The sequence below is a fragment of the Nocardia anocheti genome (assembly GCF_029675105.1).
GTDB lineage: Bacteria > Actinomycetota > Actinomycetes > Mycobacteriales > Mycobacteriaceae > Nocardia.
In genome coordinates this window covers 115,343-171,161 of record NZ_JAQQFV010000006.1, presented here as the reverse complement: position 1 = coordinate 171,161, position 55,819 = coordinate 115,343, and the positions used below count along the sequence as shown (strand labels likewise).

Genomic DNA, 55,819 nt, shown 5'->3' with positions numbered 1-55,819 from the left:
CAGCACCTGGCCGCCCTGCGCGCGCTGCTCGTGCTGACGGTGATCACCGGAATCGTCTATCCCGTCGCGGTGTTCGCGGTCGGGCAGCTACCCGGCCTCGACGACCGGGCCGAAGGTTCACTGCTGTACCGCGACGGCACCGTGGTGGGTTCGAGCCTGATCGGGCAGTCGTTCACCGATGCCGACGGCACCGCCCTGCCCCGCTACTTCCAGAGCCGTCCCTCGGCCGCGGGCGAGGGCTACGACCCACTGTCCACCGCGGCGAGCAATCTCGGCCCGGAGGACATCGTCGACACCGCCGCCCGCACCAGCCTGCTCACCACCGTGTGCGCCCGCTCGAAGGAGGTCGGCGACCGTGAGGGGGTCGACGGCCGCCGCCCGTTCTGCACGAAAGACGGGGTGGGCGCCGTGCTCTCGGTGATCGGCCCGCGCGAGCCCGACGGTGACGTCGCCCGGCCGGTGCGCGTGGTCAGCGTCAACGAGCTGTGCCCGGCGCGACCGTTCCTGCCCACCTTCCGAGGTGTCACGGTGGACTGCGCGCACGACGGCGAGGACTATTCGATGGGCCGAATCATCCCCATCCCCGGCGACGCCCCCACCGCTCCACCCGTCCCCGCCGACGCGGTGACCGCCAGCGGCAGCGGCCTCGACCCCCACATCTCCCCCGCCTACGCGGCCATCCAGGTCGCCCGAGTAGCCAGGGAACGCGGCCTCACCCCCGACCAGATCCGTGCGGTGGTCGCCGAACACACCGAAGCCCGCACCCTCGGCTTCCTCGGCGAACCCCGCGTCAACGTCGTCGAACTCAACCTCGCCCTCGACGACCGGTTCCCCGTCGGGGCCTGAACACACCTCGGGGCCGGACCCGGCCGGGTTCGGCCCCGAGAATGTCGATGTGTCAGCGGCTTTCGTCGGTGATCAACGCCCACCCCTCGGGCAGACCTGTCACCGTCACCGCCGACCCGCAGACCTCCAGGTCCACCGTGGCGTCCCCGAGTCGGAACTCCGAGAGCCGGACGCAACCCCAGGTCGGAGGCACCTGGGGGCGCACGGTGAGGGTGCGGCCCGGGACGTCCGGGTCGAGGCCGAGGAACGAGCGCACCAGTAGGAGCGGGGCCGCGCTGGCCCACGCCTGCGGTGAGCAGGAGGTGGGGTAGGGCACGGGTGCCTGGAAGCGGGCGCGCGGGAAACCGCAGAACAGCTCGGGCAGTCGGCCGTCGAAAGCGGCTGCCGCGTCGAGCAATCCGCCCGCGAGCTTGGTCGCCAGTTCCACCGCGCCGGGCACGTGCTGGTAGCGCATGAGCCCGGCGACCGCGATGGCCGTGTCGTGCGGCCAGATCGAGCCGCAGTGGTAGCTCATCGGGTTGTAGGCGCCCATGTTCGAGGCCAGGGTGCGCAGGCCGAAGCCCGAATCCATATCCGCCGTCGCCAGATTGCGGATGAGGATCTCGGCGTGCTCGTCGGTGGCGATGCCCGACCACAGGCAGTGCGCGGCATTGCTGGTGAGCGCGTCGATCTGGCGCTTGCTGCCGTCGAGCGCGACGGCGTACCAGCCGTAGTGCGGTAGCCAGAACTGCTCGGCGAACTTGGTCCGCAGTTCCGCGGCGCGCTCGCGCATCCGGGTGGCGAGGACGGTGTCGTCGAAGGCGTCGGCCAGCTCGGCGCGGGCCAGGTAGGCCGCGTAGACATAGCCCTGCACCTCGCACAGCGCGATCGGCGCCTGCGCGATATGGCCCGCGGCGTCGTTGATCCCGTCGAAGCTGTCCTTCCAGCCCTGGTTGATCAGGCCGCGATCGGTGGCGCGCACGTACTCCACGAAACCGTCGTCGTCGCGGTCACCGAAATCGGTGATCCAGCCGATGGCGGCGTCGGCGGCGGGCAGCAGCGTCGCGATCGACGCCGGTTCCGCGCCCCAGCGCAGACATTCGGCGAGCAGCATGACGAACAGCGGGGTGGCGTCGACGGTGCCGTAGTAGATCTGCCCGCCCAGCACCTGACCCACCGCGGGGCCGCGGCGCATCTCGTGCATGATGCGCCCCGGCTCCTCCTCCACCAGCGGATCGACCGTCTGCCCTTGCAGTTCGGCGAGCTGTTGCAGGGTGCCCAGGGCCAGATCGGTTTCCAGCGGCAGCGACATCCAGGCCGTGAGCAGCGAGTCGCGCCCGAACAGCGTCATGAACCACGGCGCACCGGCGGCGACGAAGGGCCGACCGGTGCCGGAGTCGGTGTGGATCTGCAACGCGCCCAGGTCGCTCTCGCTGCGCCTCAGCACCCGGTTGAGCAGGCCGTAGTCGGCGCTGATGTCGGTGGCGGTGGCCCGCCAGGCCTGGATCTTGCGCACCGGTTCGCTGTCGCGGTAGCGCTCCTTGGGCGTGCCCTGGGTCTGCGGACGCTGCGCCGCCCCGGCGGGCGCGGCGGTGATCTCGGTCTGCCAGCGTCCACCCGCGGGCACGACGACGCGCCAGATCATGGTGCCGGGCAACACCATCGGCTCGATGGAGGAGGTCAGCGCCAGCCCGCGCGAGAGATCGGTGCGGTCGTGCAGCAGCAGTTCGCCGTCGGAGGTCGTCATCTCCGAGCGGTGGCTGCCCATCCGCCCTTCCTTCACCGAGAACAGGTCGACGAAATCGGCGTCCACGTGCAGCTCGAGCACCACCGCGGTGGCCTCGCGGCTCATGTTGTCCAGGGTGATCAGCTCGTGCATGCCGTCGGCGACGAGCCGGTCGCGCACCACCAGCAGGGTGCTGTCGGCGCGGCCCTGCTGCGGGGGCCTGCGCAGCACGAACCGCGCCGCGAAGGCCTCCGGACTCAGCACCGACAGCGGCTCGGGCCGCTTGCCGTCGATCATCAGCTCCCAGCGCGAGATCACCCGGGCATCCCGGAAGAACAGGCCCTGGGGCTTGCCCGGCTCGATGTCACCGAGCCGGTCGGACAGGCAGAACGTGCCGCCTTCGACGAGGGTGACATTCCCCCCGCTGCCGCCGAGCCCCGCGGGTTCCCCCGCGTTGAGCGGGCTCGGCGACCCGTCTTCCTGACTCATGCGCGCCCGCTGGCCGCCCCGACGGGCATCGGCAGCTCGTACCCGTCGCCGACGCCACCGATCGTGGTGCGCGCCAGCAGATCGCGGTACACCTGCTCGTAGCCGCGGCCGAGGGTGTCGGCGCCGAAGTGGTCGACCACGTGGGCCCGGCAGGCGGCCGGGTCGTAGGTCGCGACTTCGGCGATGGCGGCGGGCAATTCGGCCGGATCGTCACAGATCCGCCCGGTGACCCCGTCGACCACCACTTCGCTCACCGCGCCACCGCGCAACGCCACCACGGGCGTGCCGCAGATCATCGCCTCGATCATCACCATGCCGAACGGCTCCTCCCAGCGGATGGGGAACAGCAGACACCGAGCTCCGGACAGGAGTTTACGCTTGGCCGCCGCGTCGGCGAGGCCGAACATCTGATCCGCGTCGGTCATCCGGGGGGCGACGAACTCCTCGAAGTAGGCCTTCTCCGGCGCCTCGCTGCACTTGCCCGCCAGGATCAGCGGGATGCCCGCCGCGTGGGCGGCGTCCAGCGCCAGGTGCGGGCCCTTGTCGGCGCTGAACCGGCCGAGGAACAGGGCGTAGTCCTGCTTTTCGGTCTGGTACGGCCACTGCTCGGGGCGCAGCGCGTTGTGCACCCGGCCCGCCCACGGCAGGTCGGGGGCCAGCGCGCGCTGACGGTCGCTGATGGCCACCAGCGAGCACTCCTGGCCCAGTTCGCGGTAGTACCGGTAGCAGTCGTCCTGCACCGGGCCGTGCACGGTGACCACCGTGGGCAGGCCCAGATCGGCGTAGGCGGGCGCGTTGAGCGGACCGGCGAAGGTGTGGTCGTGGACCAGGTCCACGCCTTCGGTCTCGGCCAGGCGCTCGATCGCGCGGCGCACCCGCAGCGCGTGGACGATCTCGGGGAACGGATCACCCAGCCGCTCGGGCTGGATCCGGTCCCACAGCGGGACGAAGTTCGCCTTGGTTCCCGGCTCGCCCGCGCCGAAGAGGGTGACGTGATGGCCGCGCTCACAGAGCGAGTCGACCAGATCGGCGACCACGGCCTCCACGCCGCCGTACGCCTTGGGGGGTACATCGAAATACGGGGGAACAACCATCGCGATACGCAGTGGGTTCTCGAAGAACCCGGTCGGCGACATTGCCGACATGTCTGCACTCATGACCTTCCTTCCAGGGACACAACCTCGCAACACTTGCGTTCGACAAGAGATGGCCGGAATGCGCACCCGCTGAACAGAGTGGCCGTGATGGAACGTACCCCGCTACCGGAGAGTAAACCAGTGGCGGCACGCGAAATCGTGTCGGCGATATCGCACCGAGACAGGAGATTCCGCCGTCAGTGCCGGTCTACGGCGTACAGAATTTCGGTTCGGACTCGGCATCACACGGTATGTTGCCGAACTCGATCATGGTGAGCCTGGCCTTACCGCGGGTCAGATAGTCCAGGAACTGGGTCACCAGCGAATCACCGGCGACCGGTCCGTGGGTGTACGCGTATTCCACGCCGGTGAACGGATACGCGCCAGCGCGCACGGTCTCCCGCGTGGGCGCGACGCCGTCGATCGACACGGCCGACACCCGCGCGTCCACGGCGGAGGTCTCCAGATAGCCCACCGCGCCAGGGATTTTGGCAACGAACGTAGCCACTTCCTCGGTGAGGTCCACCTCGCACTGCGGTCCGCCCGGCGCCATCCCCACGCAGCTGGTGTAGCGGAACACCTTCCGGTTGTCCTCGAGCAGTCGCGCCTCGAGCGCGCGACGCGTCCCCGAGCCCGCGGTGCGGTCGATTAGCACCACCGGCAGATCGGGCCCGCCGATCTCGTTCCAGTTCCGGATGTTTCCGCGATAGAGGTCGCGGATCTGCGCGGTGCTGAGATCGCGCGGGCCGACGGCCGGATGCACCACGATCGAGAACGAGCTCCGTACCAGCGGATGCTCGGTCAGTGACGCGAACGAGGTGCCCTTGCCGCCGTCGCCGATCGCGAGCATTCCCGGCGTCTCCCCCTCCCGGGTCAACGCGCGCAACCCGGGTTCGGTGCCGGTGAAATCGAAGCTGAATCGGGCGCCGGTGCAGGTCTTCTCGTAGTTCTGCGCCGCTCGGCGGATCGCCGGGGCCAGCGCGGTCGACCCGACGACCGTCAACGCGCCCTCGGCGCAGTCGCGCGGGGGCGGATCGGCGCGCAGCACCGCCACCAGCAACTGGGTCAGCACCACCAGGGCCAGGAACACGCTCAGGCCGAGCAGCGCGGGCTCCCGCCGCGATCCACTCGAGGTGAGCACGAATCGCCCACCCTTCAGACTCCCGACCTTTTGGATGACCTTGGTGGCGTTGCGATCCAGCGGATCGGGCGCCGGACCTTCCAGCACGGCCAGCACCTTGTAGTGCTCCCCGCGTTCGAGTCGTTCGGCGGGCAGCACGATCTCGGCGTGCCCGTCGTCGTCGGTGCCCGCGGCGATCCCGCGCAGCGCCGGGCTCAGCGGCTGCACCGGCGCCCCGGACTGGTCGACCCGCTCGGTCACCTCCACCACGCTCACCCGGTGCTGCGGGAACGACAGCCGTGGCCTGCCGGTGCTGCCGTAGTCGCCGTCCTCGATGGTGGCGTTGCCGTCGTTCTCGATCCGGATGAGGACGACCGATCGCGGTGCCGCCGGGCCGTTGTTCGGTGGCGGCGCGGCGTTCGGGTCCTCCAGGATCCGACTGGCCGGGGTGTTCATCTGCACCCGGTAGCCGAGGCGCTTGCGGCCGACGAACACGAACTCGCGCAGGAACGCGGCGACCGCCACGACCAGACCGATCAGCGACAGGACGACATCGACCGGAAAATCCCCCATCGGCCCCCCACCTCGACCCGGTTACGCGTATCCGTATGTCTACCAGCCGGATCCGCCCCGGAACGCGCCGACATCAACTGTTCGACCGGACTTCACCCGGTGGGCGCCGCCGTCCACGCGAGCAGCTCCTCGACCGGCCAGGTGTCGATCACCCGCTCGGCCTCCACGCCGTGCGCGAGCGCGCGCTCACAGCCGTAGCCCTGCCAGTCCAGCTGCCCCGGCGCGTGCGCGTCGGTGTCGATGCTGAAACAGCACTCCATCTCCACCGCCAGCTCGATCAGCCGTCCCGGCGGGTCACGGCGTTCGGGCCTGCTGTTGATCTCCACGGCCGTGCCGTAGCGGCGGCACGCCTCGAAGACCAGTTCGGCGTCGAAACTGGACTCCGGCCGGGTGCCCCGACCACCCGTCACCAGACGGCCCGTGCAGTGCCCGAGGATGTCGACGTGCGGGTTGGCGACGGCGTTGACCATGCGTCGGGTCATCGTGGCGCTGTCGTCGCGCAGGCGTGAGTGCACGCTGGCCACGACGATGTCGAGGCGGTCGAGCAGCTCCGGGTCCTGATCCAAGCTGCCGTCGTCGAGGATGTCGACCTCGATGCCGGTGAGTACGCGGAACGGCGCCAGCTGCTCGTTGAGCTCGGCGACCACGTCGAGCTGGCGGCGCAACCGCTCGGCGGACAGCCCGTTGGCCACCTTCAGCCGGGGCGAGTGATCGGTCAGCGCGCAGTACTCGTGCCCGAGCGCGGCGGCCACCGCCATCATCTCCGCGATCGGACTGCCGCCGTCGGACCAGTCGGAGTGGGTGTGCAGATCACCGCGCAGGCTCCTGCGCAGCGCGGCACCAGCGGGGGCGATGGGCTCGGCCGAGGCGCGCAGGTCGGCGAGATAGTCGGGCACCGCACCCGCTTGGGCCTGCTCGATCACGGCCGCGGTCTTGGGACCGATGCCGGTGAGTTCGCGCCAGCTGTGTTCGCGGGCACGCGAGGCGAATTCGGCGGCGGGCAGGGCGGCGAGCACGTCGGCGGCCCGGCGGTAGGCCTTCACGCGGTGCGTCTCGGCGCGCTCGCGTTCGAGCCAGAACGCGATCTCGCGCAGGGCCGCGACCGGACCGGGAGCGCCCGCCGTCATCGGCTACCTGATCCGGCCGTATTTGAGGAAGGCGACGCCGTCGGCGTACACCCGGCTGGTGATCACCCGGAACCGTTCCGGCGCGGGCAATTTCGCCCCACCACCGAACAGCGGGCGCCCGGTACCCAGCACCACCGGGTACAGCTTGAGGAACACCTGGTCGATCTCGGGCAGCAGCGTCTGGGCCAGCTCACCGCCACCGCAGAGCCAGATCCCCAGCCCCGCTTCATGTTTGAGCTCCCGCACCGCCCCCACCGGATCGGACCCGATCACCTCCACGCCGGGCGCGGGCGACTCCGGCAGCGTCGTGGACACCACGTACTGGCGCAGATGCTCGTACGGACTGGCCGTACCGGTCCGCACGCCGAAGTCGTGGGTCTTGCGACCCATGATCACGGTGTCGAAGTAGACATTGCCCGCCGCGATCCCGCGCGCCTCGCGCACCTTGGTCGGCAGCGTCTCGGGGTACTGGGTGATGATCGAGGGCCCGTGGTCGCCGCCGACGGGGAAGAAATCCAGTGTCCCGTCCTCGGCGGCGATGAACCCGTCGATCGTCGATGCCACGAAATAGGTCAGCTTGCGCATAACGTCCTCCTGCACGGACCCGGCCGGTCACGACCCGTCACCAGAAACGGTAGCGCGCTCGGATCAGCGGCGGCGTGGCTTCCGCCGACACTTGTCCCGCATCGGTCAGTTCACCGGCGGCTGAGCCGCGATCTTGTCGCGCAGCATCGTGCCGCCGACGGCGTACTTGGCGTAGGACACCTCGTTGATCAGGACGTGTACCGACTCCGCGGGGGCTCCGGTGGCGGCGACGACCGCGTCGGTGATCCCGGCGGCGATGCGCTGATACTGCGCGTCCCGGTCTCCCGACATGAGCTCGGGGACAATATCGAGGTTGACGATCGGCATGAATTCCTCCTGCTCGATGTTTGCTGACAGGTACGACGATGCGCCGCGCCGTGCACGATGGCAAGAAGGCACTTGCGCGCCACCAACGAACCTGAAAGTAGGAAATGGACGGGACCAGCGAATTCGACGGTGACTACTGCGCCGAGACGGTACGGCGCACGATCGACCTCGTCGGCGGGAAGTGGACGATGCTCATCTTGTGGGAGCTGCTTCGACAGGAGCGCCGTTACGCCGATTTGCAGCGCCGAGTGCCCGGCATCTCCCAGAAGGTGCTCTCCAGCGAGCTCAAGGCCCTCGTACGGGCGGGTCTCGTCGAGCGCGAGGTCGCGGCGACCACGCCGCCGCAGGTGACCTACCGCATCACCGCGGAGGGGAGAAGCCTGGACGCGGTCTTCACGTCGCTGCACGAGTGGGGTCTGCGCCGACCATCGTGATCGCCCGCGCCGCCGTCCCGAGCGCGTCGCCGCTCAGCGTCGTACCACGCGTGGACGTCGCTGGCACTTCGGGCAGAAGTACGAGGATCGGTTCATGAACGACTCCCGCAGGATCGTCGCGCCGCACCGATCGCAGGGTTCGTTCTCGCGCCCGTAGGCGGCCAGTGACCGGGAGAAATAGCCGGATTCACCGTTCACGTTCACATACAGCGCGTCGAAGGACGTGCCGCCGACGGCCAGCGCTTCGCTCATGACCGCGGTGACGCCGTCGAGCAGTGTGCGCACGACGGGCCGGGTCAGGTCCGCGGCGATCCGGGTACCGTGCAGGCCCGCCCGCCACAGCGCCTCGTCGGCGTAGATGTTGCCGATGCCCGAGACCACGGTCTGGTCCAGCAGCACCCGTTTGATCTCGGTGTTCTTTGCCCGGATGGCGGCCACCGCGGCCTCGCGGTCGAACCGGGGATCGAGCGGATCGCGGGCGATGTGGGCGACCGAGTCGGGCACCAGGGTGCCGTCCACCTCGACGAGTTCGCCCAGCGCCCACCCGCCGAAGGTGCGCTGGTCCACGAAGCGCAGCTCGGTGCCGTCACCGAGTCCGGCGCGGATATGGGCGTGCTTCTCCAGGGGCGCGCCCTCGGGTTGCACGAGCATCTGCCCGCTCATCCCCAGGTGCACGATCAGCGCGGTGTCGGGCTCGTCGAAGGTGAGCCACAGGTACTTGCCGCGACGCTGGGCGGCCTCGATGCGCAGCCCGGTGAGCCGGGCGGCCAGATCGGCACCACCCGGGGCGTGCCTGCGCACAGCCCTCGGATGGGTGACGACGATGTTCTCGATGGCACGCCCCACGGCGTGCTCGGCCAGACCGCGCCGCACCACCTCGACCTCGGGCAGTTCGGGCACGGATCAGGCCGCCCCGTCGCGAGTGCCCTCGAGGGCCTGCGTGGTCACTCGGTAGCCACGGGCTCGTCGGTGAGCGCCTGGTAGGCGGTCCCGGCGGCCTTCTGCTCGGCTTCCTTCTTGGAACGGCCGATGCCCTGGCCGTACGGACGACCGGCGATCACCGTGGTGGCGGTGAACTCCTTGTTGTGGTCCGGGCCGGTGGAGGTGATCTCGTAGGCGGGCACGCCCAGACCGCGTTCGGCGGTGAGCTCCTGCAGGCTGGTCTTCCAGTCGAGTCCGGCGCCCATGCGGGGGCCACGCTCGAGCAGTTCGGCGAACAGGCGCAGCACGACGCCACGGGCCACCTCGATGCCGTGCTCGAGATGCACGGCGCCCAGCAGCGATTCCATGCCGTCGGCGAGGATGCTCGGCTTGTCCCGGCCGCCGGTGAGCTCTTCGCCCTTACCGAGCAGCAGGTACTGGCCGAGGCCGCCGTCACCGAGACCACGCGCCACCTCGGCGAGCGCGTGCATGTTCACCACACTGGCGCGCAGCTTGGCGAGTTCACCCTCGGACTTGTCCGGGTGCTCGGTGTAGAGGCGCTCGGTGATGCTGAGGCCGAGGACCGAGTCGCCGAGGAACTCGAGGCGCTCGTTGGTCGGCAGACCGCCGTTCTCGTACGCGTACGACCGGTGCGTCAGCGCGAGGCGCAGAAGCTCCGGTCGTACGTCGACGCCGAGGGCGGTGAGCAGGCTGGCGTGATCGGCCGCGCCTACTGTGTCTTTGCTCGCTGTCACGAATCAGACAGCGGAGGTGACCTGGCGGCCCTTGTAGGTGCCGCAGGACGGGCACGCGATGTGCGGGAGGGTCTTCTCACCGCAGGCACGGTTCGGGCAGGTGACCAGGGTCGGCGCGACGGCCTTCCACTGGCTGCGCCGCGACCGGGTGTTGGAACGGGACATCCGGCGCTTGGGAACAGCCACGGCTACTTCTCCTCTGTGTTTTCGCTGACCACAGGGGCATCGTCTGCCCCGGGAGCGGGTTGGTCTGGGGTGGTGGAACCCTCAGCGGGGTCGCCGGTGCCGGGCGTATCCGTGGCGAAACTCGCCAACTTCGCCCAGCGAGGGTCCAGTATCTCATGCCCATGATCGGAACCCGCAATCGCCATCCGCACACCGCACTCGGGGCACAGGCCCGCGCAGTCCGGGGTGCACAGGGGCTGCAGCGGAAGCTCCAGCCCGATGGCGTCGAGGATCACCGGTTCGAGGTCGATGAGGTCGTCTTCCATGCGGTAGACCTCGTCGTCCTCGGTCGTCTGCTCGGTGGTGCTGTCCGGGTAGGCGAACAGCTCGGTCAGACGAATCTCCACCCGATCGTCGAACGGTTCGAGGCAGCGCGAGCACTCCCCCACCGTCGGCCCGGACGCCGTGCCGGTGACCAGCACGCCCTCCGAGACGGCCTGCAGCTGCAGGTCGAGTTCCACCGCGGCCTCGGCCGGGATGGCGATCAGGTCGAGACCCAGCCGCTCGTGGTCGGTGACAGTGCGACGCAGCTCCCGCATGGTCCCCGGCCTGCGGCCGAGACTGCGGACGTCCAGCACGAAACCCGCGTCGGACACAGGGCCGTTGGCCTTGCGTGGACGCGCGGATGAACCGGAACCGGCGGACATCACTGACTCACTTACCGTCGAGGGGATGATGGGCAACCACTCAACAGTACGGCAGGACCCCGGCGGAACCCAAAACGCGCGGTGCGCTCAGCGGCGGTGCTCGGCGGCGTATTCCGGGTAGTCACCGGCGGGGGCGCCGCGCATGTGCTGGCGGCCGCGGGTGATGGTGCGGCGGGTGGTGTTGAGAGTCTCCTCCAGCGCGGCCAGCTTGCCGTCGAAGTCGCCCATCCGCTCGTCGACGTAGTCGTCGCATTCGGCGCGGACCCGGTCGGCCTCGGCCTGGGCGTCGTCGATGAGCCGGGCCGATTCCAGGTGCGCGGCCCGCACGACCTCGGTCTGCGAGACCAGGCGGGCCTGCTCGGCCAGGCCGTCGGCGACCGAGCGCTCGTAGGAGGCCTTGCCGGACTCGATGGCCCGATCGGCGTCCACCTGGGCGCGGCCGGTGAGTTCGTCGTACTCGGCGTTGCCGTCGGCGATCACCTGGTCGGCCTCGGCTTGGGCGGTGCTGACCAGCCGGTCGGCGTGCGCGGTGGCCTCGGCGACCATCCGGTCGGCGTGCGCCTTGGCGTCGGCGAGGATGCGATCGGCCTCGGTGCGGGCCGTCTCGATGGTGGTGCGGGCCTGTTCGTCGGCCGCGGTGACGGTGGCCTCGGCCCCGGACCGGGCGTCGCCGACGATCTTGTCGCGGTGGTCGAGGACGTCCTGGGCGTCGTCGAGCTCACCGGGCAGGGCGTCGCGGACGTCGTCGAGCAGTTCGAGGACGTCACCGCGCGGCACGATGCAGCTGCGGGTCGGCGGGATGCCGCGCGCCTCTTCGACGATGGCGACCAGTTCGTCGAGTGCTTCGAATACGCGATACATGCTCACTACCCTCCTGCTGACTCACGGCGAAACCACTACCGCCGCCGCCCAGTGTGCCCGTCGCGGGCGCCTGTGCCGAATGTCGGCGCGGTGTGTCGCGACAGTGTCCTAGATCGCACGGATATCAAGTGGAGTGAAGCCCTCCACTTCGGCTACCATCAACGGGCACGACAACGCCGTCGCCGGGAAGTTCCACACGCTTTTCGCTGTTGTTCCTCTCGACGTCTGTTCCTTGCGATCGGAGTCGAATCATGACCGTCCTCGAGTCACCGAGGCCCTCGGTGCTGCACGTCGCGGGCATGTTCACCCCCTTCGCGAACCCGCTGCCGCTGGTCGTCGCGCCGGTGCCGGTGCGCCCGCGCGTGCACAAGGCCCTGCGCTACCTGCGCGGTGACCGCGCCCTGCCGCAGCTCATCCGCTTCGCGCTGGTCGGCGGGTCCAGCAATATCGCCTACGTGCTGCTGTTCTTCGCCATGGTCGGCGTCGGCCCACTGATCGCCAATGTCGTCGGCTCGATCGTGAGCACCGTGCTAGCCAACGAGCTACACCGTCAGCTCACCTTCCACGCCACCGACCGCGTCAGCTGGTTCACCGCGCAGTGGGAGGGCGGCGGCCTGGCGCTGCTCGGCCTCGGCATCACCACCGCGGGCCTGGCGGCCATCGGCGTCTGGGCACCCGGCCTCGGCGACACCGTCCAGGCCCTGGTCGTCCTCGGCATCACCGCCGCCGTCGGCGGCCTCCGCTTCCTGGCCCTACGCGGGTTGTTCTAGGCGTTCTTGCGCTCGGCGATGCGGTCGAGCAGGCGCTTGTGGACCGAGGGCGGGAGCATGTCGCTGACGTCGCCGCCGTAGGCCGCCACTTCCTTGACCAGGGAACTGGACAGGAAGCTCAGGGCGGGGTTGGTGGCGATGAAGAAGGTGTCGACTCCGGCGAGCTTGTGGTTCATCTGGGCCATCTGCAGTTCGTAGCCGAAGTCTCCGGCGTCGCGCAGACCCTTGACGATCGCGGTGACGCCCTCCTGCTTGGCGAAGTCGACGGTCAGCCCCTGCCAGGAGGCGACGCGCACATTGGGCAGGTGCCCCACCGCGTCCCGCAGCAGTTCCATCCGCTCCTCGACGGTGAACATCCCCTGCTTCTTGGGGTTCACGTTCACCGTGACGATCACCTCGTCGAACTGCGCGGCCGCGCGCGTGAACACATCGAGATGACCATTGGTGACCGGGTCGAACGAGCCGGGGCACAGTGCAGCTGCCATGGCTCAGACGCTAGCACCGAACTCGGCGAGTTCGATTCTGGTCTCCCCGTATCTGCGGGCCTTCAGCGGCGCATAGCCTGGGGGCCAGGTGATTTCGGGGGTGCGGATGGAGCGTTCGACGATCACCAGGGCTTCGGGGGCGAGCCAGCCGTTGGTGGCCAGGGCGGTGAGGTCGGCGGTGACGTCGGCGGTGCTCACGTCGTAGGGCGGGTCGGCGAAGACCACGTCGTAGCCGTCGGGGGCGGGGTGGGCGAGCACCGTGCCCACGGTGCCCTGGCGCAGTTCGGCGCCGGGGAGGCCCAGGTCGGTGATGTTGGCGCGGACCACGGCGGCGGCCTTGCGGTCGGATTCGACCAGCAACGCGTGCGCGGCGCCGCGCGAGAGGGCTTCCAGGCCGAGCGCGCCCGACCCCGCGTAGAGGTCGAGCACGCGCGTGCCGTCGAGGTCGAGCCGGGCGTCGATGGCGCTGAACAGCGCCTCGCGCACCCGGTCGGAGGTGGGCCGGGTCCCGGCGGGCGGCACCTTCAGGCGCCGCCCACCGGCCGTTCCCGCGACGATGCGGGTCATTCCGACTCGCGCGCGGCCAGTTCCACCAGCAGGTCGCCGCCCTCGACCTGCTGCACCTTGGCGGTGGCGATCCGGCCGACCACGCCCGCGCGCGGCGCGGTGATGGCGGCCTCCATCTTCATCGCTTCGATGGTGCCGATGGTGTCGCCCGCGTGGATCTCGTCGCCCTCGGCCACGGCCAGGGTGACCACACCCGCGAACGGCGCGGCGATATGACCCGGATTGTTCTTGTCGGCCTTCTCCGCCACCGGAACCTCCGAGGCGATCGACCGGTCCCGCACCGCGATCGGACGCAACTGCCCGTTCATGATGCACATGACCGTGCGCATCCCCTTCTCATCCGGCTCCGAGATCGCCTCCAAACCGATGAGCAGCGTGACACCCTTCTCCAACTGCACCCGATGTTCCTCACCACGGCGCAGACCGTAGAAGAACTGGTTCTCCGACAGGCCGGTAGTGTCGCCGTACTTCTCCCGGTGCGTGCGGAACTCCGCGGCCGGGCCGGGGAACAGCAGCCGGTTGAGGGTGTCGCGACGCTCCAGCGAGGACCCGTCGAGCCCCTTCTGGTCCGCCGGGGTCAGCGGAACCTCGGGCTTGGGCTCGTTGCGCCCCGCGAGGGCCTTGCTGCGGAACGGTTCGGGCCAGCCACCGGCCGGGGTACCGAGTTCGCCACGTAGGAAACCAATCACCGAATCCGGGATGTCGTAGCGGCCCGGGTCGGCGGCGAAGTCCTCGATCTCGACTCCGGAACCCACCAGGGCCAAGGCCAGATCACCGACGACCTTCGACGACGGGGTCACCTTGATCAGGCGACCCAGCAGCCGGTCGGCCGCCGCGTACTTGGCCTCGACCTCCTCGAACCGGTCACCGAGGCCGAGCGCGATCGCCTGCTGACGCAGATTCGACAGCTGACCACCCGGGATCTCGTGGGTGTAGACACGCCCGGTCGGCGCCGGAAGACCCGACTCGAACGGCGCGTACACCTTGCGCAGCGCCTCCCAGTACGGCTCGAGATCACACACGTTCTGGAGATTCAGCCCGGTATCACGCTCGGTGTGCGCGGTCGCGGCGACGATCGCCGACAGCGCGGGCTGCGAGGTGGTACCCGCCATGGCGGCCGAGGCACCATCGACCGCGTCCGCACCGGCCTGCCACGCGGCCAGATAGGTCGCGAGCTGACCACCCGGGGTGTCATGAGTGTGCACGTGCACCGGCAGATCGAAGTTACTACGCAGCGCGGTAACGAGTTTCGCCGCCGAGGGCGCGCGCAGCAGACCGGCCATGTCCTTGATCGCGAGCACATGCGCACCCGCGTCCACGATCTGCTCGGCCAACTTCAAGTAGTAGTCGAGGGTGTAGAGCGACTCGTTCGGATCGAGCAGATCGCCGGTGTAACTCAACGCGACTTCCGCGATGGCCGTACCGGTTTCGCGCACGGCGTCGATGGCGGGCCGCATCTGGTCGACATTGTTGAGCGCGTCGAAGATGCGGAAGATATCGATACCGGTGGTCGCCGCCTCGGAGACGAACGCGCGCGTCACCTGCTCGGGGTACGGCGTGTAGCCCACGGTGTTGCGCCCGCGCAGCAGCATCTGCAGGCAGATGTTGGGCACCGCCTCGCGCAGCGCGGCCAGCCGCTCCCACGGGTCCTCGTGCAGGAAGCGCAGCGCCACATCGTAAGTCGCGCCACCCCACGCCTCGATCGAGAGCAGTTCCGGTGTCAGTCGCGCGACGTGCCCCGCCACACCCAGCAGACCGTTGGTGCGCACGCGGGTCGCCAACAGCGACTGGTGCGCGTCACGGAAGGTGGTGTCGGTGACGCCGAGCGCCTTCTGCTCGCGCAGGGCCCGTGCGAAACCCTCGGGGCCGAGGGTGAGCAGGCGCTGGCGCGACCCGTCCGGCGGCGGCAGCGTCAGGTCGATCGCGGGCAGTTTGTCGTACGGGTACACCGTGGTCGGGCGCTCGCCGTGCGGCTTGTTGACGGTCACGTCGGCGAGGTAGCTCAGGATCTTGGTGCCACGGTCGGCCGAGCCGCGCGAGGTGAGCAGCTGCGGGCGCTCGTCGATGAACGAGGTGGTGACGCGGCCCGCCTGGAAATCGGGGTCGTCGAGCACGGCCAGCAGGAACGGGATGTTCGTCGTCACGCCACGGATGCGGAACTCGGCCAGGGCCCGGCGGGCGCGCGCGGCGGCGGCGGGCAGGTCACGGCCGCGGCAGGTGAGCTTGACCAGCATGGAGTCGAAGTAGGCGCCGATCTCCGCGCCCAGGTTCGCGCCACCGTCGAGCCGGATACCGGCACCGCCGGGGGTGCGGTAGGCGGTGATGCGGCCGGTGTCGGGACGAAAGCCGTTGGCCGAGTCCTCGGTGGTGATCCGGCACTGCAGGGCCGCGCCGCGAATCGACACGGTCTCCTGACTCAGGCCCAGATCGGCCAGGGTCTCCCCCGCCGCGATGCGCATCTGCGCCTGCACGAGGTCGACGTCGGTGATCTCCTCGGTCACCGTGTGCTCGACCTGGATGCGCGGGTTCATCTCGATGAACACGTGGTTGCCGCGCTCGTCGAGCAGGAACTCCACGGTGCCCGCGCAGCTGTAGCCGATCTGGCGGGCGAAGGCCACCGCGTCGGCGCAGATGCGCTCGCGCAGTGCGGGATCCAGGTTCGGCGCGGGCGCGAGCTCGATGACCTTCTGGTGGCGGCGCTGCACCGAACAGTCGCGCTCGAACAGGTGCATGACATTGCCGTGCTGGTCGGCCAGGATCTGCACCTCGATGTGGCGCGGGTTCACCACGGCCTGCTCGAGGAACACCGTCGGGTCACCGAAGGCCGACTCGGCCTCGCGCGAGGCCGCCTCGATCGACTCGCGCAGCTGCTCGGGCGCGGCGACGCGGCGCATACCGCGACCACCACCACCGGCCACGGCCTTGACGAAGATCGGGTACTCGAGCTCGGCGGAGGCGGCCAGCAACTGGTCGATGTCGGCGGAGGGTTCGCTGGATTTCAGCACCGGCAGACCCGCGGTCCGCGCGGCCTCGATCGCGGTGGCCTTGTTGCCCGCCATCTCGAGCACCTCGGCCGAGGGCCCGATGAAGGTGATGCCCTCGCGCGCGCAGGCCGCGGCCAGATCGGGATTCTCCGACAGGAAGCCGTAACCCGGGTAGATCGCGTCGGCACCGGCCGACTTGGCCGCCTCCACGATCGCCTCGATCGAGAGGTAGGCCCGCACGGGGTGACCTTCCTCACCGATCTGATACGACTCGGCCGCCTTGAGGCGGTGCACGGAGTTGCGATCCTCATACGGGAACACCGCGACCGTTCCGATGCCTAGTTCGTAGGCGGCGCGGAAGGCGCGGATGGCGATCTCGCCGCGATTGGCGACCAAGACTTTCGAGAACATTGGCCTACGGTACCCGGCGCGTGAGCGGGGTTCGGCACGCCAGGTGACTTCGCCATGGTCTTCACATCCGATGCCCCCCGACCTGCGAAGTCACGGTAATCGGGCCGTCACATCTCACCGTGCGGGGCCGGGGTCGGTGCGGTCGGCGGCGGGTCGCCGACACGCAGGTCAGGCCCCTGTTCCGGACGTCCGGGTGAGCGCGGGGCCCGCGACCCCCTATGCTGGTGGGCGCAGCTGGTTCGCCTGCGCGGTGGAAGAGTCGGAGCCCCGACCTCCCGCGCCGGTGTCGAGCCCGCCGCCGGTTCTCCGGCGCCGGGTGAGAGGGAACCCGGTGAGAATCCGGGACTGTCCCGCAGCGGTATGCGGGAACGACCGCCGTCATCACGCACTGGACTCCGCGTCCGGGAAGCGACGGCCAGTAGGTCGGTCGACACACACGACCGGTGCCCGCGAGTCCGAAGACCTGCCGACTGTGCCGGATACGCCGTATCCGGCGGCCACCGCCTCGTGGATCGGGCGCGCGGACCACCCACAGACCGACACCGAGCGTGCCCCGCACGACCGGTCGACGGTCCGGCGGTTGGCGTCTGCCCGCATGGTGAGGGCCGTCCGTACCGCACTGGAGAAACTTCCGTGACTGTTTCGCACACTCCTTTCACCGCAACGGTTCTCGGTCTGCCCCGGGTGGGCCCGAACCGGGAACTCAAGCGCGCGACCGAGTCCTACTGGGCGGGCCGCGCCGACGCGGGCCACCTGCACACCGTCGGCCGGGAGCTGCGCCGCGCCCAGCTGCTCACGCTGCGCGAGGCGGGTCTGGACTCGGTGCCGGTGGGCACCTTCTCCTACTACGACCAGGTGCTCGACACCGCCGTGCTGCTCGGCGCCCTGCCGCCGCGCGTCGCCGGGATCGACGACCCGCTGGACCGCTACTTCGCGGCCGCGCGCGGTACCGACACCGTCGCCCCGCTCGAGATGACCAAGTGGTTCGACACCAACTACCACTACCTGGTCCCCGAGATCGACGCCGCGACCACCTTCTCGCTCAACCCCGAGAAGCTGCTCGCGGAGCTGGCCGAGGCGATCGAGCTCGACGTCCCCGCCCGCCCGGTGGTGGTCGGCCCGATCACCTTCCTGAAGCTGGCCAAGACCGCCGACGGCGCGGCCCTGGACCGCCTGCCCGAGCTGGTCGCCCTCTACAGCGACCTGCTGACCCAGCTCGCCGACGCGGGCGCGCAGTGGGTGCAGATCGACGAGCCGGTGCTGGTCACCGACCTCACCGACGCCGAGGTCGCCCTCGTGCGCGACACCTACACCAAGCTCGCGGCGGTGCCGCAGCGCCCGGCGATCCTGGTCGCCACCTACTTCGGGCACCCCGACGCCGCCCTGGGCGCGCTGGCCGACACCGACATCGAGGGCGTGGCCGTCGACTTCACCGCGGGCACCCGGGTGGCCGATCTCGCCGCGCTGCCCGCGCTGGCGAACAAGCTGGTCGTGGCGGGCGTCGTCGACGGTCGCAACATCTGGCGCACCGACCTCGACGCCGCGCTGAGCACCCTGGGCACCCTGCTGGGCAGCGCGGGTTCGGTGGCCGTGTCCAGCTCGTCCTCGCTGCTGCACGTGCCGTACTCGCTGACCCCCGAGACCGGCCTGGACGAGCGGCTGCGCTCGTGGCTGGCCTTCGGCGCCGAGAAGGTCGCCGAGGTGCGGGTGCTGGCGACCGCGCTCACCACCGGCACCGACGCGGTGGCCGCCGAGCTGGCCGCCGCGCGCGACGCCGCCGAGTCGCGGCGCACCGATCCGCGCCTGCACGTCGAGCAGGTCCGGGCCCGTCTGGCCGCCCTCGACGAGAGCGACCTGACCCGCCTGCCCGCCGACGAGCGTCGCGCGCTGCAGCGCGAGCACCTCGACCTGCCGGTGCTGCCGACCACCACCATCGGCTCCTACCCGCAGACCTCGGCGATCCGCCTGGCCCGCGCCGCGCTGCGCAAGGGCGAGATCGACGAGGCCGAGTACGTGCGCCGGATGCAGGCCGAGATCGCCGACGTGATCACCCTGCAGGAGAAGCTGGGCCTGGACGTGCTGGTGCACGGCGAGCCCGAGCGCAACGACATGGTGCAGTACTTCGCCGAGCTGCTCGACGGCTTCGCCGCCACCGAGAACGGCTGGGTGCAGTCCTACGGCACCCGCTGCGTGCGCCCGCCGATCCTGTTCGGTGACGTCTCACGGCCCGAGCCGATGACCCTGTCGTGGATCGGCTACGCCCAGTCGCTGACCACCAAGCCGGTCAAGGGCATGCTCACCGGCCCGGTCACCATCCTGGCCTGGTCGTTCGTGCGTGACGACCAGCCGCTGGGCGAGTCGGCCCGCCAGGTCGCCCTGGCGATCCGCGACGAGACGGTGGACCTGGAGGCCCAGGGCACCCGCGTCATCCAGGTCGACGAACCCGCCCTGCGCGAGCTGCTGCCGCTGCGCGCGGCCGACCAGCCCGCCTACCTGCAGTGGTCGGTGGACTCGTTCCGCCTGTCCACCGCCGGTGTCGCCGACACCACCCAGGTGCACACCCACCTGTGCTACTCGGAGTTCGGCGAGGTCATCTCGGCCATCGCGGGCCTGGACGCCGATGTCACCTCGATCGAGGCGGCGCGTTCGCACATGGAGGTCCTCGACGACCTGAACGCGGCGGGCTTCGCGCTCGGCGTGGGTCCGGGCGTCTACGACATCCACTCCCCGCGGGTGCCCTCGGTGGAGGAGATCACCACCTCGCTCACCGCGGCGCTGAAAGCCGTTCCCGCCGAGCGCCTTTGGGTGAACCCGGACTGCGGCCTCAAGACCCGCGGCCCGGTGGAGGTCGAGGCGTCGCTGCGCAACCTGGTGACCGCCGCGGCGGCCCTGCGGTAGCCGGAGAACACCTGGTGAATCGCCGTCCCGGGCGGGTCTTTCCGCCCGGGACGGCGCGTTCGGCCGCGCCGGCGTTTCGGTCTTCATGAGGGGGAGATCGAAGCGTGCCGCGGCCCTTCGCACGTTACGCACGAGTAGTAACAGATAAAATCCCTTGCTGGAGTGGACATCTCCCGAGGTAATCGGCACTTTCAGCAAACGTTGCGAACCCTGAGCGTTAGGATCTTCGGCGTGCGGAAGATGTACGCGGGGGCCAGGCTACGACGGCTGCGCGAAGAACGGCGGATGACCCAGGCGGCGCTGGCGAAATCGCTGGATCTGTCACCCAGCTACCTCAACCAGCTCGAGCGCGATCAGCGCCCGCTCACCATTCCCGTTCTGCTGAAACTGAACTCGACCTTCGACCTCGATGTCCAGTTCTTCGCCGCCGACTCCGACGCGCGACTGGTCTCGGACCTGCACGAGGTGCTCGTCGAGGCGGCCGGTGGCGGTGACACCGCACCGATCACCGAGGTCGAGGAACTGGCGACGCGGCTACCAGAGGTGGCGCGCATCGTCATCGCCATGCACCGGCGGCTGCGCGCGGCCACCGATCAGCTCGACCTGCTGTCCTCCCGAGTGGAGAACCCCAGCGGCGCCCCGGGCACCCCGATGCCCTACGAGGACGTGCGCGACTTCTTCTACGACCACCGCAATCACATCTCCACCCTCGATCACGCCGCCGAGCAACTGTTCGAGGAATCCGGGCTCAGCATCGGCTCGCTGGACCGTCAACTGGCCCGCATCGCCGAGGAACGCGCCGGGGTGACGGTGCTGGTGCGCGGCGACGGCGCCGACCCCACCATCCCGAAGCGCCACTACGAGCCCGACACCCGCACGCTCACCCTGGCCCGCCGACTGCGGCCGGGTCAGCGCGCCTTCCAGATCGCCTCCACGCTGGGCCTGCTGCTCTACGGCCGCGAGATCGACAATGTGCTCGCCGAATCCCGCGCGCTCACCGGTGAATCGCGCACCCTGGCCCGGGTCGGGTTGGCCAACTACTTCGCGGGCGCGCTGATCCTGCCCTACGGCCGGTTCCTGCGCTCGGCCGAGGAACTGCGCTACGACGTCGATCTGCTCGCCCTGCGCTTCGAGGTGGGGTTCGAGACGGTCTGCCACCGGCTCAGCACTCTGCAACGGCAGGGTCAGCGTGGGGTGCCGTTCTTCCTGGTGCGCACCGACCGGGCGGGCAATATCTCGAAACGGCAGTCGGCCACCGCCTTCCACTTCTCCCGGGTCGGCGGCAGCTGCCCGCTGTGGGTCACCCACGAGGCGTTCGCGCATCCTGGCCGCATCCTCACCCAGATCGCGGAGATGCCCGACGGCCGTCGGTACCTGTGGATCGCGCGCACCACCCCGCCCGCGCCGCAGGGTTTCGGTGGCGCGTCGAAGAATTTCGTCATCGCGCTGGGCTGCGATATCGAATACGCCGACCGACTGGTGTACTCGCAGGGCATCCAGCTCGACGACCCCCAGGTGGCCGTGCCGATCGGCGCGGGCTGCAAGGTGTGCGAGCGGCCGTCGTGCCCGCAGCGGGCGTTCCCGCAGATCGGCCGCGCGCTGGCGGTGGCCGAGCACACCAGCACCGATCTGCCCTATCCCCGGCTGCCGCACTGACTCAGGACTTGGCCAGGTATTCGATGCGCTCGCCGTCCACGGCGGCGTGCATCATCCCGGCCAGGCCAGGATGTTCCACCAGGCCCGGGTCCTCGGCGACCACCCGCCGGGCCAGGTCCTGGGCGGCGGTGATCACCTCGAGGTCGTCGAGCAGCGACAGCAGCCGCAATGAACGCGCCGTGCCGGACTGGGCCGAGCCGAGCACGTCGCCTTCACGGCGCTGACGCAGATCCAGCACCGAGAGCTCGAAACCGTCGGTGGTCGCGGCGACCGCCTCCAGCCGGGCCATGGCCGTCCCACCGGGTGCGGCATCGGTGATCAGCAGGCACAGGCCGGGGTGCTTGCCACGCCCGATCCGGCCGCGCAGCTGGTGCAGCTGGCTCACTCCGAACCGGTCGGCGTCCACGATCACCATGACCGTCGCGTTGGGCACGTCGACACCGACCTCGACCACCGTGGTGCACACCAGCACGTCGATGGCGCCGTCGTTGAACTGGCGCATCACGTGATCTTTCTCGTCGGACGGCAGCCGTCCGTGCAGCAGCCCGACCCGGACCCCGGCCAGCGGCCCCGCGCTCAGCGTCTCGTACATCTCCACCGCAGCCTGGGTGGTGGGGCCTTCCTTCTCCTCGGCCTTCTTGTCGGCCTTCTTGCCCTTGGCGGGCGGCGCGTCGGGGTCCTCGCCGATGCGCGAGCACACCACATACGCCTGACGGCCCTGTCCGACCTCTTCCAGAATGCGCTCCCAGGCGCGATCGACCCAGCCCGGATGCAGTTTGCGGGCAACGACTTTCGAGGTGATCGGGGAACGGCCACGGGGCAGCTCGGTGAGGGTGGAGGTCTCCAGGTCGCCCAGGGTGGTCATGGCGATCGTGCGCGGGATCGGGGTGGCGGTCATCACCAGCAGGTGCGGGCTGATGCCGTTGTTGGCCTTGGCGCGCAAGGCGTCTCGCTGCTCGACACCGAAACGGTGCTGCTCGTCGACCACCACCAGACCCAGGTCGAAGAACTCCACGGCGTCCTGGATGAGGGCATGCGTGCCGATCACCAGGCCCGCCTCGCCGGTCACGGCGTCCAGCAGCGCGGCCTTGCGGGCCGAGGTCGACATGGACCCGGTGAGCAGCACGACCTTCGTCGCGTGCTCGCCCGCACCCAGTTCCCCGGCCGTGCCGAGATCGCCGAGCATGGCGCGCAGCGACCGATAGTGTTGGGCGGCGAGCACTTCCGTGGGCGCGAGCAACGCGCACTGGCGGCCGGAATCGACCACCTGCAACATGGCGTGCAGGGCGACGATGGTCTTGCCCGAGCCCACCTCACCCTGGAGCAGACGGTGCATCGGCCGGGTACGCGAGAGGTCGGCGCCGATCTCGTCGATCACCAGCCGCTGGCCCTCGGTGAGCTCGAAGGGCAACCGCTCGTCGAAGGCCGCGGCGATCCCGTCGGTGCGCGGCGGGCAGGCGGGAGCGGTACGCCCCTCCACCTCGTGCCGACGCTCCGCCAGCACCAGCTGCAAAGCCAACGCCTCGTCGAAACGCAGCCGCTCCCTGGCTTTTTCGATATCGATCTGGTGTTCGGGCAGGTGGATCAGGCGCAGCGCGTCGGTGACCTCGAGCAGGTCGCGTTCCGCGCGCAGATCCGCGGGCAGCGGGTCCTCGATCGGGTCGAGCTGGTCGAGGACCTGACGGATACAGGCCAGCAGATCCCAGCTCTGCACCTTGGCCGTCGCCGGATACACCGGCACGAATTCGCGTTCGAAGAACGAGGCATCCACTCCCCCCGCGCCTTTGGCGCTCTGGGCGAGCCCGCGCAGGGCTCCGCTGCCGCGCACCGAGGTGAGCTCTTCCACGCCCGCCTCGGGTTTGTCGGGCAGGATCAGATAGTCCGGGTGCGAGAGGTTCCAGCGGTCGGGCCGCCACCAGTGCACGGTGCCCGACATCATCGCCCGCACACCCTCTTTCACCAGATAGCGCACCTTGTCGCCGTTGAAGAAGGTGGCCTCGATCGGCCGTGGCGCGCCGGTGTCGAGCTGCACCTTCAGCAGTGAGCCGCGCCGATTCTTCATCGGCCGCAGTTCGGCTTTGGTGATCCGTCCGATCACGGTGATGTGCGCGGACTCCTCCGGCTCCTCCTCGGTGAGCGGCTGGCCCTGGGTGGCGTAGCGCACCGGATAGTGGCGCAACAGGTCTTCGACGGTGGTCATGTCGAAGGACTCGGTCAGTCGTTCGGCCGCTTTCACGCCGAGCACGTGATCGAGCCGGTCACTCAGTGTCGCCATCGTCTACTCGACCCCAATCTGCACCAGATCCGCTTGCTGCCCACCGGAATACACCACCACCTCGACACCGGGGAATCCGGCCGTCACATGGTCGGTGAGGACCTGCCCCAATTCGGGGCCCGCGTCGGCGCCCATCAGCAGCGTCACCAATTCGCCGCCGAGACCGAGCATCCGGTCCAGCAGGATCTTCCCGGCGCCGACCACGTCCGGGTCGATCACCACCACGTCCTGCCCGACCAGGCCGAGGCCGTCGCCGGGGGCGCAGGTGCCGACCATGGTCAGCGCCCGCACCCGTGCCGCCCGCAGCGCGCCCCACCGGGTGGTCGCGGCGGCCTCGGACATGGCGAAGGCGTCGTCGACCGCGATCCGGCCGCGATCGTGCACGGCCAGCGCGGCCAGTCCCTGCACCATGGAGGCGCTCGGCAGCAGCAGCACATCGCGCGAGGCGTCACGCGCGGCGACACCGACGGCGACCAATTCCTGCGCGGGCAGCGCGCCGTTGGGCAGGACCAGTACTTCGCGATGCGGCATGGCCCGGATCGCGCGCAGCAGCGAGTTCGCGTCGAACTGGCGATCCCCGCGCAGCACCACCGCGCCCGCGTCGGCGAACAGCCGGGCCGCCTCGTCACCGGAGACGACGGCGAGCACGCCGCGGTCGGCTTCGCCGGGGGTGACGGCCGGAGCATCGGCCCCGAGCTGGGGATTCAGGTGCGGAAAACCATCGGTGGACGAACGATCGTGCGGCGGGTCGGACCCGAGCGGCTCACCGGCATACCGCGGTCGATCCGCGCGCGCGGACTCACCGGGGTGTCCGACGGCGTCACGCACCGTGCCCGCGGACATCAGCGCGTCCTCGTGATGGCCACCGTGCGGCGCCGTCACCGCGAAGCTCTCGATCCGGATCCCGCTGACCCGCCCGATCACCAGCCCGGCCTCGATCGCGGCCCCCGCGTCGCGGCAGTGCACATGTGCCGACCACGTCCCGTCCCCGTCCCCGACCACCACCACCGAGTCCCCCAGCACAGCCAGCCGATCCCGCAGCCCCCGCGCCGCGTCCTCGTCACTGCCCGAGATCAGATACATGACCTCGAAATGCGGGTCCGGCGTGCGCTCGGGCAGCGGATGATCACAGTCGTCCGCACCGGGCCGTCCCACGTCACCGGGCCGCACCAGGTCGCCGGACCCTTCCACGTCAGCGGACCGAGTCAGGTCGGCGGGCAGTGCGCGGTCGTCGAGTCGCCCTACGCCACCGAGACGCTGCACGTCACCGGGCCGCACCGGACTGCCAGGCCGTAGGGCGATGCGGTCGGCTGCGGTTGTCGGGGCGGGCCGGACGCTCGTCTCGGGGGCGAGCCGGTCCGTGCCGATGTCTGCCCGTTTCCGGGCGTAGGTGTCTCGGGTCGGGGCCTGGCCGCAGACCGCCGCGACAAGGCAATCCAGCAGGACCAGCAGGCCGCGGGCACCCGCGTCGACCACGCCCGCCGCCCGGAGCACACCGAGTTGGGTCGGTGTCTCGTTCAGGGCGCGGGCCGCGCCGTCTGCGGCGGCCCGCGCCACCGTCACCAGTGATAGGTCGTCGGCGTCGTCGGCGGCCACGGCGGCGCGGTCGAGCACCGTGAGGATCGTGCCCTCGACCGGCGCGCTGAGCCCGGTGCGCACCAGCATCGCCGCGCGCCGCAGTGCCACCCGCAGTCGCTGGCCGGTCAGCGGACCGTCGACGACAGCATCGGCGATCCCGCGCAGCACCTGCGAAAGTATGATCCCGGAGTTCCCCCGCGCCCCACTCGTCGCGCCCCGCGCCAGTGCTCGCGCGATCCGATACGCCGACGGCACCGCGCCCAGCCCAGCAACCTCTGGCCCGGCGGCCTCGCCGTCGGGCGCCCCATGCCCCGCACCGCCCGCAGGGACGCGGGCACGGAGGTCTCCCTCGGTACCGATCCGGCCGTCGCCGGACACCGCGGCGGGCTCAGCGACACTCGTCGTAATCGGCTCAGGGGTCACCCGACCCGCGTCGGCCGGGGCGACGACCGGCACAGGACCGGACGCGACGGACTCGGCGGCGGACACGGCCGCGCGCATGGTGGCGAGCAGATTGGTGCCGGTGTCGGCGTCGGCGATAGGGAAGACATTGAGGGCGTCGATCTCGGCGCGGCGTAGTTCCAGGTCGGTGCGGCAGGTTCGGGCCCAGGTCAGTAGCGAAGCGCCGTCCAGCGACTCCCGCACGTGCGACACCGTCACCTCTCTCCCCGTCTCCGGCGCCCGCGCGCCGAGCATCGCACGCCAGGTTAGCGCCAGCCGCCGACAGCGGTATGCTCGCCGCGGACGGGCCCCACCTCCCGACCGGACCGGCGTCTCGACCGGGACACCCGGTTTGGAACTTCACGGCCCGGCCCGCTACCCTTGCAGGGTTGCCTCGTGCGGCCCTTCCGGGTCTGCGCTGGCCGACGCGAGTCGGCAAGGCATTTGACGACATCAGTTTCCGGTACAGCGGGCATCCGTGCGCGCTGACCGCTTATGACATGAAGGAGCTCGCGACATGGCTGCCGTTTGCGACGTCTGCGCCAAGGGCCCCGGTTTCGGGAAGTCGGTCTCGCACTCGCACCGGCGCACCAACCGTCGCTGGAACCCGAACATCCAGACCGTGCGTGCGCAGGTTGCCCCTGGCAACACCCGCCGGATGAACGTGTGCACCTCCTGCCTGAAGGCGGGCAAGGTCGTCCGCGGCTGATTCTCAGCCCGTACATTCTGCCGACACCACCCCGGCGCCCCTCGTGGGCGACCCGGGGTTTTGTCGTTGGTGGGTGTCGTCGTGCCTGACTGGCGGCTCGAGCCGCTGACCGCCGATCGCGTTCGCGCGCTGGCCACCTGTCACATCGCCAGCTGGCGCGAGTCCTACGACAGCCTGGTCCCGGCGCACGTGCTGGCCGGTTTCGACCTCGACCGCTCGATCCTCACCTGGGAGCGGCGCCGGAGCGAGGGCACCCACCGCATCCCCGTCGCGCTCGCCGGTGATGAGCTGATCGGCTTCGCCGCCGCGAGCGCGCACGAACTCGACGCCCTCTACGTCCGCACGGCCTGGCACGGCACCGGCGTCGCCGACGCGCTCATCTCCTCGGCCGCCCCCGACTCGCCCTGCACGCTGTGGGTCTTCGCCGACTATCCGCGCGCGCACGCCTTCTATCGCAGGCACGGCTTCGCCGACACCGGCGTGCACCGGGTGGACCCGTTCACGCTGCTGCCCGAACAACTGTGGCGGCGCGCCCCTCGCTAGGGTGACGCCATGAGTAGTACCACCGAATCGCTTCCGGCCCCCCAGCTCGTCGACGGCGTGCTGCGGTTGACCATCGCCACCGCCGCGGCGGGCACGTCGATGGACTTCGACCTGATCAACGCGGGCACCGCCGCCCTGCGCGATCTCGATCCCGAGGTGGGCGCGATCCTGCTCACCGGTGCTGGGCCCAATTTCTGCGCGGGCGGCAATGTCCGCCATTTCGCCGCCGCCGAGGATCGCGGCGCCTACCTGCGCGAGCTGGCCGGTGAGCTGCACGATTTCGTGCGCGCGCTCGACGCCGCCCCGGTGCCCGTGGTCGCCGCGGTACACGGCTGGGCGGCCGGGGCCGGGATGAGCCTGGTCCTGGGCGCCGACGTCGCGATCGGCGGCCCGTCGACCAAGCTGCGCCCGGCCTACCCCGGCATCGGTCTGAGCCCCGACGGCGGCATGTCCTGGCTGCTACCACGCATCGTCGGCGCGAGCCGGGCCGCGGAGATCCTGCTCACCGACGCCGTGCTCGACGCCGAGGAGGCCGTGCGCCTGGGCATCCTGAGCCGTCTGGTCGCCGACGACGAGGTCGGCGCCGAGGCGCTGCGGGTGGCCCAGAGCTTCGTCGCGGGTCCGCGCACCACGTACGCGGCCATGAAAAAGCTGCTGGCCCAGTCGCCCGCGGCGACCCTGGACCAGCAGCTCGACGCCGAACGCGACGGCATCGCCGCCGCCGCGAACGGCAGGATCGGCCAGGAGGGCGTCGACGCCTTCGTGGCCAAGCGCAAGCCGAACTATCTCGGCCTGGGCTGAACGGAGATCAGCAGGCGGCGCCGAGGGCGCTGAAGGTGTTCTGCAGCAGGCAGGTCACCTTCGCGTTCACGCCGGAGGAGATGGTGGAGGTGCCGGTGGAGGTCCATTCCTCGCCGACCTGGGTGGTGGCCACCGGCGCGGCCTGCTCGTCGTAGGGCTGCAGGGCCAGGCCCGCGGCGGAGGCCGAGGCCGCGCCCGCGGTGAGGGCGGCGGCCACGGCGGCGGTCGCGACGGCGGCGCGGAGGGTCGTGCTGTGCATCGGGTTGTGCTCCTTCATCATTTTTCTCTGGTGCGGACGGCACCCCGGGTCAGGGCAGCCGCCAATCGACTGGTTCGGCGCCGAGTTCGTCGAGCAGCTCGTTGACCCGGGAGAAGGGCCGCGAACCGAAGAACCCGCGCGAGGCGGACAGCGGGGAGGGATGGGCCGACTCGATGTAGGGCACATCGGCCTGGACCAGCGTCGGCTTGAGCGAGCCCGCGTCGCGACCCCACAGCACGGCGACGAGCGGTTCGTCGCGGGCGACCAGCGCGCGGATGGCCTGCTCGGTGACGGCCTCCCAGCCCTTGCCACGATGCGAGGCGGGGGTGCCCGGGGTGACGGTGAGAACGCGGTTCAGCAGCAGCACGCCCTGATCCGACCACGGGCTCAGGTCACCGCAGCGGGGTGTGTCGAAGCCCAGATCCTTGGTGTACTCGGCGAAGATGTTGGACAGACTGCGCGGGACCGGCGAAACATCCGGCGCGACAGAGAAACTCAGCCCCATCGCGTGCCCGGGAGTCGGGTACGGGTCCTGGCCGACGATCAGCACCCGCACCGCGTCGAACGGACGCTGGAACGCGCGTAACACGTTCTCCCCGGCGGGCAGATAGCCGCGGCCCTCGGCGTTCTCCGTGCGCAGGAACTCGCCCATTTCGCTGATGCGGTCGGCGACCGGTTCCAAGGCCCGGGCCCAGCCCGGATCGATGATCTCCGACAGTGGTTTGGCACCCATGACCGCACAACCTATCGTTTCGGGCCGACAGGCGCGGCGCCGGACCCGTGGAAGGATTCCCACCCGATCCCACCGCTGGGCGCGTCACCGTCGACGGTGACGCCATCACCTGCGGCGACGACCCCGATCGGCCGCCACCCCGGCGGCAGCGCGGTGCCCGAGGGCCAGGTCCCCGCGAAGGCGTGGTCCTCACCGCCGGACAGAATCCATTGCGCCGCATCGGCATCCAGACGCGTCGCGACCGCGTCCAGGTCCGGGTCGGTGAGCGCGGCGCCGCGCACGTCGATCGCGACGCCCGAGGCGCGGGCGAGATGGCCGAGATCGGCGAGCAGTCCGTCGGAGACATCGGTGAGCGCGGTGGGGCCCGCGTCGCCGACGATGTCGACGACCGCCGCGTAGGGCGGCCGCGGCGCCCGGTGCGCGGCCAGCGCGCGGGCGAAGGCGGGATCGGCGATGTCGGCGTCGCCGGAGAGAACGGCCAGCCCCGCTCCGGACCAGCCGAGTTCGCCCGCCACCGCGACGATGTCACCGGGCCGGGCGCCCGCGCGGGTGATCGCGGCCCGCCCGCCGAGGTCGCCGAACGCGGTCACCGAGATCACCAGGTATTCGCTGTGCACCAGATCGCCGCCGACGATCGAACCGCCCGCGCGTTCGGCCTCGGTCCACATGCCCTCGGTGATGTCCTCGAGCACCGCGACGGGGGTGTCGCCGGGGCAGCCCAGCGCGACCACGAAGGCGGTCGGCCGCGCGCCCATCGACACCACATCGGCCGCGTTCTGCGCGATCGCCTTGCGGCCGATCTCGGTGGGCGCCGACCAGTCCAGCCGGAAGTGCCTGCCCTCGACGAGCATGTCGGTGCTCACCACGAACCGCCCGTCGGGCGCGGCCACCACGGCGGCGTCGTCACCGGGGCCCAGCAGCACCTGCGCACCCTGGCGTCGGCCCGCGGTGATCCGGTCGATCACCGCGAACTCGCCGACCTCCCGCACCGTCCGCGCCCGGCTGTCCTCGCTGATGACCGGCCCCTTCCCGCTGTGCTGCCGCGCTGACGAAATCGACCCGACGGTACCCTTTCGGAGGCGATCGGGCACCACCGACGGTGCACCCGATACCACTGAGCGGAAAGGACCCCACGGCTATGGCGGCGGATTCGTCGGACCCGAACGAGCGCGACGAGACGGCACACGAGGACAGCCCCGAGCCGACGTCGCCCACCGAGGAAGCCGACACCCCCGCGGCCGAGCCCGCCTCGACGCCGTACTCCCCCGCGCTGATCGCCACCGCCGTGGCGCTGCCGGTCGTGCTGATCGTCGGCGTGCTGGTCGCCGCCTTCATCGCCCTGCGCGCCCCCACCGAACGCGAACCGCTCGCCCTCGGCCCGGTCCCGGCTCCCGCCCACGACGGCCCCGCCTGTCACGCGCTGCTGCCCGCGCTGCCCGCGGATCTGCCCAGCGACGGCGAGACCTACACGAAGTCCACGCTCGCCGAGCCCGCGCCGCAGGCCACCCGCGCCTGGCAGCTCGAAGACGGCGGCGACCCGATCGTGCTCCGCTGCGGTCTGGACCGCCCCCTGGAATTCAACCGCGCCTCCGCGCTCACCGTCATCGACGGCGTGAAGTGGTTCCAGGTCCGCGACGACGTCGCGAAGACCGGCACCTGGTTCGCCGTCGACCGCGAGACCTACATCGCGCTGACCGTCCCCGACAACTCCGGCACCGGCCCCATCCAGACCGTCTCCGAGACGATCAACACCACCCTCCCCGCCCGAGAGCCCACTCCCGGCGAGTTGTGAGAGCGCTCAGCGCAGGCCGGTACCCCGGGCCAGGGCCGTCTCGATGAGCGTGGAAACCAGGGTCGGGTAGTCGATTCCGGTGGCTTCCCACATGCGCGGGTACTGCGAGATCGGGGTGAAGCCGGGCATGGTGTTGATCTCGTTGATCACCGGGCCGTCGGCGGTGACGAAGAAGTCGACGCGGGCCAGGCCCTGGCAGTCCAGCGCGCGGAAGGCGCGCACCGACAGTTCGCGGATCTGCTCGGCGACGTCGTCGTCGAGCTTGGCGGGCACGTCGAATTCGCAGACGTCGTCGAGGTATTTGGTGGCGAAGTCGTAGAACTCCGGGGCGGCGGCGTCGGCGTCGGGCATCCGGATCTCGGAGACCACGCTGCCGCGCACCTGGCCGTCGGCGAATTCCAGCACCCCGCACTCGACCTCGCGGCCGAGGATGCCCGCTTCGACGATCACCTTCGGATCATGTTCGCGGGCGGTGGCGACGGCGGCGTCGAGCGCGGCCCAGTCGGTGATCTTGGTGATGCCGATCGAGGACCCCCCGCGCGCGGGCTTGACGAAGGCGGGCAGCCCGATGCGGGCGCGCTCGTCCTCGGTCAGGGTCGCGGTGCCGGGGCGCAGCACCACCTGGATGCCGACCGGTAACCCTTCGGCGGCCAGCAATTTCTTGGTGAACTCCTTGTCCATGCCCGCCGCGCTGGCGAGCACGCCCGCCCCGACGTAGGGCACCCCGGCCAGTTCGAGCATGCCCTGCAGGGTGCCGTCCTCGCCGAAGGGGCCGTGCAGGATCGGGAAGACCACGTCCACGCGCCCGAGCGTGGCCGACGGATCGTCGAGGGCGACCAGCGCGCCGGAGCGGCCCGGGTCCGCTGCCAGCGTCAGCGCGGTCCCGGCGGCGTCCACCGCGGGCAGCGCGTCGTGGCTGAGCTCGAGCTGACCGATCCCCTCGGCCAGCACCCAGCTGCCGGTGGCGGTGATGCCGATCGGCACCACCTCGTAGCGGGCGGGATCGAGGTTGCGCAGCACGCTGCTCGCCGATACACACGAGACGGCGTGCTCGCTGCTGCGCCCGCCGAAGACCACAGCTACCCTGATCCGGTTCGTCATGACCGTCAACTTAGTGGGTTCGCGGCGCTGTGGCGGCATCGACCTTACTCCGGCTTGATCTTTCTTCCGAGCAGACTGTCGACGGCCTCGCTAACCGAAAGTCCCTCGTGACACACCCGGTGCACCGCGTCGGTGAGGGGCATCTCCACCTGGTGCGCGGCCGCCAGGGCCCGCACCGATGTGCACGACTTCACACCTTCGGCCACCTGCCCATTGGTCGCCTCCTGCGCGGCCGCCATCGAGCCGCCCGAACCGAGCACGTACCCGAAGGACCGATTGCGCGACAGCGGCGAGGTGCAGGTGGCCACCAGATCGCCCACGCCCGCCAGCCCGGCCAGGGTCACCGGCTGCGCGCCGAGGGCCACGCCCAACCGCATCACCTCGGCCAGTCCGCGGGTGATCAGGCTGGCGACGGAGTTGTCACCCAGTCCCATCCCCGAGGCGATGCCGCAGGCCAGCGCGATGACGTTCTTGCACGCGCCACCGATCTCGGCCCCGATCACATCGGAATTGGTGTACGGCCGGAAGTACCCGGTGGCGCAGGCCCGCTGCGCCACCCCGGCGCGCTCGCTGTCGGTACAGGCGATCACCGTCGCCGCGGGCTGGCGTTCGACGATCTCGTGCGCCAGATTCGGCCCCGACAGCACCGCGATCCGGCTCGCCTCGGCCCCGGTGACCTCCGCGATCACCTGACTCATCCGCAGCAGCGTGCCGGTCTCGACCCCCTTCATGAGGCTGAGCAGCGTGGCGTCGGCGCCGATATCGTCCTTCCACCGTTCGAGATTCGCCCGCAGCGACTGCGACGGCACCGCCAACACCACCAGATCCGCGCCCGCGAGCGCCACCCGGTGATCGTCGGTCGCACGCACCGGCGGCAGCTGGACCCCGGGTAGATAGAACGGATTACGGTGCTCGGTATCGAGTGCCTGGGCGACCTCGGCGCGTCTGGCCCAGATCGTGACCTCGGTCCCCGCCTCTGCCAACACCTTCGCGAACGCGGTGCCCCACGACCCCGCACCCATAACCGCCGCCCTCGTCATCAGCCCAATATGCCATGTAAGGATTGACGGCATGCGTCCGCACACCGTGCACGCCGTGATGGCGGTCAAGCACATCGACCGGGCCAAGAGCCGCCTGGCCGAGGTCCTGACCGCCACGCAGCGTGGGCAGCTCGTCCTGGCCATGTTCGCCGACACGGCCGCGGCCGCGATCGCCGTGCCGGAAGTGCTGTCACTGACCGTGGTCACCCCCGATCCGCTCGTCGCCGCCCGCGCCACCGACCTCGGCGCGCACGTCCTGGCCGAACCGACCGGCGCCGCCGATCCGCTCAACGCCGCCCTCGCCGCGGGTGCCTCGGCCGTGCGCGACCGCCACGGCCCGTCACAGCTGCTCGCCCTGCAGGCCGACCTGCCCGCGCTGCGTCCCGCCGAACTGGCCGACCTGCTCACCGTCGCCCCCGACGGCGAACGCTCGCTGGTGATCGATCACACCGGCACCGGCACCGCCGCACTGCTCGTGCGCGACGACATCGCCGCCCTGGCCCCACGCTTCGGCCCCGGCTCGGCCCAGGCGCACCGCGCCGACGGCGCGCGAGCCCTGGCCGGGCACTGGCCGGGTCTGCGCCGCGATGTGGACACCCCCGCCGACCTCGCCGCCGTCCGCGCGCTCGGCGTCGGCGCGCGCACCGCGGCCGTCCTGCGCGAATTCGGTGCGCTCGAACAGGAAAGTGACCCGGTTCGCACCGGGTGCTGACCGATCGCCGCCCCCGGGCCCGGATCGGATCAACCGGACAAGTGTCATGCTGCGGACTGCCCGGTCCGTAGGGGATGATCGATGACGTGAGCGACACGGAAACGATCAAGCCGCAGCCCCCGATTTCCCCGCCACCCGCCGCCGCCGCGGCCACGGGCGGTGACGCGGCCGCCCAGCGGTTGCCCCGCGATCGCTACCTGAACCGGGAATTGAGCTGGCTGGACTTCAACGCCCGGGTCCTGGCGCTGGCCGAGGACGCCTCGCTGCCGTTGCTGGAGCGCGCCAAGTTCCTGGCGATCTTCGCCTCGAACCTCGACGAGTTCTACATGGTTCGCGTCGCCGGTCTCAAACGCCGTGCCGAGACCGGCCTGTCGGTGCGCTCGGCCGACGGCCGCTCCCCGTCGGAGCAGTTGGAGATCATCGCCGCGCGCGCCCAGGAACTGGCGGTGCGCCACGCCGACGTCTTCCTCGCGGAGGTGAACCCGGCGCTGGCCCAGGAGGGCATCGACATCATCGGCTGGGCCGACCTCGACGAGGACGAACGGCACCGGCTCTCCGGCTACTTCACCGACCAGGTCTTCCCGGTCCTCACACCGCTGGCCGTCGACCCGGCCCACCCCTTCCCCTACATCTCCGGCCTGAGCCTCAACCTCGCGGTGACGGTGAAGGACACCGGCACCGGCGGTGAGCACTTCGCCCGCGTGAAGGTGCCCGACAATGTCGACCGGTTCGTGCGCGTGCGCCGCACCGAGGCGCCCTCGGCCATCGCGGCCTTCCTGCCCATGGAAGACCTCATCGCCGCGCACCTGGACCTGCTGTTCCCGGGTCTGACCGTGGTGGAGACGCATTCGTTCCGGATCACCCGCAACGCCGACTTCGAGGTCGACGAGGACCGCGACGAAGACCTGCTGCAGGCGATGGAACGCGAACTCGCGCGCCGCCGCTTCGGCAAGCCGGTACGGCTCGAGGTCTCCGACGACATGACCGAGCACATGCTCGAACTGCTGCTGCGCGAACTCGAGGTCGACCCCGCCGACGTCATCCAGGTGCCCGGCCTGCTCGACCTGTCGTGCCTGTGGCAGGTCTACGGCGTCGACCGGCCCGATCTCAAGGACGCGCCCTACGTTCCGGCCACCCCGCCCGCCTTCGGCGAGCGCGAGACCCCACGCAATGTCTTCGCCGCGCTGCGCGAGGGCGATGTGCTGGTGCACCACCCCTACGACTCGTTCTCCACCAGCGTGCAGCGCTTCATCGAACAGGCCGCGGCCGACCCGCAGGTGCTGGCGATCAAGCAGACCCTGTACCGCACCTCCGGTGACTCCCCGATCATCAACGCGCTCATCGAGGCCGCCGAGGCGGGCAAGCAGGTCGTGGCGCTGGTCGAGATCAAGGCCCGCTTCGACGAGCAGGCCAACATCAAATGGGCCCGCGCGCTGGAACAGGCGGGCGTGCATGTGGTCTACGGCCTGATCGGCCTCAAGACCCACTGCAAGACCTGCCTGGTGGTGCGCCGCGAGGGCTCCACCATCCGCCGCTACTGCCACATCGGCACCGGCAACTACAACCCCAAGACCGCGCGCCTGTACGAGGACGTCGGCTTGTTCACCGCGGCACCGGAAATCGGGGCCGACCTGACCGACCTGTTCAATTCGCTGACCGGTTACTCCCGCAAGGAGGACTACCGCAATCTGATGGTCGCCCCGCTCGGCGTGCGGGCCGGGATCGTCGAACGCATCGACCGCGAGATCGAACTGGCCGGACAGGGCGAGGCGGCGGGCATCCGGATCAAGGCCAACGCCATCGTCGACGAGCAGATCATCGACGCCCTCTACCGCGCCTCGCTGGCCGGGGTGCCGGTGCGGATCGTGGTGCGCGGCATCTGCGGGCTGCGCCCCGGCGTGCCCGGCCTGAGCGAGAACATCGAGGTGCGCTCGATTCTCGGCCGATTCCTCGAACACTCCCGGGTCCTGCAGTTCCGCGCCCAGGACGAGACCTGGATCGGCAGCGCCGACATGATGCACCGCAATCTGGACCGCCGGGTCGAGGTGATGGTGCAGGTCAAGGACCGCAGGCTCACCGAGCAGCTCAGCGCGGTCTTCGATTCGGCGCTCGACCCGATGACCCGCTGCTGGGTGCTCGGCCCGGAGGGTGCCTGGCTGGCCAGCCCGAGCGACGCCGCGGCCGACCAGGTCCGCGACCATCAGCAGTTCCTGATGCGGCTGCGTAGGCCCGACCAGCCGTGAGCATCCGAGATCCGCAGGTGCGGCCCAATATCCACGCGGCGGGCGCGGTGCTGTGGCGACCCGGCGACTCCGGCCCGGAGATCGCCGTGATCCACCGGCCCAAATACGGCGACTGGTCGCTGCCCAAGGGCAAGCTCGACCCCGGTGAGACCCCGGTGGTTGCGGCGGTGCGCGAGGTCGGCGAGGAGACCGGCCTGCCGTGCGCGCTGGGCCGCTATCTCGGCCACGTCACCTATCCGATCCCGGGCCATCGGCTGCTCAAGCGGGTCGACTACTGGGCCGCCGAGGCCGCGGCCGGGGAGTTCACCGTCAACGCCGAGGTCGACCAGCTGCGCTGGTTCCCGCTGGACCGGGTGATGGACCAGCTGTCGTATCCGATGGATCGGCAGGTGATCCGGATGTTCGCGCGCCTGCCCGCCCGGACCGCGACGGTGCTGCTGGTGCGCCACGCCAAGGCGGGCAAGCGCGCCGCCTGGGACGGACCCGACGATTTGCGCCCCCTGGAGGCCGCCGGTCAGCAGCAGGCCGAGGCGCTCACACCGAACCTGTTGGCGTTCGGCGCATCCGAGATCCATTCGGCCGACCCGCTGCGCTGTATCCAAACCGTGACCCCGTTGGCGGAGGAGCTGAACGTCGAAATCAATTGCGAGCCAATGTTTTCCGAGCAAGGTTACGATTCAGCGAAAAGCGCGGCCCGGCAACGATTTCTGTCGTTGATAACAGATCGGGGTGTGCCCACGGTGTGCAGTCAGGGCGGGGTCATTCCGGATCTGACACAGTGGCTGGCCGAGCGCAGCGGCCTGACTCTGCCGCCCGCGCGCAATCGCAAGGGCAGCGTCTGGGCATTGTCGTTCGTCGGCGACCGATTGGTCGCGGCCGACCATATGGATCGCTCGCTGTCGACGGGAATCGTCACCGCCTGAATCGAGCTACCCCCGACAGCCGAAACGGCCCCGCGGAAAGCGGGGCCGTTGTCGGTCCAGTGGTGGGTGATGCGTTCACGTGCACATTCCCCGACCCGATCCTGCTGCGGCAGGATCAACGAGCACGACGGGCAGCAGTCTTCTTGGCAGCAGTCTTCTTGGCAGGGGCCTTCTTGGCGGCGGTGGTCTTCTTGGCCGCCGCCGTGGTCTTCTTGGCGGCGGTCGCGGTGACCTTCTTGGCGGGCGCCTTCTTGGCCGCGGTCACTTTCTTTGCCGCCGTGGTCTTCTTCGCGGCGGTGGTGGTCTTCTTGGCCGCCGTGGTCTTCTTGGCGGCGGGAGCCTTGGTGGCTGCCTTACGGGCGGTGGTCTTGGCCGGACCCTTCGACGGGGTGGCCTTCTTGGCCGCCGTCTTCTTGGCCGCGGTCTTCTTGGCCGCCGCCTTCTTCGCCGCCACCGGGGCGTTCACGCCACGCTTGACGGCGGGGCCGGACGCGGCCAGCTTCTGCTTACCCGCGATCACCGCCTTGAACTGCGCGCCGGGCCGGAAGGCGGGCACCGAAGTGGCCTTCACCTTCACGGTTTCACCGGTACGCGGGTTTCGGGCAACCCTGGGGGCACGCTTGCGCTGTTCGAACACACCGAAACCGGTGATGGTGACGCTCTGACCTTTGTGCACGGCACGGACGATGGTATCGACCACGTTCTCGACAGCCGCGGTAGCCGTACGCCTGTCCGTACCCAACTTTTCGGTCAGAACGTCGATCAGTTCCGCCTTGTTCATTGAATCCTCCGCAGACTAATGGCCCGTCGTCGGACCGACTAGGTACCACGGTAAACCCAGTTTGAGCAAGAGTCTATGTGCCACGCCAAAATTCATGTGGTTTAGCACACGTCCAGCTACCGCCCCCAGGGAAGCGCCACCAATCGTTCGGCGGTGATTACGCCTGCGAAATAGGCTCCGGCAGCGTCACGGGTTTCCATGACGGCCTACCCTTTTCGAACTCGCCGATGACATCGGCGCGGCGCAGCGTCAGCCCGATGTCGTCCAAACCCTCCAGCAGACGCCAGCGTGTGTAGTCGTCAATATCGAACGGCAACACGATGGTTCCCGCCGTCACGGTCCGCGCCGTCAGGTCGACAACCAATTCGAGGCCGGGCTGTTCCTCGATCAGCTTCCACAGCATTTCGACATCGTTCTGTGACATCTGCGCGGCGAGCAGACCGCCCTTACCCGCATTCCCACGGAAGATGTCGGCGAAACGCGAGGAGATGACCACCCGAAAGCCGTAGTCCGACAGCGCCCACACCGCGTGCTCTCGCGAGGACCCGGTACCGAAATCCGGCCCGGCCACCAGCACGCTGCCGTGCCGGTAGGGCTCGGTGTTCAGAATGAAGTCCGGATCGGCCCGCCAGCCCGCGAACAGGCCGTCCTCGAAACCGGTGCGAGTCACGCGCTTCAGGTAAACGGCCGGGATGATCTGGTCGGTGTCGACATTGGAGCGGCGCAGCGGGACCCCGATGCCTTTGTGAACGGTGAAGGCTTCCATAACGATTCTCCTACAGATCGGCGGGCGAGGACAGGGTGCCGCGGACGGCGGTGGCGGCCGCGACCAGGGGCGAGACCAGGTGGGTACGGCCGCCCTTACCCTGCCTGCCTTCGAAATTGCGGTTCGAGGTGGACGCGCAGCGCTGGCCCGGTTCCAGCTGATCGGGATTCATGCCCAGGCACATCGAGCAGCCCGCCTGCCGCCATTCCGCACCGGCGGCGGTGAAAATCTCGCCGAGTCCTTCTTTTTCCGCCTGGGCGCGGACCCGCATCGAGCCGGGTACGACCAGCATTCGCACGCCGTCGGCGACATGGCGGCCCTTCAAAACATCGGCGACCGCGCGCAGATCCTCGATCCGACCGTTGGTGCACGATCCGACGAAAACGGTGTCCACGGTGACCTCGCGCAGCGGCATACCCGGCGTCAGGTCCATGTAGCGCAAGGCCTTCTCGGCGGCGTCGCGCTCGCTCTCGTCGGCGATCTGGGCCGGATCGGGCACCTTCTCGCCCAGCGGCAGGCCCTGGCCCGGGTTGGTGCCCCAGGTGACGAACGGGGTCAGCGCGTTCGCGTCGATGTGGACCTCGGCGTCGAATTCGGCGCCCTCGTCGGTGCGCAGCGCGTCCCAGGCGGCCACCGCGGCGTCCCAGTCGGCCCCCTGCGGCGCGTGCGGGCGGCCCTTCAGGAATTCGTAGGTGATCTCGTCGGGGGCGATCATGCCCGCGCGGGCACCGGCCTCGATGGACATGTTGCAGATCGTCATCCGCGCTTCCATCGACAGCTTGCGGATCGCCTCGCCGCGATATTCCAGGACATAGCCCTGGCCTCCGCCGGTGCCGATCTCGGCGATCACGGCCAGGATCAGGTCCTTGCTCGTGACGCCGGGCGCCAATTCGCCGTCGACGGTGATGGCCATCGTCTTGAACGGGCGCAGCGACAGCGTCTGGGTGGCCAGCACGTGCTCGACCTCGCTGGTGCCGATGCCCATGGCCAGCGCGCCGAAGGCGCCGTGGGTGGAGGTGTGGCTGTCACCGCACACCACGGTCATGCCCGGCTGGGTCAGGCCCAGCTGCGGACCGACCACGTGCACGATGCCCTGCTCGGCGTCGCCCATCGGGTGCAGCCGCACGCCGAACTCGGCGCAGTTGTGCCGCAGCGTCTCCACCTGGGTGCGCGAGACGGGGTCGGCGATCGGCTTGTCGATGTCGACGGTGGGGACGTTGTGGTCCTCGGTGGCGATGGTGAGATCGGGGCGGCGCACCGGACGGCCCGCCGCGCGGAGCCCGTCGAAGGCCTGCGGGCTGGTCACCTCGTGCACGAGGTGCAGATCGATGTAGATCAGGTCCGGTTCGCGGGAGGAACCCTCGCCGTCGCCCGGGACGACGACGTGCTGGTCCCACACCTTCTCGGCCAGTGTGCGGGCGCGCTCGGCCATTGCTTGATCACCTTTCGACGGGCATACTTGGAATCTCAAGATTTGAGACGTTAGTATCGTTCTATGAGACAGCATAGCGGTATCGGTGTCCTCGACAAAGCCGTGGCGGTGCTCTACGCCGTCGCGGACGAGCCATGCGGTCTCAACGACCTGTGCACCCGCACCGGCCTGCCCCGCGCCACCGCGCACCGGCTGGCGGTCGGGCTGGAGACCCATCGGTTGCTGGCCAGGGACGGCAACGGGCTGTGGCGCCCCGGGCCCGCGCTCACCGAGCTCTCGGCCGGAGCCGCCGATCCACTGGTGGAGGCCGCGGGTGCCATTCTGCCCCGGCTGCGCGAGATCACCGGCGAGAGTGTCCAGCTCTACTGCCGCGACGGCAACGCCCGCGTCTGCGTGGCGGCCCTGGAGCCGCCGGTGGGCCTGCGTGACACGGTGCCGATCGGCTCCCGGCTGCCGCTCACCGCGGGGTCGGCGGCCAAGGTGCTGCTCGCCTGGGCGGACCCGGAACTGCAACGCACCGTCCTGGCCGACGCCGTGTTCGGCGATCGGGCGTTGGCCGAGGTGCGGAAGCGGGGTTGGGCACAGAGCGCCGCAGAACGCGCGCAGGGCGTCGCGAGCGTGTCGGCCCCGGTGCGCGACACCGGCGGCGTGGTGGTGGCGGCCGTGTCGGTCTCCGGCCCGATCGACCGGATGGGCAGGCGTCCCGGCGCACGCTGGGCCGCCGATCTGGTCGCCGCCGCCGAGGCGCTGCACAAGCGGTTGTGAACGAGAAAGACCCCCGGTCGAATTCGACCGGGGGTCTTTCTTCGTAGCCCCGACGGGATTTGAACCCGCGCTACCGCCTTGAGAGGGCGGCGTCCTAGGCCGCTAGACGACGGGGCCAGGACGATCTCACCGAGGTGAAACCTTGCTGGGGTACCAGGACTCGAACCTAGAATGGCTGAACCAGAATCAGCTGTGTTGCCAATTACACCATACCCCAAGGATGGAAACGCCCGACCTCCGTCGCACCGAGTGGTTGTCGGTGTTGCGAGGCCGTGTTCCGCGGCGAGAAGAAGATTACCAAACACTACGGGGTAAACTACAAATCGCCTGGTCAGAGGCCGCTTTTCGGCCGATTTTCACACCATCGGACCGGCACGGGCGGACGCGGCCTGGCCACGTCCGCCCGGCACCGCTACTGCGCCGCGGGCACCCAGCCGCGCGCCGCGCGCAGCCGCTCCAGCGAGATCTCCCGGCCCAGCAGTTCCATCGACTCGTAGAGCGGCGGGCTGATGTGCGATCCGGTCACCGCCACCCGCACCGGCGCGAACGCCTTACGCGGCTTGAGCCCCAGGTCCTCGATCAGCGCCTTCTTCAGCGCCTCCTCCAGCGCGGCCGTGGTCCACTCGCCCAGCGGCTCCACCGCCGCCAGCGCGGCGTCGAGCACCGGATCGGCCTCGGCACCCAGGTTCTTGCCGCCCGCGGCCGGGTCGATCGCGAACTCGGCGGGCGCGACGAACAGGAATTTCAGCAGGTCCCAGGCGTCGGAGAGCACCACGATCCGGGTCTGCACGAGTTCGGCGGCGGCCAGGAAGGTCTTCTCGTCGATCTCCGCGCCGATATGACCCTGCGCCGTCAGGAACTCGCGCAGTCGGTGGCCGAAATCACCCGGCTCCAGCAGACGAATCTGCTCGGCATTGATCGCGTCGGCCTTCTTCTGGTCGAAACGCGCCGGATTGGAATTCACCGTGGAAATATCGAACGCCGCCACCATCTCGGCCATCGAGAACACATCGCGGTCCTCGGCGATACTCCAGCCGAGCAGCGCGAGATAATTCAGCAAACCCTCGGGGACGAATCCGCGATCGCGATGCAGGAAAAGGTTGGATTCCGGATCGCGCTTGGACAGTTTCTTGTTGCCCTGGCCCATCACGAATGGCAGGTGACCGAACTCGGGTGTGAAGTCGGCGACCCCGATACGCTGCAGCGCGGCATACAGCGCGAGCTGTCGCGGAGTGGACGACAGCAGATCCTCACCGCGCAACACATGGGTGATCTTCATCAACGCGTCGTCGACCGGATTCACCAGGGTGTAGAGCGGGTCGCCATTGCCCCGAGTGAGCGCGAAATCGGGCACCGTCCCGGCTTTGAAGGTGGTTTCCCCGCGTACGAGATCATTCCAGGTGAGATCTTCGTCGGGCATCCGCAGCCGTACCACCGCGGGGCGTCCCTCGGCTTTGTACGCGGCGATCTGCTCGGCGGTCAGGTCCCGGTCGAAATTGTCGTAGCCGAGTTTCGGGTCGCGACCGGCCCCGCGATGACGGGCCTCGACTTCCTCCGGGGTGGAGAACGCCTCGTAGGCCTCCCCGGCGGCGAGCAGCCGGGCCACCACGTCCAGGTGCTGGTCGCGGCGCAGCGACTGCCGGTAGGGCTCGTAGGGCCCACCGACCTCGGGACCCTCGTCCCAGGTCAGGCCCAGCCAGCGCAGCGCGTCCAGCAGCGCGCGGTAGGAATCCTCGGAATCGCGCGCGGCGTCGGTGTCCTCGATGCGGAACACGAAGCTGCCGCCGTGATGGCGCGCGTACGCCCAGTTGAACAGCGCCGTGCGTACCAGGCCGACGTGCGGCGTGCCGGTCGGCGACGGGCAGAAACGGACCCGTACTTCAGTCATGACTCTCTTCTCCGCTGTCTCAGCGCTTGGTGGCAACAGGATTGGTGAGGGTGCCGATGCCCTCGACGGTGACCGACACGTTCTGCCCGGCGGTCAGCGGGCCGACGCCTTCCGGTGTGCCGGTGAGGATCACGTCACCGGGCAGCAGCGTCATCACCGAGCTGATCCACTCGATGATCTTCGGGATGTCGTGCAGGAACAGTGACGTGCGGCTGCGCTGGCGGACCTCGCCGTCGACCTCGGTGGTGATCTCCAGATCGCCGGGGTCCAGCGAGGTTTCGATCCAGGGGCCGAGCGGGCAGAAGGTGTCGTAGCCCTTGGCCCGCGTCCACTGACCGTCGTGACGCTGCTGGTCACGGGCGGTGACGTCGTTGGCGACGGTGTAGCCCAGGATCACCTCGGCGGCCTTGGCGGCGGGCACGTCCTTGCACGGACGCCCGATCACCACGGCCAGCTCGCCCTCGTAGTCGACCTGGGAAGAGCTGGGCGGCAGGATGATCGGCGCGTTCGGGCCGACGATCGCGGTATTGGGTTTGAGGAAGATCACCGGGTCGACCGGCGCCTGCCCGCCCATCTCGGCCGCGTGGGCGGCGTAGTTCTTGCCGACGCAGATCACCTTGCTGGCCAGGATCGGCGCCAGCAGGCGGATATCGGCCAGCGGCCAGCTCCGCCCGGTGAACGTCGGCGAGCCGAACGGATGTTCGGCGATCTCCTTGGCGACCGCGTCGCCGCCCTCGCCGTCGATGCTGACGAACGCGACTCCATCGGGACTGGCAACTCGACCTAAGCGCATGCCCGGAGTCTATCGAGACACGCCCACCTGCCCGAACGCGCCCGGGACGCGGCGCGGTGCGGTCGATACCCGCGCGGGGCGAGTGCGAGGGAACTCACACCGGTGTGATTCGAAGACCTTGCACGCCTGCGAATTTCGCCCGACCCCCGGCGGGTGCCGCGTGTGATCTGTCAGACACCTGATCCGGAGGCAACAATCGACGGTCAGCGGTGTAGCGTGATCTTCGATGTTCATACCATGAGACATCAATCTCAAATATTGAGATGCAATCGTGCAATCCGAGCGAGGTGGGAATCGTGACGCAGGCGCACCAGGCACCCGAGGTGACCCGGATCGGTAGCGGCAGACGCTGGTTCATGCTCGCGCTCGGCGTCTTCGCCCAGACCGCCAGCTCGATGTTCATCCACGGCACCCCGTTCCTGCTGCCCGCGCTCACCGCGCGCGGCGATTCGCTGGCCGCGGCGGGCGCGCTGGTGGCCTTGCCCACAGTCGGCCTGGTGTGCACGCTCATCGCCTGGGGTTATGTCGTGGATCGCATCGGCGAGCGGGTCGTGCTGGTGGCGGGCACGCTGGTGATGTTCGTCGCGGGCATCGGCGCCGCCCTGGTGGACAATGCCGTCGCCTTCGGCGCGCTGTTGCTGCTGGGCGGTGTCGGCGCGGCCAGCTCCAACGGGGCCAGCGGCCGGGTGATCGTCGGCTGGTTCCCGCCGGATCGGCGCGGGCTGGCCATGGGCATCCGCCAGACCGCGCAGCCGCTGGGGGTTGGCCTGGGCGCGCTGAGCATCCCGTGGGTCGCCACGCACCACGGCATCCCCGCCGCGCTGCTGGTCCCCGCCGTGCTGGCCGGGCTGGCCGCGATCGGCTGCCTGGTCGGCATCGTCGATCCGCCGCGTCCGCCGACCGCGGCCGCCGACCGCGCCAACCCCTACCGGGGCGCCTCGACCCTGTGGCGCATCCACGCGGTCTCGATCCTGCTGGTCGTCCCGCAGGCCACCCTGTGGACCTTCGCGCTGCTGTGGCTGCACCGCGATCTGGGCTGGTCGCTGCCCACCGCGGGCGCGCTGATGACGGTCACCCAGTTCCTCGGCGCCGCCGGACGCATCGGCGCGGGCGCCTGGTCGGACCGGGTCGGCAGCCGACTGACCCCGCTGCGTCAGGTCGCCATCGCCGCCGTCGTCGCGATGGCCGCCCTGAGCCTGGCCGCCTGGACCGGCTGGTGGTGGGCCGCGGCCCCCCTGCTGGTCGCCGCCTCGGTCATCTCCGTCTCCGACAACGGCCTGGCCTTCACCGCCGTCGCCGAGATCGCCGGGCCCTTCTGGAGCGGGCGCGGCCTGGGCATCCAGAACACCGGCCAAAACCTCGTAATCGCCGCCATCCCCCCGGTTTTCGGCGCCGTCATCACCGCCACCAACTTCCCCACCACCTACGCCCTGGCCGCCGTAGCCGCCGCGGCCGCCATCCCCCTCGTCCCCCGCGACACTTCGAAATAGCCCGACCCCCAGCCGTTTTCGTCACAGTGTCGAAAACGGCTGGGGCACAGGACGACCTACGCCGCGAACAGCGGCGGCGGTCAGAACTCGATCAGTTCGGCAGGGTCGAACGACACCCGGAGGTCCTGGCCCATCGGCACGTCCGCGGCAAAGACGTTCCCCGCGCCCACCGGCGGATCAGCGCGATAGGTTCCGGTCTCGGCATCCAGCCGCAGACGGAGGACGCGAATATCCGGACGGTGCTCCACGATCCAGTATTCGGGAATTCCCAGTGCGGCGTATTCACGCACCTTACGCACCCGGTCGCTGCGTTCGCTGCCGCTGCCCGGCGAGACCACCTCGACCACGAGCAGCACATCCAGACCCGGGAGCAGTTTCGGCGTCTCGTCGACGATCACCGCGCGCGCGACATCCCTGGGCACCACGAGAACGTCCGGCTTCCGGACGCCCGCTGGTGTGCTGACCTCCCACTCACCGCCGTCGAGTACCAGCGAGGTGTCGTCGGGCAGGGCGGCTTGCAGAATTCCACCGAGGCGCCGCGCGATCCAGTTGTGTCGCGCCCCCGCAGCCACCTCGACCAACCACCCGTCCTCGAGTTCGAACCCTTTGCCGTCCTCCGGCAGGTCGTGCAGATCGAGCACAGTGTAGGGGCCGAAGCTATTGCCGTCGGCAGCGTGGTCCACTGTCATCTCGCCTCCAGCTCGGACCGGTTCGCGACCGGATCCATCCGGGTGATTCCCGCCGTGACCACGGCGGGTATCGCCAGTCTAGAGCTGGAAGCCGACATCACGATACGGCCCGACGGGCGAACCGGGGACCTCGTCTTCCCACGGCGGTACCCGAACCAGCGATCACCGGTCCGAGTACCGCTCGGGTGGTCGGCGTCGTTAGACGATGGCGGCGATGCGGTCGCCGACCTCGACGGTGGAGGCGGGGGCGGTGCGGGCGGCGAGGTCCTTGGCGACGGCGGATTCGATGCGGGCGGCGCCCTCGGTGTTGCCGAGGTGGTTGAGCAGCAGCGAGACCGAGAGGATGGCGGCGGTGGGGTCGGCCTTGGACTGGCCCGCGATGTCGGGGGCGCTGCCGTGGACCGGCTCGAACATCGACGGGTTGGTGCCCGAGGCGTCGATATTGCCCGAGGCGGCCAGGCCGATGCCACCGCTGACGGCGGCGGCCAGGTCGGTGATGATGTCGCCGAACAGGTTGTCGGTGACGATCACGTCGAAGCGGCCCGGGTCGGTCACCATGTGGATGGTGGCGGCGTCGATGTGCTGGTAGGCGGTCTGCACGTCCGGGAACTCGGCGCCGACCTCGTCGACGGTGCGCTGCCACAGCGACCCGGCGAAGGTGAGCACATTGTTCTTGTGCACCAGGGTGAGGTGCTTGCGCCGGGCCTGCGCGGTGGCGAAGGCGTAGCGCACCACGCGCTCGATGCCGAAGCGGGTGTTGTTGGAGACCTCGGTCGCCACCTCGTGCGGCGTGCCGACGCGGATCGCGCCACCGGTGCCGGTGTAGGGGCCCTCGGTGCCCTCGCGTACCACCACGAAGTCGATGTCCGGGTTGCCCGACAGCGGGCTGGTGACGCCCTGGTGCAGCTTCGAGGGCCGCAGGTTCACGTGGTGATCCAGCGCGAAACGGGTCTTGAGCAGCAGCCCCCGCTCGAGCACCCCGCTGGGCACCGACGGGTCACCGATCGCGCCGAGCAGGATCGCGTCGTGCTGCTTGAGCTCGGGCAGCACCGACTCGGGCAGGATCTCCCCGGTCCGGTGGTAGCGGGCCGCGCCCAGGTCGTATTCGGTCTTCTCGACGCCGGGCACCACCACGTCGAGCACCTTGAGCGCTTCGGCGATGACCTCGGGACCGATGCCGTCACCGGCGATGACTGCGAGTTTCATCAACTAACTCCGTTCGAAGTCGGGATACAGGTGCGCGCCGCCACCGTGGGGTGACGGCGCGCAGCTGCCGATGTCCCGGGATTCCCGGGACGGTACAGCTCAGGCCAGGTCGACCAGCACAACCTTGGAAGCGCCGACGGCTTCGCCGATCGCTGCCTGCACCTCGGCCGGAACCTCGGCGTTGACGCGCAGGATCACGGTCGCGCCCTCGGCGTCGATGTCCTGGCTCAGCTGCGCGGCCAGGATGTCGATCTCGGCCTCGCCCAGCAGGGTGCCGATCTTGCCCAGCGCGCCCGGCTTGTCGCTGTAGTTCAGCACGGCCAGGTTCAGGCCCTCGGCGCGCATGTCGTAGTTGCGGCCGTTGATGTTGACGATCTTGTCGACCAGCGCGGGCTCGGTCAGCGTGCCCGCCACGTTCAGGGTCGAGCCGTCGCCGAACACGGCACGCAGGTCGACCACGCTGCGGTGGTTCGGGCTCTCGGTGGCGGTGGTGACGGTGGCGGTGATGCCCCGCTCCTTGGCCAGCGACGGCGCGTTGACGAAGGTGACCTGGTCCTCGACCAGCGCCGAGAAGACCCCGCGCAGCGCGGACAGCTCCAGCACGGCGACGTCCTGGGCGGCCAGCTCGCCGCGCACCTGCACCTCGATGCTGACCGGCAGCTCGTTGGCGATGGCACCCAGCAGCGCGCCCTGCTTGCGCACGACGTCCAGCCACGGCGCGACGACGTCGTTCACGGCACCGCCGGTGACGTTCACGGCGCCCGGCACGAACTCACCGGCCAGCGCCAGCAGCACCGACTTGGCGACATCGGTGCCCGCGCGGTCCTGGGCCTCGGCGGTGGAGGCGCCCAGGTGCGGGGTCACGACGACCTCGGGCAGGTCGAACAGCGGGCTGTCGGTGCACGGCTCGGTCTCGAACACGTCCAGACCGGCGGCGCGCACGTGGCCGGACTTGATGGCGTCGGCCAGCGCCTGCTCGTCGATCAGGCCACCGCGCGCGGCGTTGACGATGATGACGCCCGGCTTGGTCTTGGCCAGGGTGTCGGCGTTGAGCATGCCCTTGGTCTCGGGGGTCTTGGGCAGGTGGATCGAGATGAAGTCGGCGCGCTCGAGCACCTCTTCCAGGCTCAGCAGCTCGATGCCCAGCTGGGCGGCGCGCGCGGGCGAGGTGTAGGGGTCGTAGGCGACGATCTTGGTCTCGAACGCGGCCAGACGCTGCGCGAACAGCTGGCCGATGCGGCCCAGGCCGATCACGCCGACGGTCTTGCCGAGGATCTCGACACCGTTGAACTTGCTGCGCTTCCAGGTCTTCTCGCGCAGGGTGGCGTCGGCGGCCGGGATCTGGCGCGCGGCGGCGAGCAGCAGGGTGACGGCGTGCTCGGCGGCGGTGTGGATGTTGGAGGTCGGCGCGTTGACGACCATCACGCCGCGCTCGGTGGCGGCGGGCACGTCGACGTTGTCGAGGCCGACACCGGCACGGGCGACGATCTGGAGCTTCTTGCCCGCCTCGAGCACCTCGGCGTCGACGGTGGTGGCGGAGCGCACGAGCAGCGCGTCGGCCTCGGGCACCGCGGCGAGCAGGGCCGGGCGGTCGGGACCGTCCACCCAGCGAACCTCGACACCGTCACCGAGCGCGTCGACGGTCGACTGGGCGAGCTTGTCGGCGATCAGAACTACAGGACGGCCTGCTTGGCTCACTGTGGGGTACTCCTGAAGAAGAAAGGGGTCGGCAGTTACCGCGGACCAGAATAGTCCGGCGAAGTTCGGCTGCCCTTACCCCCCTGCCGAAAACATGATGAACGCGACACCGCGCGCGCTCTACGATCACGCCATGCTCTTGCGTGAGGTTCCCGATTCCATGGACCCGACGGTGGTCGCCGCCGTCGACGCCGAGCTCGACCGGGTGGCCGCCGAGCATCGCGTCACCCTCCGGCTGGCCATCGAAAGCGGCAGCCGTGCTTGGGGTTTCCCGTCGCCGGATTCGGATTACGACTGCCGTTTCGTCTATGTGGCCGGTCTGGACACCTATCTGTCGCCGTGGCGCACCCGCGATGTGATCGAGACCCCGCTGGTCGGGCTGCTGGATGTGAACGGCTGGGATCTGGCCAAGGCGCTGCGCCTGCTGGTGGCGGGCAACGCGGTGCTGATCGAGTGGCTGATGTCACCCATCGTCTATCGGGGCGACGCGGATTTCCGCGCCCGGCTGCGCGAGGTCGCCGCCGAGGTGGCCGATCGCGACCGGGTCGCCCGGCACTATCTGCACCTGGGCTCGCGCCAGTGGGCCCTGTTCGAGCGCCACGGCGGCTTGAAGAAGGTGTTCTATTCGCTGCGCCCGGCGATGGCCCTGCGCTGGTTGCGCGAGCATCCCGGCGCGGCGGTGGCGCCGATGCACCTGCCGACGCTGCTGGCCGAGTGCGAGCTGCCGTCCGATGTCGTCGACGCCGTCACCGAGCTGACCGCGCTGAAGTCGCGGACCAGGGAGATGGGCACCGCCCCGGCGCCCGCGCCGATCGCCGAGTTCATCACCGCCGAGTTCGGCGTCGCCGCCGACGCCTTCGCCACCCGGCGGCCCCGCGATCTGACCGCGGCCCGCGCGATCACCGACGAGTTCTTCCGATCCGAGGCGCTCGCGGCGGGCTGAAGTGGGCCCCGGAAACGCAGAAACTCCGCACCGGTCCGGTGCGGAGCTTCAACTCATACGCTGGTCGGCGCAGGAACTAGATGACGCGAACGTCCTGAGCCTGCGGGCCCTTCTGGCCCTGACCGATCTCGAACTCCACACGCTGACCCTCGTCGAGGGAGCGGAAGCCCGAGCCGCTGACAGCCGAGTAGTGCACGAAGACGTCGGGTCCTCCGCCGTCCTGCGCGATGAAGCCGAAGCCCTTCTCGCTGTTGAACCACTTCACAATGCCCTGAGCCATTTCTAAACCTTCTGTAGACGAGCCAGGTCCTAATAGTCCGGTCCCGGTCTCGCCAACCAACAATGCCACGGTTCGGCGAATTCAGCCACACCACAGCGCGGGGACTGTGAGGAAGCCAACCCGGGTACCGCGCCCGTCGGGGTCACCACACAGACCCGCCGACCCGCAATCGCGAGGATGCCCGCGGTATGCCGAGGTAGTTGCGGCGCGGATGCCGGGAATGCGACCGAGCACCGATCAAACCGCCTGGCACGCTTCACCATCGAGTTCTCCATGGCACCGGATGACGTCACCGTCAGCGGCCCTAGACATTTTCGAGAAACCGAGTACGGCAAATTTTCTACCAGCGTATTTTCCGTGTTCGTGGGCGAGACCACCCCTCGCTCGGAAAACTCTCGAGGAGCCTCGCGTGTTGGATATCAACCATTTCACTTACGGCTGGGCGACCCCGTTGCCCGCCTATCTCATGTCAGTCCTCGGGTCGATGCTGGCGCTGCGCTGTATGGTTCGCTCGCGCGCCTCCGGTAACCACGGCGGCTGGCTCACCGCCGCCGCGGTGGCACTCGGTGGCACCGGAATCTGGGTCATGCATTTCATCGCGATGCTCGGCTTTTCCGTCCATGGCACGACCGTGCGCTACAACGTGCCGATCACCTTGTTCAGCGCCGCGGTCGCCATCTGCGTGGTGTGGCTCGGACTGTCCATCGTCGTGCGCCGCGGCTGGGACAGCGCCGCTCTCCCGGTGGGTGGCACGATCACCGGTCTGGGCGTGGCCGCCATGCACTACGCGGGCATGTACACGCTGCGCACCGAGGCCGAGATCGTCTACGACCCGTTCGTGGTCGCCCTGTCGTTCGCCATCGCGGTGGTGGCCTCGATCGCGGCCCTGTGGTTCGCCCTGCACGTGCACGGCGTGCTGGCCACCGTCGGTGCCGCGCTGCTGATGGGCGTGGCCGTCACCGGCATGCACTACACCGGCATGTTCTCGATGAGCGCGCACACCAGCGCCCACGTCGCCCACGCCGGTGGCGCCTCGGCGGGCCAGCTGCTCACGCCGCTGATCATCGGCATCAGCATGGTCACCATGATCCTGCTGATGCAGGTCGGCATCACCGAGGCCGAGGACCCCACCCTGGCGCGACCGGTGCACGGTCAGCGGGCCAGCCGCTTCTGGCCCAGCGGCCAGAACTGAACCTCACACGATCCGCACCTGGTGCGCCTCGGGCCCCCGCCGGGTCTCCCTGACCGTGTATTCCACCCGCTGACCGTCGCGCAGCGTGCGGAATCCCTGCCCCACCACCTCGGTGTACTCCACGAACACCTCCGGCCCTCCGGCGTCGGGCCTGATGAACCCGAACCCTTTGCCACCGTCGAACCAGCTCACGACCCCGCTGGGCATCAACCGACCTTCCGAATCCCGTGCCTGTCATAGGAGATTCGTCCATCGTCGCACGTCGCTGCCGAATTTCCGCGACAGCCCTGGCTAAGCTGAGCCAGGTCCGCCCGGACCTGCTCGTCCGCGAGAACGGAGAGTCGGTGCAGCCCGTCGCCGCGCAACGCCTCCGGACCGCCACCGAGGTCGCCACCGTCCTGGTCGCCACCTCGGTCGCCGTCCTCGCGATCATGCTGCCGATCAGCTTCGCCTCGCTCATCGCCTTCCGCCATCTCGACCTCCTGGTGTTCAACATTCCCCGCGCGATGACCGGCGGCGCGTTCGCGGCGGTGATCACCGCCGCGGTCACCTTCGCCGTCGGCAGCGTGCGCACCGCGCGCTGGACCGCGCTGGCCGCGCTGGGCGGCATCCTGCTCAACCACCTGGCGCTGATCCCGATCAACGACGACGGCCACATCGACGGCCTGTCGCTGCCCACCCTGAATTTCATCGACGCGCTGCTGGCCGGAATGGCCTTCGGGGCGCTGGCGGTCGCGGTGTGGGGCAGGCCGCTACTGCGCGGGGTCTACCTGTTCGCCGCCGTCGGCGCGACGATCATCGGCGATCTCACCCAGACCCCCGTCGACGAGGGCACCGACAGCTTCGACGGCCTGCTCGCCGGGGCGCTGCCACTGTGGTTCATCGCCGCCACCGTGCTGGCCCTGGCGTATTTCGCGATCACCGAGGCGCCCCCGCCCCGCTTCTCCCCCGATTCCGCCATCCCGCTGGCCCCCGTCTTCGCCGCCCTCATCGCCTATCCGACGATCCTCTACACCTCCCTGTCCCTGGCCGCGCACGCCGCCAGCCTCGGCCGCCTGATCCTCGTCGCGACCGCCGTCGTCGCCGCCACGACCGCCGCCGCCTTCGTGCTGCCCGGCCGCGACGGACTGCTGGTGCCGCTGCTCGCCGGTTTCGCGGTCGTCGGCAGCCTGGTGATCACCCTGCCCCGCTCCGGCTGGGTCGACCTCGCCACCCTCGGCGCGGTCGGCGTCGGCCTGCTGCTCGGTCTGCGCGCCCCTCGGGTCCTGCTCGCCGCGGGCTGTGTGATCGCGCTGGGCCTGTACACGCTGGCCGTCGATGTCTTCGACCCGCCCGCGACGCTCGTCGCCGCCCTCGGTTGCCTGCTGCTGGGCGGGATCGGCGGCTTCTGCGTCGGCGCGGCCGTGCCGGAGAACCCTTCCTCGGTGGTCGTCGGCCTCGGAATCCTGTTCGTCCCCTCGGCCGGGGTCGCGCTCAGCGACACCGAGTTCGGTCACCTGGCGTACTCACCGTCCTGGTACCGCACCACCGTGGTCGATCGCGGCGCCACCCCCGCGACGGCCGGAATCGCCATCGCGATCGCCTGCGCCCTGGCCATCGCGCTCGTCCTGCGGCTGCGTCCACCCGTCGACCCGCCCGCCGCCGACTGACCGGGCGCGGCGAGCGCGTCACGGTCTGCCGGATCCTGCTTACCGCAGGAGGTTTCGCGGTATACCGAGAACATGAGTTTCCCGGTGACCTTCGGGTTCGCCCAGGTGTGTCTGCTCGTCGTGCTCGCCCTGGCCGTCGCCCTCCTCGTCCGCGCGGCCCTGCTGGCGACCCGCCGCCGCGGCCTCAAACCCGTACTGGGCCACGCCTTCCCCGGCACCGTCCTGCTCCTGGTCGCCGTCCTCCTGCTCTGGATCGCCACCCTCCTGCAGACCTACCTCGGCCTCACCGGCGAGATCAAGGCCGCCCACGTCGTGGCGAAACCCGTTGCCGGACAACAACACCAGCTCGATCTGGTGCTCACCGAGTTCGACGAGGACGGCACCGCGGGCACCCCCACCACCTACCGCGTCGAAGGCGACCTGTGGGCCCTGCAGGCCAACATCGTCGAACTCGAACCCTGGGTGAACGCCCTGGGCTTCCACTCCGGCTACAAACTCAGCCGCCTGTTCGGCCAGCGCCTCGACGGCCAGTCCCCCGCCCAGGACCACATCTTCCTGCACGGCGGCGACCGCGACTTCTTCGAAGACATGAACAACGACCGCTGGTTCACCTCCCCCTTCATCCGCTCCACCTACGGCAACGCCACCATCGCCACCCCCGGCGAATACGACGTCTACATCTCCCGAGACGCCATCAAGGTCCGCCAAACCCCCTGACCCCCAACGCCGCACCCAACTTCGCCAGGAACCGCCCGAAGTGCGGATCCGCCTCCGGCACCTCGTACCGACCCACATCCCACCACCGCATCGCCCCGAACTCCCGCGGATCCAGCCGATACTCCTTCCCGCGCTCACCCCGCACGACATACCAGAGACTCACGTCCTCGTGCCCCGCCGTGCCCCCCACCGTCAGGAACAACGGCTCCGCGCCCACCACATAGGCCACCAGATGCCGCGCGGGCACATCCGGCTTCACCCGCCGATACACATCATCGGTCGAGCCCAACCACCGCAATGTCTCCGCGACATGCTCTTCTTCGACCGCGTCGAACGGCACGATCCGCCCCACGACGTCCCCCACCCCAGATCCCATGCCGCGACCCTAACGCCACCCACCGACAGGCGGAATCCACTCCCCCGAGCTCACTGTGGTTCGATTCGCCGGACTACATCTGACACGTCACGACGATGGCCGCACCAATCATCCCGGACGAATCAACGTATGGGAGCGAAGATGTCCAGTTCTTCCACATCGGTTGCGTGTTTGGCGAGCGTGCGGAAGTCGGCGTCATGATGGAGCACGACGAGACCGTGGTGGGCCGCGGTGGCTGCGATGGTGAGATCGACAACCGAAGCACTGCGATGCTCGCCCGCTCGCGACATCCGATACTGCGTGGCGTCGATCCAGCTCCCGACGCCACGAGGAACTGAACGGTCCGGGTAGAGGTCGACGAACATCTCCGTGATCTCGTCGTACTCCTGCCGATCACGGGCGCTGTAGAGGAACTCTGCTCGCTGCGGGTAGCACGAGGCGATCGCACCCGCGTCGATGGCGTCGTACCAAGCCTCCTGGAGAGCTCGGTCCGCAAGCAGCCTGACCAGGGCCGACGTATCGAGGAGATAGATCACCGAGCGCGCTTCTCGGCCTGGTGACGTTCCTCGGCGTCGGCAACCGCACCCCATTGTGTTCCACGCTCGAAGTGCTTGGCGATGCGCTCAGCCCGTTCGGCACGAGCGGCATAGAAGCGAAGTGCGAGATTCACAGCTTCCTTCTTCGTCTTGGCCTGCGAAGTCGCCATCACCCGCTCGAGCGCGTCGTCATCGAGATCAATCTGTGTCACCGTCATCGCCGACCTCCATGTTGGTCATGTATGTCTCAATATACATGACCAACACTCGTGTGAGATGCCCTGTCGGCGAGCCGGAATGGAGCCGTAGCCTGTCGTAGCCCCGTGACACACTGCACTGGTGGACCATGGGGCTGAGCTTGCACTTCGATTCGATATCTTCACCGCTCTGCAGGAGTTGGTGGATGAAAAGGGAGGATCGGTAACCCGTGCCGATCTGCTGGAATTCCAGATCGGCAACTACCGGATCTCCCTGGTCGATCGCAACCGCGGCATTCGCAATCCCCAAGCATTCGCCTCGACATTGTCCATACTGTCGAAGCCGGACAGCCCCTACGACGACGCTGTTGTAGGCGATTCCTTGTTTTCCTACGCCTATCGCGAAGGCGCCATCGATACCGGCGACAACGTCAAACTCCGCAGATCAGTCGGCACCCGCCTGCCGCTCATCCTTCTGCGTTGGATCAAAGTGGGCGATGCGGTTCGGTACCTCCCGGTCTTTCCGGTCTATGCCGTCGATGACGATCCGGCGCATCGACGGATCTTGCTGGCGTTGGACGAATCGCTGCGCGATGTCGGGAATCCTCAGCATCTCACCGAGGTGGAACGCCGATATGTCCAGCGCATGACCAAGCAGCGCCTCCATCAGCCTCAGTTCCGCAGCCGAGTGCTGTTGGCTTACCAGAACCGGTGCGCGGTGTGCCGGCTCGGGCGGCCCCAGTTGCTGGAAGCAGCGCACATCATCGGCGATACACAGGCTCACGGCGTTGCGGATATTCCCAACGGTCTGAGTATGTGCAAGATTCACCATGCTGCCTACGATCGGAATCTGATAGGTATCTCACCGGATTTTCGAGTCCACATCGGCCCCGACCTGGCCGAAGCCGACGACGAAGGGCCCATCCTGGAATTCGGACTCAAGGGCATGCACGGCACCCTGATAACCCTGCCCGACCGGAGATCGCTCCACCCGGCACGAGACCGGCTCGCCGAACGCTTCGATCAGTTCACCACCGGCCACTCCGCACCCGATGACGCCGAGTCGGCACCCGGGCGAGGAAGCATCGATGTCAACAATGTCGACTCGATCCCCCTCGCGCCAAGTTTCCATCGGACCGGTGATACTGCGACCGTCAATCGGACCACAGCGCACTGACCTCGACACTCACATGCGCTGCGGTGCCGCGATGCCCAGCTGCCCCAATCCGGATTCGAGGGTGCGGGCGGTCAACTGGCACAGGGCGATTCGGTTCGAGCGGGTGGGGTCGGGGGCGGTGAGGACCGGGCAGGTGTCGTAGAAGGTGGTGTAGGCGCGGGCGAGGGTGTAGAGGTAGCCCGCCAGGCGGTGGGGTTCGAGGGAGTGGGTGACCTCGGTGAGGACGGTGCCGTAGTCGTCGAGGGTCAGCGCCAGGGCGCGCTCCGCGGGGTCGAGGGGGGCGGCGGTGTCGATCGGGGGTGGGGTGACGGTGTCGGCCTTGCGCAGGATCGAGCGGACTCGGGCGTGGGCGTATTGGAGGTAGACGCCGGTGTCGCCGGTGAGGGCCGTCATGCGGGTGGGGTCGAAGGTGTAGTCCTTGACGCGGGAGGTGGACAGGTCGGCGTATTTGACCGCGCCGACGCCCGCCTGTTCGGCGATCGCGTCGAGTTCGGCCGGGGTCAGGGTGGGGTTCTTCTCGGCGACGACGGCGCGGACACGGGTGACGGCCTCGTCGAGGAGGTCCATCAGGC

At 69.5% G+C, this 55,819-nt stretch carries 54 protein-coding genes, 2 tRNA genes and 1 riboswitch (2 of these 57 cut by a window edge); of the genes, 19 read left to right on the top strand and 37 right to left on the bottom strand.

Going from position 1 to position 55,819, the window contains the following annotated elements; all coding sequences use genetic code 11:
- Window positions 1-846: the 3' portion of a potassium-transporting ATPase subunit C gene (locus QC180_RS17475; RefSeq protein ID WP_278263823.1), read on the top strand. 24 nt of this gene lie to the left of the window's left edge; 846 of the gene's 870 nt are visible here — the last part of the coding sequence; the start codon falls outside the window, past its left edge; it ends in the stop codon at window positions 844-846.
- Between the two features lie 52 nt (window positions 847-898).
- Here the strand turns inward: QC180_RS17475 and QC180_RS17470 are convergent, their stop codons facing one another.
- From QC180_RS17470 to QC180_RS17445, 6 genes are all read right to left on the bottom strand, one after another.
- Complete coding sequence (locus QC180_RS17470) at window positions 899-3,040, bottom strand: amylo-alpha-1,6-glucosidase (protein WP_278263822.1); 2,142 nt, start codon at window positions 3,038-3,040, stop codon at window positions 899-901.
- The gene (locus QC180_RS17465) at window positions 3,037-4,197 is read right to left on the bottom strand and encodes a glycosyltransferase family 4 protein (protein WP_278263821.1); all 1,161 of its coding nucleotides are present in this window, start codon (window positions 4,195-4,197) and stop codon (window positions 3,037-3,039) included. Before QC180_RS17465 ends, QC180_RS17470 begins: the two co-directional genes overlap by 4 nt.
- Before the next feature lie 187 nt (window positions 4,198-4,384).
- Window positions 4,385-5,869 (bottom strand): PstS family phosphate ABC transporter substrate-binding protein, encoded by a 1,485-nt coding sequence (locus tag QC180_RS17460; protein ID WP_278263820.1) that lies wholly within the window; start codon window positions 5,867-5,869, stop codon window positions 4,385-4,387.
- Between the two features lie 92 nt (window positions 5,870-5,961).
- Window positions 5,962-6,996, bottom strand: coding sequence for a PHP domain-containing protein (locus QC180_RS17455; RefSeq protein ID WP_278263819.1), 1,035 nt, complete (start codon window positions 6,994-6,996; stop codon window positions 5,962-5,964).
- Between the two features lie 3 nt (window positions 6,997-6,999).
- Complete coding sequence (locus QC180_RS17450; RefSeq protein WP_278263818.1) at window positions 7,000-7,581, bottom strand: dihydrofolate reductase family protein; 582 nt, start codon at window positions 7,579-7,581, stop codon at window positions 7,000-7,002.
- A gap of 105 nt (window positions 7,582-7,686) precedes the next feature.
- Window positions 7,687-7,908, bottom strand: coding sequence for a 2-hydroxymuconate tautomerase (locus QC180_RS17445; RefSeq protein ID WP_278263817.1), 222 nt, complete (start codon window positions 7,906-7,908; stop codon window positions 7,687-7,689).
- A 104-nt stretch (window positions 7,909-8,012) separates the two neighbouring features.
- Here QC180_RS17445 and QC180_RS17440 point away from each other — a divergent pair, with 104 nt between their 5' ends.
- Window positions 8,013-8,342: a winged helix-turn-helix transcriptional regulator gene (locus QC180_RS17440; RefSeq protein ID WP_278263816.1), complete on the top strand. Its 330-nt coding sequence runs from the start codon at window positions 8,013-8,015 to the stop codon at window positions 8,340-8,342.
- 33 nt (window positions 8,343-8,375) lie between these two features.
- On the opposite strand, the gene mutM is transcribed toward QC180_RS17440, so the two are convergent.
- The 5 genes from mutM to QC180_RS17415 form a co-directional block, all read right to left on the bottom strand.
- Complete coding sequence (gene mutM / locus QC180_RS17435) at window positions 8,376-9,242, bottom strand: bifunctional DNA-formamidopyrimidine glycosylase/DNA-(apurinic or apyrimidinic site) lyase (protein WP_278263815.1); 867 nt, start codon at window positions 9,240-9,242, stop codon at window positions 8,376-8,378.
- A 44-nt stretch (window positions 9,243-9,286) separates the two neighbouring features.
- Window positions 9,287-10,018 carry a ribonuclease III gene (rnc, locus tag QC180_RS17430; protein ID WP_278263814.1) on the bottom strand — a complete coding sequence of 244 codons (732 nt, stop codon included), beginning with the start codon at window positions 10,016-10,018 and terminating at the stop codon, window positions 9,287-9,289.
- Window positions 10,019-10,021: 3 nt separating this feature from the next.
- Window positions 10,022-10,204 carry a 50S ribosomal protein L32 gene (gene rpmF, locus QC180_RS17425; RefSeq protein ID WP_138447171.1) on the bottom strand — a complete coding sequence of 61 codons (183 nt, stop codon included), beginning with the start codon at window positions 10,202-10,204 and terminating at the stop codon, window positions 10,022-10,024.
- Between the two features lie 2 nt (window positions 10,205-10,206).
- Window positions 10,207-10,890 (bottom strand): YceD family protein, encoded by a 684-nt coding sequence (locus tag QC180_RS17420; RefSeq protein ID WP_278263813.1) that lies wholly within the window; start codon window positions 10,888-10,890, stop codon window positions 10,207-10,209.
- Between the two features lie 87 nt (window positions 10,891-10,977).
- Complete coding sequence (locus QC180_RS17415; protein WP_278263812.1) at window positions 10,978-11,751, bottom strand: DivIVA domain-containing protein; 774 nt, start codon at window positions 11,749-11,751, stop codon at window positions 10,978-10,980.
- 251 nt (window positions 11,752-12,002) lie between these two features.
- On the opposite strand from QC180_RS17415, the gene QC180_RS17410 reads away from it, so the two are divergent.
- Window positions 12,003-12,521, top strand: coding sequence for a GtrA family protein (locus QC180_RS17410; RefSeq protein WP_278263811.1), 519 nt, complete (start codon window positions 12,003-12,005; stop codon window positions 12,519-12,521).
- On the opposite strand, the gene coaD is transcribed toward QC180_RS17410, so the two are convergent.
- Genes coaD through QC180_RS17395 form a run of 3 tightly spaced genes read right to left on the bottom strand, consistent with a single transcriptional unit; the run spans window position 12,518 to window position 16,968 of the window.
- Window positions 12,518-13,006: a pantetheine-phosphate adenylyltransferase gene (gene coaD, locus QC180_RS17405; protein ID WP_278263810.1), complete on the bottom strand. Its 489-nt coding sequence runs from the start codon at window positions 13,004-13,006 to the stop codon at window positions 12,518-12,520. The two genes, QC180_RS17410 and coaD, sit on opposite strands and share 4 nt — an antisense overlap.
- A gap of 3 nt (window positions 13,007-13,009) precedes the next feature.
- Complete coding sequence (gene rsmD / locus QC180_RS17400) at window positions 13,010-13,573, bottom strand: 16S rRNA (guanine(966)-N(2))-methyltransferase RsmD (RefSeq protein ID WP_278263809.1); 564 nt, start codon at window positions 13,571-13,573, stop codon at window positions 13,010-13,012.
- Window positions 13,570-16,968 carry a pyruvate carboxylase gene (locus QC180_RS17395; RefSeq protein WP_278263808.1) on the bottom strand — a complete coding sequence of 1,133 codons (3,399 nt, stop codon included), beginning with the start codon at window positions 16,966-16,968 and terminating at the stop codon, window positions 13,570-13,572. The genes rsmD and QC180_RS17395 overlap by 4 nt, the downstream gene beginning before the upstream one ends.
- 282 nt (window positions 16,969-17,250) lie before the next feature.
- A riboswitch (cobalamin riboswitch) is annotated at window positions 17,251-17,453 on the top strand.
- Window positions 17,454-17,601: 148 nt separating this feature from the next.
- On the opposite strand from QC180_RS17395, the gene metE reads away from it, so the two are divergent.
- Window positions 17,602-19,866 carry a 5-methyltetrahydropteroyltriglutamate--homocysteine S-methyltransferase gene (gene metE / locus QC180_RS17390; RefSeq protein WP_278263807.1) on the top strand — a complete coding sequence of 755 codons (2,265 nt, stop codon included), beginning with the start codon at window positions 17,602-17,604 and terminating at the stop codon, window positions 19,864-19,866.
- 231 nt (window positions 19,867-20,097) lie between these two features.
- A complete protein-coding gene (locus tag QC180_RS17385) occupies window positions 20,098-21,522 on the top strand; it encodes a short-chain fatty acyl-CoA regulator family protein (RefSeq protein WP_278263806.1) in 1,425 nt (474 codons plus the stop codon).
- Between the two features lies 1 nt (window position 21,523).
- On the opposite strand, the gene recG is transcribed toward QC180_RS17385, so the two are convergent.
- Complete coding sequence (recG, locus tag QC180_RS17380) at window positions 21,524-23,797, bottom strand: ATP-dependent DNA helicase RecG (RefSeq protein ID WP_278263805.1); 2,274 nt, start codon at window positions 23,795-23,797, stop codon at window positions 21,524-21,526.
- A 3-nt stretch (window positions 23,798-23,800) separates the two neighbouring features.
- Window positions 23,801-26,035, bottom strand: a complete 2,235-nt coding sequence (locus QC180_RS17375) for a DAK2 domain-containing protein (protein WP_278263804.1) — start codon at window positions 26,033-26,035, stop codon at window positions 23,801-23,803.
- Between the two features lie 298 nt (window positions 26,036-26,333).
- On the opposite strand from QC180_RS17375, the gene rpmB reads away from it, so the two are divergent.
- The 3 genes from rpmB (at window position 26,334) to QC180_RS17360 (ending at window position 27,869) form a co-directional block, all read left to right on the top strand.
- On the top strand, window positions 26,334-26,525 hold the full coding sequence (gene rpmB / locus QC180_RS17370) for a 50S ribosomal protein L28 (protein WP_011210730.1): 192 nt from the start codon (window positions 26,334-26,336) through the stop codon (window positions 26,523-26,525).
- Between the two features lie 81 nt (window positions 26,526-26,606).
- Window positions 26,607-27,068 carry a GNAT family N-acetyltransferase gene (locus QC180_RS17365; protein ID WP_278263803.1) on the top strand — a complete coding sequence of 154 codons (462 nt, stop codon included), beginning with the start codon at window positions 26,607-26,609 and terminating at the stop codon, window positions 27,066-27,068.
- A gap of 9 nt (window positions 27,069-27,077) precedes the next feature.
- Window positions 27,078-27,869, top strand: a complete 792-nt coding sequence (locus QC180_RS17360) for an enoyl-CoA hydratase/isomerase family protein (RefSeq protein WP_278263802.1) — start codon at window positions 27,078-27,080, stop codon at window positions 27,867-27,869.
- 7 nt (window positions 27,870-27,876) lie between these two features.
- Here QC180_RS17360 and QC180_RS17355 read toward each other — a convergent pair whose 3' ends face one another.
- The 3 genes from QC180_RS17355 to QC180_RS17345 are packed head-to-tail and all read right to left on the bottom strand — an operon-like array spanning window position 27,877 to window position 29,877.
- On the bottom strand, window positions 27,877-28,128 hold the full coding sequence (locus tag QC180_RS17355; protein ID WP_278263801.1) for a hypothetical protein: 252 nt from the start codon (window positions 28,126-28,128) through the stop codon (window positions 27,877-27,879).
- Between the two features lie 49 nt (window positions 28,129-28,177).
- On the bottom strand, window positions 28,178-28,861 hold the full coding sequence (locus QC180_RS17350; protein WP_278263800.1) for a uracil-DNA glycosylase: 684 nt from the start codon (window positions 28,859-28,861) through the stop codon (window positions 28,178-28,180).
- Between the two features lie 11 nt (window positions 28,862-28,872).
- Window positions 28,873-29,877 carry a thiamine-phosphate kinase gene (locus tag QC180_RS17345; RefSeq protein WP_278264080.1) on the bottom strand — a complete coding sequence of 335 codons (1,005 nt, stop codon included), beginning with the start codon at window positions 29,875-29,877 and terminating at the stop codon, window positions 28,873-28,875.
- Window positions 29,878-29,999: 122 nt separating this feature from the next.
- Between QC180_RS17345 and QC180_RS17340 the strand changes: the two genes are divergently transcribed.
- Window positions 30,000-30,653: a DUF3515 domain-containing protein gene (locus QC180_RS17340; protein ID WP_278263799.1), complete on the top strand. Its 654-nt coding sequence runs from the start codon at window positions 30,000-30,002 to the stop codon at window positions 30,651-30,653.
- Between the two features lie 6 nt (window positions 30,654-30,659).
- On the opposite strand, the gene QC180_RS17335 is transcribed toward QC180_RS17340, so the two are convergent.
- Together QC180_RS17335 and QC180_RS17330 are read right to left on the bottom strand one after the other, a co-directional pair.
- Window positions 30,660-31,754, bottom strand: coding sequence for a D-alanine--D-alanine ligase family protein (locus QC180_RS17335; RefSeq protein ID WP_278263798.1), 1,095 nt, complete (start codon window positions 31,752-31,754; stop codon window positions 30,660-30,662).
- Between the two features lie 44 nt (window positions 31,755-31,798).
- The gene (locus QC180_RS17330) at window positions 31,799-32,794 is read right to left on the bottom strand and encodes an NAD(P)H-dependent glycerol-3-phosphate dehydrogenase (RefSeq protein ID WP_278263797.1); all 996 of its coding nucleotides are present in this window, start codon (window positions 32,792-32,794) and stop codon (window positions 31,799-31,801) included.
- 31 nt (window positions 32,795-32,825) lie between these two features.
- Between QC180_RS17330 and cofC the strand changes: the two genes are divergently transcribed.
- The 3 genes from cofC (at window position 32,826) to QC180_RS17315 (ending at window position 36,672) form a co-directional block, all read left to right on the top strand.
- Window positions 32,826-33,506 carry a 2-phospho-L-lactate guanylyltransferase gene (cofC, locus tag QC180_RS17325; protein ID WP_278263796.1) on the top strand — a complete coding sequence of 227 codons (681 nt, stop codon included), beginning with the start codon at window positions 32,826-32,828 and terminating at the stop codon, window positions 33,504-33,506.
- A 74-nt stretch (window positions 33,507-33,580) separates the two neighbouring features.
- On the top strand, window positions 33,581-35,749 hold the full coding sequence (locus QC180_RS17320; protein WP_278263795.1) for an RNA degradosome polyphosphate kinase: 2,169 nt from the start codon (window positions 33,581-33,583) through the stop codon (window positions 35,747-35,749).
- Between the two features lie 2 nt (window positions 35,750-35,751).
- A complete protein-coding gene (locus tag QC180_RS17315; RefSeq protein ID WP_278264079.1) occupies window positions 35,752-36,672 on the top strand; it encodes an NUDIX hydrolase in 921 nt (306 codons plus the stop codon).
- Between the two features lie 115 nt (window positions 36,673-36,787).
- Here QC180_RS17315 and QC180_RS17310 read toward each other — a convergent pair whose 3' ends face one another.
- The 3 genes from QC180_RS17310 to leuC form a co-directional block, all read right to left on the bottom strand.
- A complete protein-coding gene (locus QC180_RS17310) occupies window positions 36,788-37,453 on the bottom strand; it encodes an HU family DNA-binding protein (protein ID WP_278263794.1) in 666 nt (221 codons plus the stop codon).
- Window positions 37,454-37,610: 157 nt separating this feature from the next.
- A complete protein-coding gene (gene leuD, locus QC180_RS17305; RefSeq protein WP_278263793.1) occupies window positions 37,611-38,219 on the bottom strand; it encodes a 3-isopropylmalate dehydratase small subunit in 609 nt (202 codons plus the stop codon).
- Window positions 38,220-38,229: 10 nt separating this feature from the next.
- Entirely contained in the window at window positions 38,230-39,651 is a 1,422-nt protein-coding gene (leuC, locus tag QC180_RS17300; protein WP_278263792.1) for a 3-isopropylmalate dehydratase large subunit, read from the bottom strand.
- A 63-nt stretch (window positions 39,652-39,714) separates the two neighbouring features.
- Between leuC and QC180_RS17295 the strand changes: the two genes are divergently transcribed.
- A complete protein-coding gene (locus tag QC180_RS17295) occupies window positions 39,715-40,416 on the top strand; it encodes an IclR family transcriptional regulator (RefSeq protein ID WP_278263791.1) in 702 nt (233 codons plus the stop codon).
- A gap of 44 nt (window positions 40,417-40,460) precedes the next feature.
- Here QC180_RS17295 and QC180_RS17290 read toward each other — a convergent pair.
- From QC180_RS17290 to QC180_RS17275, 4 genes are all read right to left on the bottom strand, one after another.
- Window positions 40,461-40,533, bottom strand: a tRNA-Glu gene (locus tag QC180_RS17290).
- A 28-nt stretch (window positions 40,534-40,561) separates the two neighbouring features.
- Window positions 40,562-40,633 (bottom strand) — tRNA-Gln (locus QC180_RS17285).
- A 195-nt stretch (window positions 40,634-40,828) separates the two neighbouring features.
- Entirely contained in the window at window positions 40,829-42,304 is a 1,476-nt protein-coding gene (gltX, locus tag QC180_RS17280) for a glutamate--tRNA ligase (RefSeq protein WP_278263790.1), read from the bottom strand.
- 19 nt (window positions 42,305-42,323) lie between these two features.
- A complete protein-coding gene (locus QC180_RS17275) occupies window positions 42,324-43,097 on the bottom strand; it encodes a fumarylacetoacetate hydrolase family protein (protein WP_278263789.1) in 774 nt (257 codons plus the stop codon).
- A gap of 356 nt (window positions 43,098-43,453) precedes the next feature.
- Between QC180_RS17275 and QC180_RS17270 the strand changes: the two genes are divergently transcribed.
- Window positions 43,454-44,587, top strand: coding sequence for an MFS transporter (locus QC180_RS17270; RefSeq protein WP_278264078.1), 1,134 nt, complete (start codon window positions 43,454-43,456; stop codon window positions 44,585-44,587).
- Window positions 44,588-44,667: 80 nt separating this feature from the next.
- Here the strand turns inward: QC180_RS17270 and QC180_RS17265 are convergent, their stop codons facing one another.
- From QC180_RS17265 to serA, 3 genes are all read right to left on the bottom strand, one after another.
- Window positions 44,668-45,270 (bottom strand): Uma2 family endonuclease, encoded by a 603-nt coding sequence (locus QC180_RS17265; protein ID WP_278263788.1) that lies wholly within the window; start codon window positions 45,268-45,270, stop codon window positions 44,668-44,670.
- 204 nt (window positions 45,271-45,474) lie between these two features.
- Window positions 45,475-46,482, bottom strand: coding sequence for a 3-isopropylmalate dehydrogenase (locus tag QC180_RS17260; RefSeq protein WP_278263787.1), 1,008 nt, complete (start codon window positions 46,480-46,482; stop codon window positions 45,475-45,477).
- 99 nt (window positions 46,483-46,581) lie between these two features.
- A complete protein-coding gene (gene serA / locus QC180_RS17255) occupies window positions 46,582-48,180 on the bottom strand; it encodes a phosphoglycerate dehydrogenase (RefSeq protein ID WP_278263786.1) in 1,599 nt (532 codons plus the stop codon).
- A gap of 133 nt (window positions 48,181-48,313) precedes the next feature.
- Between serA and QC180_RS17250 the strand changes: the two genes are divergently transcribed.
- Window positions 48,314-49,123, top strand: coding sequence for a nucleotidyltransferase domain-containing protein (locus QC180_RS17250; protein WP_278263785.1), 810 nt, complete (start codon window positions 48,314-48,316; stop codon window positions 49,121-49,123).
- Between the two features lie 76 nt (window positions 49,124-49,199).
- Here QC180_RS17250 and QC180_RS17245 read toward each other — a convergent pair whose 3' ends face one another.
- Window positions 49,200-49,403: a cold-shock protein gene (locus tag QC180_RS17245; protein WP_019048280.1), complete on the bottom strand. Its 204-nt coding sequence runs from the start codon at window positions 49,401-49,403 to the stop codon at window positions 49,200-49,202.
- A gap of 409 nt (window positions 49,404-49,812) precedes the next feature.
- Here QC180_RS17245 and QC180_RS17240 point away from each other — a divergent pair, with 409 nt between their 5' ends.
- Window positions 49,813-50,595, top strand: a complete 783-nt coding sequence (locus QC180_RS17240) for an MHYT domain-containing protein (protein WP_278263784.1) — start codon at window positions 49,813-49,815, stop codon at window positions 50,593-50,595.
- Window positions 50,596-50,598: 3 nt separating this feature from the next.
- Here QC180_RS17240 and QC180_RS17235 read toward each other — a convergent pair whose 3' ends face one another.
- Window positions 50,599-50,802, bottom strand: a complete 204-nt coding sequence (locus QC180_RS17235; protein ID WP_278263783.1) for a cold-shock protein — start codon at window positions 50,800-50,802, stop codon at window positions 50,599-50,601.
- A gap of 137 nt (window positions 50,803-50,939) precedes the next feature.
- On the opposite strand from QC180_RS17235, the gene QC180_RS17230 reads away from it, so the two are divergent.
- Window positions 50,940-52,244: a hypothetical protein gene (locus tag QC180_RS17230; RefSeq protein ID WP_278263782.1), complete on the top strand. Its 1,305-nt coding sequence runs from the start codon at window positions 50,940-50,942 to the stop codon at window positions 52,242-52,244.
- A gap of 72 nt (window positions 52,245-52,316) precedes the next feature.
- The gene (locus QC180_RS17225) at window positions 52,317-52,961 is read left to right on the top strand and encodes a hypothetical protein (protein WP_278263781.1); all 645 of its coding nucleotides are present in this window, start codon (window positions 52,317-52,319) and stop codon (window positions 52,959-52,961) included.
- Here QC180_RS17225 and QC180_RS17220 read toward each other — a convergent pair.
- The 3 genes from QC180_RS17220 to QC180_RS17210 form a co-directional block, all read right to left on the bottom strand.
- Window positions 52,939-53,337, bottom strand: a complete 399-nt coding sequence (locus QC180_RS17220) for a hypothetical protein (protein ID WP_278263780.1) — start codon at window positions 53,335-53,337, stop codon at window positions 52,939-52,941. The two genes, QC180_RS17225 and QC180_RS17220, sit on opposite strands and share 23 nt — an antisense overlap.
- Window positions 53,338-53,459: 122 nt before the next feature.
- The gene (locus QC180_RS17215) at window positions 53,460-53,873 is read right to left on the bottom strand and encodes a PIN domain-containing protein (protein ID WP_278263779.1); all 414 of its coding nucleotides are present in this window, start codon (window positions 53,871-53,873) and stop codon (window positions 53,460-53,462) included.
- Window positions 53,870-54,091 carry a type II toxin-antitoxin system VapB family antitoxin gene (locus QC180_RS17210; protein WP_278263778.1) on the bottom strand — a complete coding sequence of 74 codons (222 nt, stop codon included), beginning with the start codon at window positions 54,089-54,091 and terminating at the stop codon, window positions 53,870-53,872. Before QC180_RS17210 ends, QC180_RS17215 begins: the two co-directional genes overlap by 4 nt.
- A 121-nt stretch (window positions 54,092-54,212) precedes the next feature.
- On the opposite strand from QC180_RS17210, the gene QC180_RS17205 reads away from it, so the two are divergent.
- Window positions 54,213-55,247: an HNH endonuclease gene (locus QC180_RS17205; RefSeq protein ID WP_278263777.1), complete on the top strand. Its 1,035-nt coding sequence runs from the start codon at window positions 54,213-54,215 to the stop codon at window positions 55,245-55,247.
- Window positions 55,248-55,256: 9 nt separating this feature from the next.
- Here the strand turns inward: QC180_RS17205 and argS are convergent, their stop codons facing one another.
- Window positions 55,257-55,819, bottom strand: partial view of an arginine--tRNA ligase gene (gene argS, locus QC180_RS17200; protein ID WP_278263776.1) — the 3' portion only. Its footprint extends 1,204 nt past the window's final position; 563 of the gene's 1,767 nt are visible here — the last part of the coding sequence; its start codon lies off the right edge, out of view — the gene reads right to left on this strand; the stop codon is at window positions 55,257-55,259.

What these genes read in the sequence shown, in the direction of transcription:
- QC180_RS17225 (WP_278263781.1), top strand. Translation starts at nt 52,317, where the DNA reads ATGAGTTTCCCGGTGACCTTCGGGTTCGCCCAGGTGTGTCTGCTCGTC.
- QC180_RS17440 (WP_278263816.1), top strand. Translation starts at nt 8,013, where the DNA reads ATGGACGGGACCAGCGAATTCGACGGTGACTACTGCGCCGAGACGGTA.
- rpmB (WP_011210730.1), top strand. Translation starts at nt 26,334, where the DNA reads ATGGCTGCCGTTTGCGACGTCTGCGCCAAGGGCCCCGGTTTCGGGAAG.
- cofC (WP_278263796.1), top strand. Translation starts at nt 32,826, where the DNA reads ATGCGTCCGCACACCGTGCACGCCGTGATGGCGGTCAAGCACATCGAC.
- QC180_RS17245 (WP_019048280.1), bottom strand. Translation starts at nt 49,403, where the DNA reads ATGGCTCAGGGCATTGTGAAGTGGTTCAACAGCGAGAAGGGCTTCGGC.
- recG (WP_278263805.1), bottom strand. Translation starts at nt 23,797, where the DNA reads ATGGCGACACTGAGTGACCGGCTCGATCACGTGCTCGGCGTGAAAGCG.
- QC180_RS17395 (WP_278263808.1), bottom strand. Translation starts at nt 16,968, where the DNA reads ATGTTCTCGAAAGTCTTGGTCGCCAATCGCGGCGAGATCGCCATCCGC.
- QC180_RS17250 (WP_278263785.1), top strand. Translation starts at nt 48,314, where the DNA reads ATGCTCTTGCGTGAGGTTCCCGATTCCATGGACCCGACGGTGGTCGCC.
- QC180_RS17310 (WP_278263794.1), bottom strand. Translation starts at nt 37,453, where the DNA reads ATGAACAAGGCGGAACTGATCGACGTTCTGACCGAAAAGTTGGGTACG.
- QC180_RS17330 (WP_278263797.1), bottom strand. Translation starts at nt 32,794, where the DNA reads ATGACGAGGGCGGCGGTTATGGGTGCGGGGTCGTGGGGCACCGCGTTC.
- QC180_RS17450 (WP_278263818.1), bottom strand. Translation starts at nt 7,581, where the DNA reads ATGCGCAAGCTGACCTATTTCGTGGCATCGACGATCGACGGGTTCATC.
- QC180_RS17335 (WP_278263798.1), bottom strand. Translation starts at nt 31,754, where the DNA reads ATGACGAACCGGATCAGGGTAGCTGTGGTCTTCGGCGGGCGCAGCAGC.
- QC180_RS17210 (WP_278263778.1), bottom strand. Translation starts at nt 54,091, where the DNA reads ATGACGGTGACACAGATTGATCTCGATGACGACGCGCTCGAGCGGGTG.
- QC180_RS17350 (WP_278263800.1), bottom strand. Translation starts at nt 28,861, where the DNA reads ATGGGTGCCAAACCACTGTCGGAGATCATCGATCCGGGCTGGGCCCGG.
- QC180_RS17455 (WP_278263819.1), bottom strand. Translation starts at nt 6,996, where the DNA reads ATGACGGCGGGCGCTCCCGGTCCGGTCGCGGCCCTGCGCGAGATCGCG.
- QC180_RS17360 (WP_278263802.1), top strand. Translation starts at nt 27,078, where the DNA reads ATGAGTAGTACCACCGAATCGCTTCCGGCCCCCCAGCTCGTCGACGGC.
- QC180_RS17410 (WP_278263811.1), top strand. Translation starts at nt 12,003, where the DNA reads ATGACCGTCCTCGAGTCACCGAGGCCCTCGGTGCTGCACGTCGCGGGC.
- QC180_RS17460 (WP_278263820.1), bottom strand. Translation starts at nt 5,869, where the DNA reads ATGGGGGATTTTCCGGTCGATGTCGTCCTGTCGCTGATCGGTCTGGTC.
- QC180_RS17420 (WP_278263813.1), bottom strand. Translation starts at nt 10,890, where the DNA reads ATGTCCGCCGGTTCCGGTTCATCCGCGCGTCCACGCAAGGCCAACGGC.
- leuD (WP_278263793.1), bottom strand. Translation starts at nt 38,219, where the DNA reads ATGGAAGCCTTCACCGTTCACAAAGGCATCGGGGTCCCGCTGCGCCGC.
- QC180_RS17220 (WP_278263780.1), bottom strand. Translation starts at nt 53,337, where the DNA reads ATGGGATCTGGGGTGGGGGACGTCGTGGGGCGGATCGTGCCGTTCGAC.
- QC180_RS17340 (WP_278263799.1), top strand. Translation starts at nt 30,000, where the DNA reads ATGGCGGCGGATTCGTCGGACCCGAACGAGCGCGACGAGACGGCACAC.
- QC180_RS17415 (WP_278263812.1), bottom strand. Translation starts at nt 11,751, where the DNA reads ATGTATCGCGTATTCGAAGCACTCGACGAACTGGTCGCCATCGTCGAA.
- QC180_RS17445 (WP_278263817.1), bottom strand. Translation starts at nt 7,908, where the DNA reads ATGCCGATCGTCAACCTCGATATTGTCCCCGAGCTCATGTCGGGAGAC.
- coaD (WP_278263810.1), bottom strand. Translation starts at nt 13,006, where the DNA reads ATGGCAGCTGCACTGTGCCCCGGCTCGTTCGACCCGGTCACCAATGGT.
- QC180_RS17270 (WP_278264078.1), top strand. Translation starts at nt 43,454, where the DNA reads ATGCTCGCGCTCGGCGTCTTCGCCCAGACCGCCAGCTCGATGTTCATC.
- leuC (WP_278263792.1), bottom strand. Translation starts at nt 39,651, where the DNA reads ATGGCCGAGCGCGCCCGCACACTGGCCGAGAAGGTGTGGGACCAGCAC.
- QC180_RS17275 (WP_278263789.1), bottom strand. Translation starts at nt 43,097, where the DNA reads ATGCGCTTAGGTCGAGTTGCCAGTCCCGATGGAGTCGCGTTCGTCAGC.
- rsmD (WP_278263809.1), bottom strand. Translation starts at nt 13,573, where the DNA reads ATGACCCGCATCGTCGCGGGAACGGCCGGTGGGCGGCGCCTGAAGGTG.
- QC180_RS17295 (WP_278263791.1), top strand. Translation starts at nt 39,715, where the DNA reads ATGAGACAGCATAGCGGTATCGGTGTCCTCGACAAAGCCGTGGCGGTG.
- QC180_RS17355 (WP_278263801.1), bottom strand. Translation starts at nt 28,128, where the DNA reads ATGCACAGCACGACCCTCCGCGCCGCCGTCGCGACCGCCGCCGTGGCC.
- QC180_RS17465 (WP_278263821.1), bottom strand. Translation starts at nt 4,197, where the DNA reads ATGAGTGCAGACATGTCGGCAATGTCGCCGACCGGGTTCTTCGAGAAC.
- QC180_RS17320 (WP_278263795.1), top strand. Translation starts at nt 33,581, where the DNA reads ATGATCGATGACGTGAGCGACACGGAAACGATCAAGCCGCAGCCCCCG.
- QC180_RS17260 (WP_278263787.1), bottom strand. Translation starts at nt 46,482, where the DNA reads ATGAAACTCGCAGTCATCGCCGGTGACGGCATCGGTCCCGAGGTCATC.
- QC180_RS17235 (WP_278263783.1), bottom strand. Translation starts at nt 50,802, where the DNA reads ATGCCCAGCGGGGTCGTGAGCTGGTTCGACGGTGGCAAAGGGTTCGGG.
- QC180_RS17470 (WP_278263822.1), bottom strand. Translation starts at nt 3,040, where the DNA reads ATGAGTCAGGAAGACGGGTCGCCGAGCCCGCTCAACGCGGGGGAACCC.
- gltX (WP_278263790.1), bottom strand. Translation starts at nt 42,304, where the DNA reads ATGACTGAAGTACGGGTCCGTTTCTGCCCGTCGCCGACCGGCACGCCG.